51 protein-coding genes and 1 pseudogene are annotated in these 56,786 nt (G+C 71.3%); 14 read left to right on the plus strand and 38 right to left on the minus strand.

Features of this window, described 5'->3' with window-relative positions; genetic code table 11:
- Positions 1-64 precede the first annotated feature (64 nt).
- From AC061S_RS18040 to AC061S_RS18095, 12 genes and pseudogenes are all read right to left on the minus strand, one after another.
- The gene (locus tag AC061S_RS18040; RefSeq protein WP_478686971.1) at positions 65-1,318 is read right to left on the minus strand and encodes a cytochrome P450 family protein; all 1,254 of its coding nucleotides are present in this window, start codon (positions 1,316-1,318) and stop codon (positions 65-67) included.
- Complete coding sequence (locus AC061S_RS18045) at positions 1,315-2,202, minus strand: phytanoyl-CoA dioxygenase family protein (protein WP_478686972.1); 888 nt, start codon at positions 2,200-2,202, stop codon at positions 1,315-1,317. The genes AC061S_RS18040 and AC061S_RS18045 overlap by 4 nt, the downstream gene beginning before the upstream one ends.
- A 40-nt stretch (positions 2,203-2,242) precedes the next feature.
- Positions 2,243-2,491: a phosphopantetheine-binding protein gene (locus AC061S_RS18050; RefSeq protein WP_478686973.1), complete on the minus strand. Its 249-nt coding sequence runs from the start codon at positions 2,489-2,491 to the stop codon at positions 2,243-2,245.
- A gap of 151 nt (positions 2,492-2,642) precedes the next feature.
- Positions 2,643-3,200, minus strand: a complete 558-nt coding sequence (locus tag AC061S_RS18055) for an AMP-binding protein (RefSeq protein ID WP_478686974.1) — start codon at positions 3,198-3,200, stop codon at positions 2,643-2,645.
- 4 nt (positions 3,201-3,204) lie between these two features.
- Positions 3,205-3,426 (minus strand): annotated as a pseudogene (locus AC061S_RS18060) (zinc ribbon domain-containing protein); the annotation flags it as partial.
- A gap of 63 nt (positions 3,427-3,489) precedes the next feature.
- Positions 3,490-4,725 (minus strand): ATP-grasp domain-containing protein, encoded by a 1,236-nt coding sequence (locus AC061S_RS18065; protein WP_478686975.1) that lies wholly within the window; start codon positions 4,723-4,725, stop codon positions 3,490-3,492.
- Entirely contained in the window at positions 4,722-5,678 is a 957-nt protein-coding gene (gene cysK, locus AC061S_RS18070) for a cysteine synthase A (protein ID WP_478686976.1), read from the minus strand. Before cysK ends, AC061S_RS18065 begins: the two co-directional genes overlap by 4 nt.
- Positions 5,679-5,770: 92 nt before the next feature.
- Positions 5,771-6,358, minus strand: a complete 588-nt coding sequence (gene epsC, locus AC061S_RS18075; protein WP_478686977.1) for a serine O-acetyltransferase EpsC — start codon at positions 6,356-6,358, stop codon at positions 5,771-5,773.
- Between the two features lie 5 nt (positions 6,359-6,363).
- Positions 6,364-6,954, minus strand: coding sequence for a prephenate dehydrogenase/arogenate dehydrogenase family protein (locus AC061S_RS18080; RefSeq protein ID WP_478686978.1), 591 nt, complete (start codon positions 6,952-6,954; stop codon positions 6,364-6,366).
- Between the two features lie 98 nt (positions 6,955-7,052).
- Positions 7,053-7,856 (minus strand): TIGR03084 family metal-binding protein, encoded by an 804-nt coding sequence (locus AC061S_RS18085; protein ID WP_478686979.1) that lies wholly within the window; start codon positions 7,854-7,856, stop codon positions 7,053-7,055.
- Positions 7,857-7,997: 141 nt separating this feature from the next.
- Positions 7,998-9,659 carry an FAD-dependent oxidoreductase gene (locus tag AC061S_RS18090; RefSeq protein ID WP_478686980.1) on the minus strand — a complete coding sequence of 554 codons (1,662 nt, stop codon included), beginning with the start codon at positions 9,657-9,659 and terminating at the stop codon, positions 7,998-8,000.
- A complete protein-coding gene (locus AC061S_RS18095) occupies positions 9,656-10,243 on the minus strand; it encodes a DUF5987 family protein (RefSeq protein WP_478686981.1) in 588 nt (195 codons plus the stop codon). Before AC061S_RS18095 ends, AC061S_RS18090 begins: the two co-directional genes overlap by 4 nt.
- 455 nt (positions 10,244-10,698) lie before the next feature.
- On the opposite strand from AC061S_RS18095, the gene AC061S_RS18100 reads away from it, so the two are divergent.
- Both AC061S_RS18100 and AC061S_RS18105 read left to right on the plus strand, forming a co-directional pair.
- Positions 10,699-11,613, plus strand: a complete 915-nt coding sequence (locus tag AC061S_RS18100) for a ParB/RepB/Spo0J family partition protein (RefSeq protein WP_478686982.1) — start codon at positions 10,699-10,701, stop codon at positions 11,611-11,613.
- A gap of 42 nt (positions 11,614-11,655) precedes the next feature.
- The gene (locus tag AC061S_RS18105; protein ID WP_478686983.1) at positions 11,656-12,432 is read left to right on the plus strand and encodes a helix-turn-helix domain-containing protein; all 777 of its coding nucleotides are present in this window, start codon (positions 11,656-11,658) and stop codon (positions 12,430-12,432) included.
- A gap of 71 nt (positions 12,433-12,503) precedes the next feature.
- Here the strand turns inward: AC061S_RS18105 and AC061S_RS18110 are convergent, their stop codons facing one another.
- The 10 genes from AC061S_RS18110 to AC061S_RS18155 all read right to left on the minus strand — a co-directional run bounded on the left by AC061S_RS18110 (position 12,504) and on the right by AC061S_RS18155 (position 27,860).
- On the minus strand, positions 12,504-13,853 hold the full coding sequence (locus AC061S_RS18110) for a cytochrome P450 (RefSeq protein ID WP_478686984.1): 1,350 nt from the start codon (positions 13,851-13,853) through the stop codon (positions 12,504-12,506).
- Positions 13,853-14,386 carry a flavin reductase family protein gene (locus AC061S_RS18115; protein ID WP_478687065.1) on the minus strand — a complete coding sequence of 178 codons (534 nt, stop codon included), beginning with the start codon at positions 14,384-14,386 and terminating at the stop codon, positions 13,853-13,855. Before AC061S_RS18115 ends, AC061S_RS18110 begins: the two co-directional genes overlap by 1 nt.
- 5 nt (positions 14,387-14,391) lie before the next feature.
- Entirely contained in the window at positions 14,392-14,850 is a 459-nt protein-coding gene (locus AC061S_RS18120; RefSeq protein WP_478686985.1) for an acyl-CoA thioesterase, read from the minus strand.
- Positions 14,851-14,853: 3 nt separating this feature from the next.
- A complete protein-coding gene (locus AC061S_RS18125; protein ID WP_478686986.1) occupies positions 14,854-20,763 on the minus strand; it encodes a type I polyketide synthase in 5,910 nt (1,969 codons plus the stop codon).
- Positions 20,760-21,884, minus strand: coding sequence for an enediyne biosynthesis protein (locus AC061S_RS18130; RefSeq protein ID WP_478686987.1), 1,125 nt, complete (start codon positions 21,882-21,884; stop codon positions 20,760-20,762). Before AC061S_RS18130 ends, AC061S_RS18125 begins: the two co-directional genes overlap by 4 nt.
- Before the next feature lie 2 nt (positions 21,885-21,886).
- Positions 21,887-23,740: a CRTAC1 family protein gene (locus AC061S_RS18135; protein ID WP_478686988.1), complete on the minus strand. Its 1,854-nt coding sequence runs from the start codon at positions 23,738-23,740 to the stop codon at positions 21,887-21,889.
- A 56-nt stretch (positions 23,741-23,796) separates the two neighbouring features.
- Entirely contained in the window at positions 23,797-24,783 is a 987-nt protein-coding gene (locus AC061S_RS18140; RefSeq protein WP_478686989.1) for a DUF1702 family protein, read from the minus strand.
- A 140-nt stretch (positions 24,784-24,923) separates the two neighbouring features.
- Positions 24,924-25,913 (minus strand): DUF1702 family protein, encoded by a 990-nt coding sequence (locus AC061S_RS18145; protein WP_478686990.1) that lies wholly within the window; start codon positions 25,911-25,913, stop codon positions 24,924-24,926.
- A gap of 191 nt (positions 25,914-26,104) precedes the next feature.
- On the minus strand, positions 26,105-26,548 hold the full coding sequence (locus AC061S_RS18150; RefSeq protein WP_478686991.1) for a winged helix-turn-helix transcriptional regulator: 444 nt from the start codon (positions 26,546-26,548) through the stop codon (positions 26,105-26,107).
- A gap of 103 nt (positions 26,549-26,651) precedes the next feature.
- Positions 26,652-27,860, minus strand: a complete 1,209-nt coding sequence (locus AC061S_RS18155; RefSeq protein ID WP_478686992.1) for an IS701 family transposase — start codon at positions 27,858-27,860, stop codon at positions 26,652-26,654.
- Positions 27,861-28,265: 405 nt separating this feature from the next.
- On the opposite strand from AC061S_RS18155, the gene AC061S_RS18160 reads away from it, so the two are divergent.
- Positions 28,266-28,901: a TetR family transcriptional regulator gene (locus tag AC061S_RS18160; protein ID WP_478686993.1), complete on the plus strand. Its 636-nt coding sequence runs from the start codon at positions 28,266-28,268 to the stop codon at positions 28,899-28,901.
- A gap of 379 nt (positions 28,902-29,280) precedes the next feature.
- Here the strand turns inward: AC061S_RS18160 and AC061S_RS18165 are convergent, their stop codons facing one another.
- Entirely contained in the window at positions 29,281-29,907 is a 627-nt protein-coding gene (locus AC061S_RS18165; protein WP_478686994.1) for a ScbR family autoregulator-binding transcription factor, read from the minus strand.
- 115 nt (positions 29,908-30,022) lie between these two features.
- Here AC061S_RS18165 and AC061S_RS18170 point away from each other — a divergent pair, with 115 nt between their 5' ends.
- Both AC061S_RS18170 and AC061S_RS18175 read left to right on the plus strand, forming a co-directional pair.
- Entirely contained in the window at positions 30,023-30,967 is a 945-nt protein-coding gene (locus AC061S_RS18170; protein WP_478686995.1) for a ScbA/BarX family gamma-butyrolactone biosynthesis protein, read from the plus strand.
- A gap of 493 nt (positions 30,968-31,460) precedes the next feature.
- A complete protein-coding gene (locus tag AC061S_RS18175; protein ID WP_478686996.1) occupies positions 31,461-33,032 on the plus strand; it encodes a hypothetical protein in 1,572 nt (523 codons plus the stop codon).
- A gap of 24 nt (positions 33,033-33,056) precedes the next feature.
- Here AC061S_RS18175 and AC061S_RS18180 read toward each other — a convergent pair whose 3' ends face one another.
- The 4 genes from AC061S_RS18180 to AC061S_RS18195 all read right to left on the minus strand — a co-directional run bounded on the left by AC061S_RS18180 (position 33,057) and on the right by AC061S_RS18195 (position 37,118).
- Positions 33,057-33,929, minus strand: a complete 873-nt coding sequence (locus AC061S_RS18180; RefSeq protein WP_478686997.1) for a DUF6008 family protein — start codon at positions 33,927-33,929, stop codon at positions 33,057-33,059.
- 258 nt (positions 33,930-34,187) lie between these two features.
- A complete protein-coding gene (locus AC061S_RS18185; RefSeq protein ID WP_478686998.1) occupies positions 34,188-35,402 on the minus strand; it encodes a ParB/RepB/Spo0J family partition protein in 1,215 nt (404 codons plus the stop codon).
- Positions 35,399-36,562, minus strand: a complete 1,164-nt coding sequence (locus AC061S_RS18190) for a ParA family protein (protein ID WP_478686999.1) — start codon at positions 36,560-36,562, stop codon at positions 35,399-35,401. The genes AC061S_RS18185 and AC061S_RS18190 overlap by 4 nt, the downstream gene beginning before the upstream one ends.
- Before the next feature lie 280 nt (positions 36,563-36,842).
- Positions 36,843-37,118 carry a hypothetical protein gene (locus tag AC061S_RS18195; RefSeq protein WP_478687000.1) on the minus strand — a complete coding sequence of 92 codons (276 nt, stop codon included), beginning with the start codon at positions 37,116-37,118 and terminating at the stop codon, positions 36,843-36,845.
- A 134-nt stretch (positions 37,119-37,252) separates the two neighbouring features.
- On the opposite strand from AC061S_RS18195, the gene AC061S_RS18200 reads away from it, so the two are divergent.
- The 6 genes from AC061S_RS18200 to rsgA all read left to right on the plus strand — a co-directional run bounded on the left by AC061S_RS18200 (position 37,253) and on the right by rsgA (position 44,068).
- A complete protein-coding gene (locus AC061S_RS18200) occupies positions 37,253-38,326 on the plus strand; it encodes a hypothetical protein (RefSeq protein WP_478687001.1) in 1,074 nt (357 codons plus the stop codon).
- 386 nt (positions 38,327-38,712) lie between these two features.
- On the plus strand, positions 38,713-40,011 hold the full coding sequence (locus AC061S_RS18205; RefSeq protein ID WP_478687002.1) for a cupin domain-containing protein: 1,299 nt from the start codon (positions 38,713-38,715) through the stop codon (positions 40,009-40,011).
- Positions 40,008-41,105, plus strand: a complete 1,098-nt coding sequence (locus tag AC061S_RS18210) for a JmjC domain-containing protein (protein ID WP_478687003.1) — start codon at positions 40,008-40,010, stop codon at positions 41,103-41,105. Before AC061S_RS18205 ends, AC061S_RS18210 begins: the two co-directional genes overlap by 4 nt.
- Before the next feature lie 2 nt (positions 41,106-41,107).
- On the plus strand, positions 41,108-42,361 hold the full coding sequence (locus AC061S_RS18215; RefSeq protein WP_478687004.1) for an MFS transporter: 1,254 nt from the start codon (positions 41,108-41,110) through the stop codon (positions 42,359-42,361).
- Positions 42,358-43,032: a 2OG-Fe(II) oxygenase gene (locus tag AC061S_RS18220; protein WP_478687005.1), complete on the plus strand. Its 675-nt coding sequence runs from the start codon at positions 42,358-42,360 to the stop codon at positions 43,030-43,032. The genes AC061S_RS18215 and AC061S_RS18220 overlap by 4 nt, the downstream gene beginning before the upstream one ends.
- Complete coding sequence (rsgA, locus tag AC061S_RS18225; RefSeq protein ID WP_478687006.1) at positions 43,025-44,068, plus strand: ribosome small subunit-dependent GTPase A; 1,044 nt, start codon at positions 43,025-43,027, stop codon at positions 44,066-44,068. The genes AC061S_RS18220 and rsgA overlap by 8 nt, the downstream gene beginning before the upstream one ends.
- A gap of 45 nt (positions 44,069-44,113) precedes the next feature.
- On the opposite strand, the gene AC061S_RS18230 is transcribed toward rsgA, so the two are convergent.
- The 9 genes from AC061S_RS18230 to AC061S_RS18270 form a co-directional block, all read right to left on the minus strand.
- Positions 44,114-44,905: an ABC transporter permease gene (locus AC061S_RS18230; RefSeq protein WP_478687007.1), complete on the minus strand. Its 792-nt coding sequence runs from the start codon at positions 44,903-44,905 to the stop codon at positions 44,114-44,116.
- Complete coding sequence (locus AC061S_RS18235; protein WP_478687008.1) at positions 44,902-45,903, minus strand: ATP-binding cassette domain-containing protein; 1,002 nt, start codon at positions 45,901-45,903, stop codon at positions 44,902-44,904. The genes AC061S_RS18230 and AC061S_RS18235 overlap by 4 nt, the downstream gene beginning before the upstream one ends.
- A gap of 65 nt (positions 45,904-45,968) precedes the next feature.
- Complete coding sequence (locus AC061S_RS18240) at positions 45,969-46,811, minus strand: DUF4097 family beta strand repeat-containing protein (RefSeq protein ID WP_478687009.1); 843 nt, start codon at positions 46,809-46,811, stop codon at positions 45,969-45,971.
- Between the two features lie 96 nt (positions 46,812-46,907).
- Positions 46,908-47,435: a toxin-antitoxin system HicB family antitoxin gene (locus AC061S_RS18245; protein ID WP_478687010.1), complete on the minus strand. Its 528-nt coding sequence runs from the start codon at positions 47,433-47,435 to the stop codon at positions 46,908-46,910.
- 296 nt (positions 47,436-47,731) lie between these two features.
- The gene (locus AC061S_RS18250; protein WP_478687011.1) at positions 47,732-48,316 is read right to left on the minus strand and encodes a CGNR zinc finger domain-containing protein; all 585 of its coding nucleotides are present in this window, start codon (positions 48,314-48,316) and stop codon (positions 47,732-47,734) included.
- On the minus strand, positions 48,313-48,981 hold the full coding sequence (locus tag AC061S_RS18255) for a TetR family transcriptional regulator (RefSeq protein WP_478687012.1): 669 nt from the start codon (positions 48,979-48,981) through the stop codon (positions 48,313-48,315). Before AC061S_RS18255 ends, AC061S_RS18250 begins: the two co-directional genes overlap by 4 nt.
- Before the next feature lie 83 nt (positions 48,982-49,064).
- A complete protein-coding gene (locus AC061S_RS18260; protein WP_478687013.1) occupies positions 49,065-50,720 on the minus strand; it encodes an AMP-binding protein in 1,656 nt (551 codons plus the stop codon).
- Positions 50,717-51,517 (minus strand): class I SAM-dependent methyltransferase, encoded by an 801-nt coding sequence (locus AC061S_RS18265; RefSeq protein WP_478687014.1) that lies wholly within the window; start codon positions 51,515-51,517, stop codon positions 50,717-50,719. The genes AC061S_RS18260 and AC061S_RS18265 overlap by 4 nt, the downstream gene beginning before the upstream one ends.
- A gap of 92 nt (positions 51,518-51,609) precedes the next feature.
- Positions 51,610-52,575, minus strand: a complete 966-nt coding sequence (locus tag AC061S_RS18270; protein ID WP_478687015.1) for a helix-turn-helix domain-containing protein — start codon at positions 52,573-52,575, stop codon at positions 51,610-51,612.
- A 260-nt stretch (positions 52,576-52,835) separates the two neighbouring features.
- On the opposite strand from AC061S_RS18270, the gene gap reads away from it, so the two are divergent.
- The 3 genes from gap to hisC all read left to right on the plus strand — a co-directional run bounded on the left by gap (position 52,836) and on the right by hisC (position 56,038).
- A complete protein-coding gene (gap, locus tag AC061S_RS18275; RefSeq protein WP_478687016.1) occupies positions 52,836-53,843 on the plus strand; it encodes a type I glyceraldehyde-3-phosphate dehydrogenase in 1,008 nt (335 codons plus the stop codon).
- 28 nt (positions 53,844-53,871) lie between these two features.
- Entirely contained in the window at positions 53,872-54,786 is a 915-nt protein-coding gene (locus AC061S_RS18280) for a pyridoxamine 5'-phosphate oxidase family protein (RefSeq protein ID WP_478687017.1), read from the plus strand.
- 163 nt (positions 54,787-54,949) lie between these two features.
- The gene (hisC, locus tag AC061S_RS18285) at positions 54,950-56,038 is read left to right on the plus strand and encodes a histidinol-phosphate transaminase (RefSeq protein ID WP_478687018.1); all 1,089 of its coding nucleotides are present in this window, start codon (positions 54,950-54,952) and stop codon (positions 56,036-56,038) included.
- Between the two features lie 26 nt (positions 56,039-56,064).
- Here hisC and AC061S_RS18290 read toward each other — a convergent pair whose 3' ends face one another.
- Both AC061S_RS18290 and AC061S_RS18295 read right to left on the minus strand, forming a co-directional pair.
- Positions 56,065-56,388: a replication initiation protein, RepL2 gene (locus AC061S_RS18290; protein ID WP_478687019.1), complete on the minus strand. Its 324-nt coding sequence runs from the start codon at positions 56,386-56,388 to the stop codon at positions 56,065-56,067.
- Positions 56,385-56,699, minus strand: a complete 315-nt coding sequence (locus AC061S_RS18295) for a winged helix-turn-helix domain-containing protein (protein ID WP_478687020.1) — start codon at positions 56,697-56,699, stop codon at positions 56,385-56,387. Before AC061S_RS18295 ends, AC061S_RS18290 begins: the two co-directional genes overlap by 4 nt.
- Positions 56,700-56,786 lie beyond the last annotated feature (87 nt).

Here is a 56,786-nt window from a genome sequence, read left to right on the forward strand (position 1 = left end):
GACCTCATCGGGGCGCCACCCTCAAGCGGGGGGCCGCCGCTCTGCGTGGTGGCCCCGTGCTCGGTCAGCGGGCGCCGGCGCCGGACAGGACGTCCGCCGTCAGGCGCACCGGCAGCGCGCGGTGACCGTTCATGATGAAGGTCGGGAGCGGCTGGAGCTCCTCGGCCGGCACGGCGAGGTTGAGCCCGGGGAAGCGCGCGAAGAGGGTGGACAGGCCCACCGTCGCCACCAGGCGGGCGATGCCCGCGCCCAGGCAGTAGTGCGGGCCGAAACCGAAGGACAGGTGCTCCTTGTCGGCGCGGGTGATGTCGAACTCCTCGGCGCTGTCGCCGTGCAGCTTCGGGTCGCGGCCGACACCGCTGTAGTTGACGAGGATCGGGTCGCCCTTGGGGATCGTCACCCCGTCCAGTTCGATGTCCTCGACGGCGTACCGGAGCGGCAGGTGGGCCAGCGGCGACTCGACGCGCAGCGTCTCGTCGATCACGTCGTCCCAGGAGGCCTCGCCCGAGAGGACGAGCGCGAGCTGCTCGGGGTTGCTGAGCAGCGCGGTGATCGCGTTGTCGAAGAAGTTGATGGTGGTCTCGGAGCCGGCTCCGAGGATCGCGAAGATCGTGTCGCACAGCTCCGACTCGGACAGGCGCGTGCCGTCCTCGTCGCGGGCGGCGATCAGGTCGCTCGTGATGTCCTCACCGGGGTTGGCGCGCTTCTGCGCGACCAGCTCCTCCATGGCTCCGCGCCAGTTCGCCAGCACGGCCTGGGCCTGCTCGGGGGTGACGGTGGTGTCCACCATCATGTCGATGACCTTCGCGGTCGCCGTGCGCTGCTCCTCGCCCATGCCGATCAGCTCGGCCACGAGCATGGCGGGCAGCGGGTACGCGAAACGCTCGCGCAGGTCCACGGTCTCGCCCGGCTCCACGGAGTCCAGCGAGCCCAGGAGGTGGTTGGTGAGGCCGACGATGAGCGGACGGACCGCCTCGGTGCGGCGCGGGGTGAACGCCTTGCCGACCAGCCGGCGCAACCGGATGTGGTCCTTGCCGAACGCGGTGACCATGTTGTCCATCGCGATCCAGCTGATCATCTCCCAGTCCGGACGGATCCGGCCCTCGATGAAGTCCGGCCAGTGGTTGCGGGCGCTCTTGGTGACCATGGGGTCGGTCAGGACCTTGCGCACGGTCGCGTAGTCGTTGATCGACCAGGCCAGGACCCCGCCGGGGAGCTCCACCTGGACGGGACCCTGCGCGCGCAGCGCGGCGGCTTCGGTGTGGATGTCCTGGCCGGTGGTGTCCAGGGTGTGTGCGACGGGGCAGCGCTGCGTCATGTGTTCTCCCGAGGTGACGTGGTCTGTGGATCGGTCGGTGCGTACGCCGGGCCGCCGCTCTCCAGGACGAGGTACGGATCGTCCATCTCGTACCAGCCCAGGCCCGGCGGGCAGCGGTCGTAGCCCAGCAGCCGCCGCACCTCCTCGGGGTAGGCCAGTACGGCTTCCCTCGGCACGGCGAGGTACTGGTTCTCTTCCTGGCGCAGGTTGCCCAGGTCGATGGCGATGGTCAGGCCGGTCCGCGGGGTGTCCGTCGAGTTGCTGCCGCCTCCGTGGTAGACGCCGCCCAGCCAGATCAGGCCGGAGCCGGCCCGCATCTCCGTCGGGTGGGCCTCTTCGGTGCGCGGGGCGCGCTCGTCGTCCCAGTGGTGGCTGCCCGGGATCACCATCGTGCCGCCGTTGGCGGCGGTGAAGTCGCTCATGGCCAGCATCAGCTGGACCCGGCTGGTGGGGCCGGGGTGGCGCCGCAGGTGCAGCGCGTCGTCGCGGTGCAGGGGCTGCTTGCCCTGGCCCTTGTGGATCTGGATCGCCTGCGTGCCGCTGATCTGCACCGTCGGGACGAGCTCGGTGCGCGACCGGCCGATCCACACGTGCACGGGCTGCTGCATGATCCTGCGTGCCGCACCGAGGAACAGCGGGTGCGTGACCACCGGGGTGAGCCGGGCGGTACGAGCGAAGATCGACGAGACCCGGCGGGTGCGGGTGCCGTTGTACCAGTCGCCGCTGTAGTCGCGGGCCTCCAGGTCGAGGGCGAGGTCCTCCCACAGTCCCTTCAGGGTGTCGGCGTCGGCGAGGTCCTCGACGATCACCCCGCCGTCCCGCTCCAGGATCTCCACCACGTCGTCGAGGGGGGTATCGGGCCCGACCCGCCGCAGAGCTGCCATCACCTGTTCACCTTCTCCGCTTCGCTCGCGTGCCTCGGGCCTAACCTGCGGCGCGGGCCTTGACGATGCGGATGAGGGACTCCAGGTTCGGGTCCTCCTCGAAGATGTCGCCGACCTCGATCTCGACGCCGAGCTCCTCCTCGACGCGCGACACGATGCGGGTGGCCGAGATCGACTCGCCGCCCGCCTCGAAGAACGTCGCGTCCTTCTGGTCCTCGGACAGCTCCCCGAGGATCTCCGTCCAGATCGTTCCGACCGTCGTCTCGACCGTGGCCACATCGGTGCTCATGCGCACTTCTCCCTATCCCGTTCGGTACGCCCACAGGGCGTGCCCCGGCAGCTTCACACCTCGCTCCGGGGACGGGCATCTCCTGGATTGCGGGGCACCGGACGGGCTCGCGGCCTCGGATCAGGGCCGGGCCCCGCGCCGGGGCAGGCGCCTACGGATGCCCGGCGGCAAGGGCCCGCAGGCCGCGGCGCAGCAGCTTCCCCGTGGGGTTGCGGGGCAGGGAGGGTACGACGGTCACCTCGTGGGGCACCTTGTACCAGGTCAGCGCCGAGCGCGCGGCGGCGAGCAGTTCCCCGGGCACGGTGAAGGCCTCCTTTACGGCCGGGTGAGCCATGAGCGTGTCCTCGGTCTCGGCCGGGTGCACATGGAGCCCCGCGACGATCTCCACGTCGTCGAGGCGGCCGTGGACGGTGACGAAGCCGTCCTCGTCGACGGTGGCCGCGTCGCTCGTGGAGTACCACGCGTGCGGGGCGAGCCGCAGGGGCGTGTCGCTGCCGCGGGCGACGCCGGGGCCGATGGTGGGGCCGGGCAGCTGCAGGCGCCCCTCGGTGCCGGGCGGGAGTTCGCGGCCGTCCTCGCCGACCACCCGGGCCCGGTAGGGGGCGAGGACCCGGCCGAGGGTGAACTCGCGCGCGGAGCCCGCCCTGTTGGCGAGCAGGGCGTGGCCGATCTCGGTCGTCCCGTACACGTTGACCAGGCGCTCCCCCAAGATCGCGCCTGACGACTGCCCTTCCGGCAGCCGGGATGAGCGCGAGGCCCATCCGGTACACGTGCAAGACGTTGCAGGCTGCGTTGTGGTCGGCGTTGCCCGACCAGCCGCAGTCCGGGTTCTTGCACACGAACACGGCCTGGCTCTCCCGGTTGCCGGGCGTGGTGAAGCCGCACACGGAGCAGCGTTGGGAGGTGCCGGGGGCGGGGACCTTGTGCAGGATGCCGCGGCCGAGCACCGCCGGCCCGGCCGCCGCGGCTCCGGAGCCGCGGGCAGCGGTGTCGAAGTGTCAGCCGATGGCGAGACCGGCCGTGAACCAGTGCTCCACCTCGCGGATCCGCGCTTCGCAGTCGGCGCGGTCGGTGCCGGTGACGATGAAGGCCGCCAGGAAGTCGCCGGAGTGCGCGGCGTCCTCCACGCGGTCCCCGACCTGCGCGAAGGTCTGGTACTTGAGCACGCCGGGGGGCATCTTCGCCGGGTCGGGCAGGGCGCTGAGGATCCCGGGGCGCTTGGTGAAGAGCAGTTGTCCGGCGATGCGCGACGGGTCGCGGCGCGGCTCGCGTTCCACCGGAAGCCCGAGCTGGCGGCGTACCGGGTACTCCATCGGGTCGAAGCCGAACAGGGCGCGCTGAACGTCGCGTACGCCGGCGCCGCCGGCCCGCGAGGCGGCCTCGCACAGCAGCAGTTCGCCGTCGGGGGTGACGAACACCTCGATGTGGAAGGCGAAGTGGTCGGGCCCGCCGAAGGCGGCCAGTACCTTCTCGCCGAACTCCGACAGCCGGCGGGCCAGCGGATCGGCGGTGTCGAGCGCGATGTCCACCCGGCCCTTGCGGTCCCGGAAGTCCGCGAGCACGTAGGTGTACTGGGAGGGCCACAGGGTGGCGATCTCGCCGTCGAGCACGGTGCCGTCGACGTGGCACATCGAACCCTCGACGTACGCCTCCACGAGCCATCCCGGCTCGCCGGCCTCGTCGGTGAGCTCGGTTGCGGCGATCCAGTCGGCCAGCTCGGCCGGCGTACGCAGGATGGCCACGCCGACCGACAGGGCGCCGCGGCGGGGCTTGACCACCGCCGGCAGCCCGTGGGCGGCGACGAAGTGGCCCAGGTCTTCGGGGTCGGTGATCAGGGCGTGCTCGGCGACCGGGATGCCCGCCGCCACGGCGGCGAACTTCATCGCCCACTTGTCGCGGTAGACGACCGCGGAGTCCGGGCGCTGTCCCGGCAGGCCGAACCGCTCGCGCAGCACCGCCGCCCGCTCGATGTCGAACTCCTGGGTGGCGACGATGTCCGTCACCCCGAACTCGCGGATCAGCTCGGCGGCCCGCTCGGCGACGTTCGAGCCGGAGTCGTAGTCGGGCAGCGCTTCGGCGTGCACGTACGGCGCCTCGGTGGGCAGTTCCTCGCCGTGCAGGGCCAGCTGCTGCGCCGAGCCGAGCAGGACGATCTTCGAGTCGTGTCCCTCCAGCCACTGGTCGTAGGGGTTGGCGCGCAGGGATCCGCGGTGCAGAACCAGGGTGGTGGTCATGAGGTGGTCCTCTCGTTCCAGATGCTCACGTACCGCTCCCCGGTGTCGGGCAGGATCGTGACGATGGTCTTGCCCGCGTACTCGGGACGGCGGGCGAGCTCGGCGGCTGCGTAGGCGGCGGCTCCGGAGGAGAGCCCGGCGAAGAGGCCCTGCTCGCGGAGGAGCGCCCGGGCGGAGCCGAGAGCGGCCTCGTCGGGGCAGGTCAGGACGCGGTCGATGAGCGAGATGTCGGTGGTGGGTGAGACGAAGCCGCCGTTGAGGCCCGGGATGCGGTGCGCTCCGGCGTAGCCCTGGGAGAGCACCGGGGAGTTCTCCGGCTCCACAGCGACGACCTCCAGGTCCGGGTTGCGTTCGCGCAGGTAGCGGCCCGCGCCGGTCAGGGTGCCGCCGGTGCCGACTCCGGCGACCAGTACGTCGACCCGGCCGCCGGTGTCGGCCCAGATCTCGGGTCCGGTGGTCTCGTAGTGCGCACGGACGTTGTCGGAGTTGTCGTGCTGGCGCATGTACCAGGAGCCGGGGGTGGCGGCCTCGATCTCCTCGGCCTTGGCGATCGCGGCGGCGAAGCCCTCGGCGGCGGGGGTGTGCACGACCTCGGCGCCCAGTGCGCCGAGCAGGCCGATCCGCTCGCTGGTCGCGCTGTCCGGCAGGACGACGATGCAGCGGTAGCCGCGTACGGCGCTCAGTGCGGCGAGCGTGATGCCGGTGTTGCCCGAGGTGGCTTCGATGACTGTACCGCCGGGGACCAGGTCACCGCGCTGTTCAGCGGCCCGGATCATGTACAGGGCGGCCCGGTCCTTGGCGCTGGCGTACGGGTTGGCCGACTCCAGCTTGCCCAGGACGCGCACCGAGGGGTCGGCGTCCGCGACGGCGATGCGCACCAGCGGGGTGTTGCCGATGAGTTCCTCGACGCCGGCGGCGATACGGGTCTCTGCGGGTGCGGTCGCGGTGGTCACGGCGGGGCTCCTGTGCGGGTGTGCGGTTGCGGGGGCGGATGTACGGGCGGCGGGGAAGGGGCGGTGGGCGGCGAGCACCGTGGCGGTCACCACTAGAAGGCCTCGGCGAGGAGGCGGACGGGGGTGGGCAGCGCGGCCGGCTTGATGACCGAGCGGGGGGCGTAGACCCGGCCGCCGGGGGCGATGTCCTCGGTGACGGTGGCCATCGCTCCGATCAGTGCGCGCTCGCCGACGGTGACCGGTCCCAGCACGGTCGCGTTGGCCCCGAGGACCACTCCGTCGCCGATCGTGGGGTGGCGGCGGCGGCCGGCGGGAAGGGCGTTGTCGCTCCACCAGCCGACGGCGCCGAGGGTGACCTGCTGGAAGATCGTCACGTCGTTGCCGACCCGGGCGGTCTGGCCGATCACGACGGAGGCGCCGTGGTCGATGAAGACGCGGCGGCCGAGGACGGCCCCGGGGTGGATCTCGACCCCGGTGCTCCGGCGGGCGGAGCGGGACAGGAGGCGGGCGGCGGTGCGCAGGCCGCGGCGGTAGAGCCGGTGGGCCACGCGGTGGGTCCACAGGGCCGGCAGTGCGGGGTGGAGCAGGGCTTCCCAGAGGCTGTCGATGGAGGGGTCGCGGGCGACGATGACCTCCAGGTCCTCGCGCATGATGCTCAGCAGTCCGGACTGTGCGTACATGTTGGTCAGCTCCTCGGGTGCGCGATGCGTTCGACGGCCACCTGCCGGGCGCAGGAGGTGACGCTCTGGGAAGGGGTGGCGGCCGGCGGCCGGCGGTGGATCGCGCCGCACAGGGCGACGAGTTCCCGTACTGCGGCCACGGCCTCGGGCGGAGTGGCGGGGCCGGGGGCCAGGAGCCACGGGCGGCCCTCGAAGCGGTCGGCCGCGACGGCCTCGGGCTCTACGGTCCGCGGGGCGCCCGGCGGGCGGCCGGGGACGTAGGCGAACTGGTCGCAGCCCCGCAGGAGGATCTCCTGCCACATCGACTCGTCGGTGCCGTCCACATCCGTGTAGGCGTGGCCGAGTCCGCGGGCCTGCGCCTCGTAGAGGACGTCGGCGGCGCTGCCCGGGTCGGTGGCCACGACCACCACGTCGGCGGGCGGGTCGCCGGGGAGGAGCAGGGTGCCGGCTCCGGCGCGCAGGGCGCGGTCCAGCGCCCGGGGGTCGCTGTCGTCGAGGGCGACGTCGACCCCGGCGCGGGTCAGGGCGAGGGCGATCGAGGTACCGGTCGCTCCGCAGCCGATCACGGTGACGCTGCGCAGTGGCGTGCTCGTCATGGTCTCTCCTGGTGGGCTTCGGCCGATGGCGTCGGGCTGGTCCCGGGGTGCGGGGACCGGCGGTCGGTGGGGGACCCGGCTCGTGGCCGGGAGCCCGGTCAGTCGCAGCACTGGTCCGCGAACTGGCCCGGCGTACGGCCCTCACCGGCGGGGCCGCGGTAGGCCTGCGCGATGTCGAGCCAGCGGTCGGCCTCTTCGCCGGTGGCGACCAGGGCGAGGTCGTCGCGGTGGCGGCGGCGGGTCACCAGGAGGCAGAAGTCGTGGACGGGGCCGGTGATCTTCTGGGTGGCGTCCTCGGGGCCGAAGGTCCACACGTCGCCGACCGGAGAGGTCAGTTCGAAGCGGAAGGGCTCGGCCGGCGGGGTCAGCTGGTGGGCGAGGTAGCCGAAGTCGCGGGTCAGGACGGCGAACTGGACCAGCGGGCGGAGCCGCTCGGTGGGCTCGCGGCGGACGCCGAGGGCGTCGGCGATGTCCTGTCCGTGGCCGAAGAGCTCCATGATTCCGGCACAGGCGAGGACGTGCGGCGGCAGCGGGTTGACGAGCCACGGCACGACCGAGTTCTCGGGGACGGCGGCCAGGGCCTCGACCGAGGCGTCGCCCTCGCTGCGGAAGCGGGCGAGCAGCTCCTTCGGCGGGAAGCCGTTGAACTGCTGGAGGGCCGCGTTGACCGCGCCGTCGAAGTTCTGCGAGGCCTTGGCCGCGATGCCCTTGAAGGTGTCCGGGTCGGCGGCCGCGGTCTTGGCGAGCCGGAAGATGAAGGTCAGGTGGGCGATCTGGTCCGCGATGCTCCAGCCGGGCGCCGGGGTCGGCTTGGCCCAGTCGGCCTCGTCGATGTTCCGGACCAGGTTCTCGACCTCGTCGATGTCCGCGGCGAGGGCCTTCAGTACGTCGTTGAGCGACATGTCGTACTCACTTTCCTGATGGGTTGTGTGATGCAACTGAGTGGACGTGCAGAGTTTTTTGAAGCAACTGATGAGGCGTGCAGAGTTGCTTGAAGCAACTCACTGATCAGCGCTAAAAGCGCGCCCCGAGGGGCGGGTTGGCTAGGCGGAGACCAGCTGGGGCAGCAGGGGAAGGACCCCCTTGCGGCCGCTCTTGAAACCGGTCGGGGCCGGAGCTCCGTAGGTCACCGCGACACCCCTGCGCTGGGCCGCGGCCACGATGCTGGGGACGGCGCGCTCGGCGACGGCAGCGATGGTCATGGCCGGGTTGACGGTCAGGGCGCCGGGGACGGCGGAGCCGTCGGTGACGAAGATGCCGGCGTGGCCGCGCAGCTCGTTGGTGTCGTCGAGAGCGGAGGTCTCGGGGTCGTCGCCCATGCGGACGGAGGCCAGCGGGTGCACGGTGTAGGCGCCGACGAGGTCGTTGGTCCACGGCATCACCTTGGCGAGGCCGTCCTTCTCCATGATCTCCTTCACCTCGGCGTCGGACTGGTTCCAGCCGTGCCAGGTGTTCTTCGTCGGCTGGTACGAGAGGTTGCCGCGGCCGAGCATCTGCTGGGAGATGCGGTGGGCGTTTCCGGTGGCCGGAGGCGGGCCGAAGACCCCCTCGTTGTCGTCCTCGGTCATCGAGAAGATGGTGAGCCAGGACTTCCAGTTCTTGAGGATCTCCTTCTTCTCCTTGCCGAACCAGGTCGGCCCGGTGGCGTCGGGTGCCTGGGCGAGGATCGTGCCCAGGCCCGGCGGGAAGTAGAGCTGTTCCAGGGAGTAGCGGGAGTACTCGGGCAGGGAGCCGTCGAGCTTGTCCCAGCTGGCCACGGTGGGGCCCTTGCCGATCGCGTTGGCGCCGTAGGGCAGTTGGCCGTCCCCGCGGGACAGTCCCAGGATCTCGGCGACCTTGTCCTCGTTGAGGATGGCGGTGTTGAGCCGCTCGCCGTTGCCGGAGAAGTAGCGTCCGACGGCGTGCGGCATCGCGCCGAGGTGGGCTTCGCTGCGCTGGAGGATGACCGGGGTGGCAGCGGCTCCGGCCGCCATCACGACGATCTTGGCCTCGATGACTCCGGACCCGTTCTGCAAACGGTAGTCCGTGTCGTCGACGATGTTGTAGTGGACCCGGTAGTCGCCCTCGGGGGTCCGCGCCAGGTACTGCACTTCGTGCAGGGGGCGGATCTCCGCGCCGTGGGCGAGCGCTGCCGGGAGGTAGTTGACCGTGAGCGACTGCTTCGCCTCGAAGCGGCATCCGGCCATCATGAAGTTGCAGTTGGTGCACTTGGAGTTGTCGATCGCCACGGCGAGCGGGTTGGCGGTGCGCCCGGAGTGGTTGCACGCCGCCGCCCACAGACCGCCGGCGTAGGAGACGTCGCTCCACTCCTGCTTGGTGACGGAGAGGGACTCCTCGATCCGGTCGTACCACGGGTCGAGGGTCTCGCGGCTCACCGCCTTCGGCCACATGCGGCGGCCGATGCTTCCCTTGCGGTCGAAGACGAACTTGGGGGCGCGGGGCATGGCCGCGAAGTAGACGACGCTGCCGCCGCCGACGCAGTTGCCGCCCAGCACGCTCATCCCGTCGCCGACGACGAAGTCGAAGGCCCGCGTGTAGGAGGAGCCGAGCTTGTAGTCGTGCTCGAAGTCCTTGCTCTCCAGCCAGGGTCCGCGCTCCAGCACCGTGACCTTCGCACCGCCCGCGGCGAGGTGGTAGGCCGCGATGGCGCCACCGAAGCCGCTGCCGATGACCAGGACGTCCGTCTTCTCGATGGTGTTGCTCATGCTGGGCTCCCGCAGGGCGTGGTGTCGGGGTGGAGGTCGGCGAGCTGGCGGCCGTAGCCGAAGTCCTGGAATCTCCACAGGCCGTCGGCGTCGGGCTTGCTGATGCCCATCGCCACGAGACCGGGGTGGTCGTCTTCGAGCGCCTGGGCGGTGTGCAGGTGCGCGGCCGAGTCGAAGGCCATGTTGCAGAAGAGCGAGAGCAGGACCCAGAAGTCCTTCTCCGGGTGGCCCGGAGTGGTGAGGTCGACGATCAGCTGCACCCGGTCCTCGTAGCCGAGGGCCACGAAGGGCGGCACCGTCTCGTCCAGGACCATCTCCCGCAGCGCGGCGTAGGCCCGGGTGTGGTCGTTGACCAGGTTCGCGAGGTCCTCGAGACCGTCGTGGACGCCGGTGGCGTCCCAGCGAAGCAGCTCCAGGGCGCCGGCGGCGACCGCGCCGCCACCGGTGGAGACCCCGGCCACGGCCCGGTCTCCGGGCCAGCGCTTCTCACCGGGGACGATCGTGTCCGCGTAGGCCTCGAGCGTGAGAGCGGCGTCGGGTCCGATCTCGACCCTGCGCTCGGCTCTTTCCTGCACTGCCTGCATCTCGTCCTCCTTCGGTTCGGTGGGCTTTTCCTGCTGGCGTGACTTGAAGGTAGATCTGCACGGTCGTTTCAAACAACCAACCGAAGCCCGGTTCACCGAACACTGAGTTGCGTCATGAAACTAGGCGAAGTCGCGGCTAGGCCGCTCTCCCGCTCACAAAAAAAAGGGTCGTCCGGTTATTGTCGTTCGGACATCCAGGTTTCCCGCCGTCACTCGGCCCCTAAGCGGCAACCGGAACGGCTCGCCACAGTGCATGCCTTGAGTTGAACGGGGGGGAGAAGTTGGAAGGCACGGACAGAAGTCTGGAGCTGCCCACGAATCTCACCCACCGGGTCCGCATCGATGCCCTTCGGTCGGCGGATTCGCCCCGGCTGGCCGGCGTGGACACGAGTCACGTGCAGCGGCTCGCCGAAATACACGCGTCTTTGCCTCCGATACTCGTCCACCGGCCCACGATGCGGATCGTCGACGGTTCGCACCGGGTGGCGGCCGCCGTCCTGCGCGGCGAGGACAGCGTCGAGGTCCACTACTTCGACGGCCCCGAGGCGGACTCTTTCCTGCGGTCGGTCTCCGCGAACGTCGCCCACGGGCTGCCCCTGTCCACACCGGAACGCAAGGCGGCCGCGGAGCGCATCCTGCGCTCGCACGCCGACCTGTCCGACCGGGCCGTGGCCACCCACACGGGACTCGACGCGAAGACCGTCGCGGCCATCCGCCGGAGTTCAACCGAGGACGTCCGTCAGTCGAACACCCGGATCGGCGCCGACGGCAAGGCCCACCCCCTGGACCGCACCGCCGAGCGCATCCATGCCGCCGAGCTGATGACCAGCCGGCCCGACCTGCCCCTACGGGCCATCGTCAGGGAAACCGGCCTGTCCCTCGGCACCGCTCACGACGTGCGTCAACGCCTGCTGCGCGGCGAGGCGCCGATTCCCGCTCCGCGCCGCGGCGTCCCGTCGGACGCCACCGGTGCGAGCGCCCGGGTCACGCCCGAGCGGGCACACGCGCCGGACTCCCCGGACGCCACGACCGCGGCCGTACCCGCCCGAAGAGCCGGCCCTCCGGGCGTCGGCGCGGGACGGACCAGGACCTCCCTGGACCTGCTGCGCGGACTCACGAGTGATCCGTCACTGCGGCACTCGGAGTCGGGACGGCAGTTCCTGCGCTGGCTCCACACCCACTTCGTCCTGGACGACGCCTGGCGCCGGCAGCTGGGATCCGTCCCCCCGCACTCCACGGCCACCGTGGCGGAGCTCGCTCTCCAGTGCTCCCACGCGTGGCGCAGGTTCGCGGAAGAGCTGGCCAGCCGCCGGCTGACGGACGTCTCCGGGGCGGGCACGCATCAGCCCGCTCCGGAATCCCGGAAGTAACCGGGACATCGCAACGCCATTACTCAACGACAGGGAGAAACGGTGACCTCCACCGCCATTGAGAGCGCTGTCCACCGGGTGATCAACGATATGCACGTCAACCTGGGCCAGGACCTAACCATTGACGACATGGCGCGTACCGCAATGTTCAGCAAATTCCACTTCACCCGTGTATTCAGGGATGTGACCGGAACGTCGCCGGGGCGCTTTCTGTCTGCTTTGCGGCTTCAGGAGGCGAAGCGCCTCCTGGTGGACACCAAATTCAGCGTCGCCGATATCAGCAGCCAGGTCGGATACAGCAGCGTGGGCACCTTCAGCTCGCGCTTCAAGTCCTGTGTCGGCGTTTCTCCGAGCATGTTCCGGGAATTGGGCGGATACGCGCCGGCCATCGAGACCGACGCCGCGGGCAAGGGCGTCACCTCGCGCAGCGTGCTGCGCGGCCGGATCGTCTTCCCCGAGGACCGCGACCCCGGCTTCTGCTTCCTGGGTCTCTTCCCGACCCCCGTGCCGCAGGGGCAGCCCGTCCGCTGCTCCGTGCTGGACGGCCCCGGCTCCTTCGAGCTCCGCGACATCCCGCCGGGCACCTGGTACCTGCTCGTGCACTCGGTTCCGTACAGCTACGAGCACCTGCCGTCGGGCACCGGCGACCAGGACACCGTCTCGGTGGGCCGGTACGGTCCGGTCACCGCGCACGCCGACACGCTGCTCCTGCCCGCCGAGGTCACTCTGCGTCCGGTGGACGCCCTGGAGCCCCCCGTCCTGATGGCCCTGCTCGACCTGCGCCTCAACGCCATGGAGCGCAAGGCCGCCGCGAGCTGACGGGAAGCAGACACGAAGAAGGGGCCGGCCACGGTAACCACCGTGGCCGGCCCCTTCTTCGTGTCTGCTTGTCAGTCCGCCGAGCGGATCGTCATCGGCAGCCCGCCGCGCATGCGCAGCGACATCATCGGCTCGGCGACGCCCTCGTGCCCCGGCACCACGTCGAGGTCGAGGTCACGGGTGACCAGGGCCGTCACGAAGACCGCCTCCATCATCCCGAGGTTGCTTCCGATGCAGAACCGAGGTCCGGCCCCGAAGGGGATGTAGGCGTAGCGCGGCCGGTTGGCGACCCGCGACACCTCGAAGCGCGTCGGGTCGAAGCGCTCCGGGTCCTCCCAGAAGTCCGGGTGGCGGTGCAGGGTGTACGGGCACACCAGCACGTCGGCCTTGGCCGGCACGGTGAACCCGCCGACCTCGTCGCCCTGCTGGGCGATGCGCGGCAGGATCCACACCGGCGGGTACAGCCGCATGGCCTCCTGCACGACCTGCGTCGTGTACGAGAGCTTGTGCAGGTCCTCGGCGTCGGGCAGCCGCCCGCCGGCCAGGACCGCACGGGCCTCGTCGCGCACCAGGTCGCGTACGTGCGGGTTGCGCGCGAGCAGCAGCAGGGTCCAGCCCAGCGTGCTCGCCGTCGTCTCGTGCCCGGCGAGGAGCAGGGTGACGATCTCGTCCTGGAGGCGCTTGCGGCCGAGGGCCGGGTCGCTCTCCTTGCGGGCGGCCAGGATCATCCGGGAGAAGGCGTCGTCGGTGTCGTCGCCGTCGGACATCCGGGCGCTGCGGTCCGCGACGAGCACGTCCACGGTGGCCGTCAGGTCGGCGCGGGCCCGGCGGAAGTTGCGCTGGGTCGCGAAGGGCAGCCAGGTCGGCATGAGGCCCTGGCTGACCATGTCGAACATGGCCTGGTCCTGTACGGCCTCGAAGGCGTGCGCGATCCCGTCGTGCCCGTCCAGCGACGTGTCCATGAGGGTCCGGCCCAGCACCCCGAGGGTGAGTCCGGTGACCTCGTGGAGCACGTCGACCGCTCCCCCGCCGGCCCGGAGCCGGAGCAGGTCCAGCAGACGTCCGGCCTCCTCGGCCACGATGCCCGCCTGCGCGGCGATGCGGCCCGGCTTGAACGCGGGCTGCACGTTGCGGCGCTGCGCCTTCCACAGGTCGCCCTCGCTGGTGAGCAGGCCGTCGCCGAGCACCTTGCGGGACTCCACGAGGCCGATGCCCTTGTGGTAGTTGGCCGCGTTGTCGGCCAGGACGTGCTTGGCGTAGTCGGGGCGGTTGAAGATGTACATCTTCTTCGGCCCCATCGACACGCGGACGGCATCGGAGAGCTCCGCGGCGTCGCGCATCATGGCGAGCCGGTCCACGGCCAGCTTGCGCAGCAGCCCGGGCAGCTGCCAGAAGGCGGGACCTGGTGGGTGCACCGCCATCAGGCCCCCCCGCGCTGCGCCGGGACGAGGTCCCGGAACGAGCCGCGGTGGAAGACCAGCGGCTCGCGGTCCGGGATCTCGTCCACGGCGATCAGCTCCCCCAGGTAGAGGGTGTGGTCGCCGGCGTCGTACGCACTCCACTTCGCGCACTCGAAGTGCGCGGCCGCCCCCGCGATCAGGGGCGCGTCGGAGACACGGCCGGGCAGCCAGTCGACGGCGTCGAACTGGCCGGCCCCCATGGGGCGCGAACGGTCGGCGAAGTGCCGGGCCACGCCCTCCTGGCCGGCGCCGAGCACCGACACCGAGAAGGTGGCGGCCTCGGCGAGGTAGCGGTGCATGAGCGCCTCCTTGCCGACGCTCACGAGGAGCAGGGGCGGCTCCAGGGAGACCGAGGTGAAGGAGTTGGCGGTCATGCCCCGCGGGGAGGCACCGCCCACCGTCACCACGGTCACCCCGGTGGCGAAGTGCCCGAAGGCCCGCCGCAGCCGCGAGGGGTCGCCGACGGCGACACCCTGCGGCGGTACGGCGGTCATGACGGTCACGCGGCTCGCCCGGACATGACCCGGTTCTGGGTCGAGTACGGCTCCAGGGCCCGTGCCAGGCCCTCGGGGATCAGCGACGGGACCGTGTTGGTGTTCGGTCCGCGCATGCAGGCGATGCGCTGGCGGCCGCGGGCGATGAGGACCTCGACGCCACTGGTGATCTTCACGTAGTCGAACGTGAACTCCAGCTGGGTCTGCCCGAGTTCGGACAGCCGCATACGGATCGACAGTTCGTCGAAGGCCGTGATCTCGGCGAAGAACTCGCAGTCCACCTTGAGCGTGAACAGCTTGAGGTCGTCCTGCACCTCGGCCAGCACGTCCGGCGCCTTCTTCTGCAGGAACAGTTCACGGCAACGGCCCTGCCAGCGCAGGTAGTTGACGTAGTACACGTTGCCTACGAGGTTGGTCTCCTCGAAACCGACCGTGTGCAGGTACTCGAAGTAGTCTTCAGCCATGATCTAGGACCGCCCTTCGATGAGATCTGCTTCGTGGGTCAGGAAGGCGAAGACGGCGGGCTCCAGGGCGTCGCGCAGCGCGGTGACGAAGGTCGCGATCCGCAGGTCCCCGGCGGCGAATACCACCCAGGCGTCCTTGCGGCTCGGAAGCATCGTCAGCGGTGCGCCCGCCATGATCCCGGCCTTCTTCAGGCACTCCACCGCGCTCCACACGCGGGTGGCTGCGGTGTCGGGGGCCTCGCCCGTCTCCTTGGCGACGAGGTCGGCCACCGGCGTGTGCTCGCCGAGCAGGCCGCGCCACTCGGTGGACGAGCGCATGCTGACCGCCTCGATGTCACAGGCCACTTCGGCGGCGGCGACCGCGCTGACGGTCACCCCCAGGCCGTGAGCGGCCGACATCGACATGTGGAGGCCTTCCAGCTCCGGGCGCCCGTCGGGACGGTGACTGACCGTCACGGGGGAGCCCAGGGCGCGGGCCGCGGCGTCCGCGGTGAAGCTGCGGCGCTGCGCGACCGAACCGGCCGGCGCCTCGCCGTGCGGTTCGACCGCGACGGCGATGCGGGCGCCCAGGACGTCCTCCAGGGTGCGCTCCAGGTAGGGGCCTAGCAGCGGGGCGACCCAGGGGCCGGACCCGTCCGTCTTGCGCACCGCGTGCAGGGTCAGGCCCTCCCAGCGCTCGACGACGGTGCCGTCCTCGGCGCGGACGGCGATGTCGTACACGTACGTGTCGCCGACGTGGCTGCGCTCGATCGCGGAGTACCGGAGCCGGTCCGGGACGTGACTGCCGTTGCCGAGCGGGTGAATGCGCTCCACGCCGGACGGCAGCAGAGTGGCGTCGGGGACGCACACCTGGTTGCCGTGCATCAGCGCGTCGCGCATGCCCGGGTCGGCGAGCAGGAGTTCACCGGGCAGGAAGCCGGCGAACCAGTCCTGCGGCTTCTGCTGGACGGACACGTCGGCGTCCACGTGCCGGGCGGCGGCCCGGTGGAAGCGGCTCAGCCGCTGGAACCGGGCGCCCTGGAAGAGGACGCTTCCGTACAGGTCCTTGGCCGGGTCCAGCGGGACCACCGGGGTGTCGGCGGGCACCTGGAGCGGCGCACCGTCCGGGATCGGGGCCGAGCTGTAGACCAGCCGGGCACGGAAGTGCTCGGCGACGAAGCCGGTGTCCTCGGAGTGGATGGCCACGTCCACGGTGTCGGCGCCGGTCACGGTGGCGGCGATGCGGATGCGGTTGCTGCCGTTCGGCGGCACCACGATGGGCCGCAGGAACTTGGCGCCCTCGATGACCGGGGTGGTGGCGCGGCCGGTGACCGCGGAACCGACCTGGACCATGGCCTCCATGCCGATCACTGCGGGAAGCAGCAGGTTGCCGTCGAGGAGGTGGTCGGCCAGGTACGGGTCCGTGCCCGCGTTCAGTTCGACCTCGGTGACGAGTTCGACGCCGTGGTAGCGCACCAGCGGGTTGCTGGTGAAGCGCAGCATGGGCAGGGCCGGCAGGTCACGGCGGACCGTGTCGATGCCTTCCGTACGGCCGCTGATGACGGTCACCACGGGTGCGTCGGGGTCGGAGATCAGGCGCAGCAGGATCTCCACGCCCTGGTCCGGGGAGACCGGGGTGATGCCCTCGCGGGAGAGCGACTCGACGACGGAGAGCTTCTCGCCCATGCCGACGCCGGACCACACCGACCACTCCATGCACCGCGCGCGGACCTGCGGGTGGGTGCGGGCGACGTCCTCGGTCAGGTCGGCCAGCCACTCGTTGGCGGTGGCGTAGTGGGCCTCGCCGCGCAGGCCGGCCCGGCCGATGATGGAGCCGAAGGCGACCAGCAGCTTGAGGTTGCCGGCTCCCACGGTGTCCAGGACGGTCCGCAGACCGTCGACCTTCGGGGCGAAGGTGCGCCGGAAGTCGTCGGCATCGAGGTGGACCAGGCCGTTCGGCTCGTTGCGGCCGGCGCCGTGCAGCAGACCGGTGATCTTGCCGAGCGCTCCTTCGAGTTCGGCGACCGCGCCGCGCACCTGGCCCGCGTCGGTGACGTCGGCCCGTGCGTAGTGCACTTCGACGCCGGCGTCGGCCATGCGCTTGAGGTTGGCGGCCAGTTCCTTGTCGTCGCCCGGCTCGGAGCGGCCGAGAACGGCCAGCTTCGTACCGGTCTTGAGGGCCACGGCGAGGGCGCACTCGGCCGAGATCCCCTTGCCGCCGCCCGTGACGAGCAGGACGTCTTCGGCGGTCAGCGGGGCCTCGTCGCGCTCCTGCTCCACGGGCAGGGCCCGCAGGGTCGGGACGCGGCGCACGCCGGCCTCGTCGTAGTGGACCTCGGCGAACCGCGTGGTGGCGGCCACCTCGGCCAGCACCCGCTCGACCGCGTCGTCCGTCACCGGGGTGTGGACGATGGTGGTCCGCAGGTGCGAGGCCTCCAGGTACAGGGTCTTGGCCAGACCGGCCGCGCCGCGGCCGTCCTGGACCAGGACGAAGCGGCGGTCGCGGTGACCCGCGAGGGCGCTCTTGGCGGCGTCCAGCACCTGCGTGGCCTGCTCCTGGGAGCAGTTCCTGGCCAGGACGGCCAGGACACCCGCGCCGACGCCGGCCTGTTCGAGTTCCTGCTGGAGGCGCTCGGCGAGGTCCCCGCCGTCGGGGGCGAAGAGCTCCCAGGTGCCGTTGGCCTCGGCGGGCGCGGTGCGCGGCCGGGCGACCTCGTCGAGGTCCACCGCGAAGGGACGGGCCCAGCTGGCCGCGCCGGCGACCAGGGCGGCCTCCTCGGACGGTGCGGCCCCGCCCGTGGTGGCCAGGGTGTCGAGGGCCTCCGCGAGTTCGGCCAGGGTGGCCGTCGCGAAGTTGGTCGGGACCTGCGCCGCGGCGATCCCGAGACGGGACGCGGCCTGGTTCACGATCTGGCCCACGGTGATGGAGCTCATGTGCAGGTCGTCCAGGAGCCGGCTGCCCGGGTCGACGAGGTCGGCCGGGAGCTCGGCGCGCTCGGCGACGAGGGTGCGCAGCACCTCCAGGGCGGCCGCGCCGTCCTGGGCGGGGGCCGCCTCGGCGGCCCGGTCCTGCGCCGCCTTGGCGACCTTCGCCGCCTTGGCCGCCTTGATGGCGTTGGCGGCCTTGTCCGACGGGGCCGCCTTGTTCGGCGTACTCGCCGGCGCGGCCACCGCGACGGCGGGCTTCGGCTGGCTCGCGGCCGTCCGGTGCGCGCCCGGGGGCTGCTCGCAGGGGCTGGTCAGGAAGCTGAACTCCTGTCCGACCTCCAGCGGCTTGATCAGGCGGTCCTGGAAGAGCCGGTCGAGCCGGACCGGCGCGCCCGCGACGAACGCGGCGGCGGCCACCTGCAGCAGCGGCCGCAGCGACTCGTCGTCCGTGTTCAGCGAGAGGGCCGTGACCCCGGTCGTCGCCTGTGCGAGGGCGCTGAGCACCCGGCCGGGGCCCACCTCGATGAACAGGTCGACCTCGTCCGCGGCCGCTTCCACCGCCTGGGTGAAGCGGACCGGGTCGGTGATCTGGCGGCTGAGCAGCTCCACCACGTCGGTGTCGCGCTCCAGTTCCGTGCCGGTGACGGTCGAGACGACCTTCCCGGAGACGGGACCGAAGGCGGCGCCGGCGAGCCAGTTTCCGAACACCTGCGCGGCCGGAGCGACCAGCGGCGAGTGGAAGGCGTGCGAGACGGCGAGCCGTGTGCAGCTCACGTCCGCCCGCTCGGCGCGGCGCTGGATCTCCTCGATGTCCTCGACGGGACCGGCGACGACCGTCTGCCGGGGCCCGTTGTAGCCCGCGATGACGACCGACAGGCCCGCGATGAGCCGCTCGGTCTGGTCCGGGTCGGCGCCCAGGGAGGCCATGGTGCCCGAGTCGCTGTGCTCGGCCATGGCCTTGCCGCGTACCCGGGCCGCGTCCAGCAGCGTGCCCTCGTCGATGGCGCCGGCCCAGTGCAGGGCGGAGAGCTCACCGAGGCTGTGCCCGACGGCGACGGACGCCTCCAGGCGCAGCGAGTCCAGGACGCGCAGGCCCGCGGCGGAGCCGGTGGCGATACGGGGCTGGGCCACATCGGTGGCGACCATGTCGCCCGAGGTGGGCAGGCCGGCCCGGTCGAAGACCTCGGCGGCCTCGGGGAAGCGGCGGCGCAGCGCGCCCCCGCCGGTGCCCTTGCCGGAGCCCTGGCCCGGGAACAGGAAGCCGATGCGGCCCCGTCCGGTCGCCTTGCCCAGGAAGCTGCGGCCGTCCGCCGAGGTGTGCGAGGTCTCCCCCGACTCCAGCAGGTCGGCCAGGTGCTGCAGCCGGCGCTCGGCGTCCTCGGGCGAGGACGCGACGATCGCCGCGCGGTGGGGCAGGCCGCGCAGTTCCCGCTGGAGGGTCGCGGCGAGGTCGGAGACCTGGCCGTAGGAGACCGTGGCGACGAAGCCGGCGACCTCGGAGATGCGCGCGAGCAGTGCGCGCGGGGTGTCGCCCTCGAGCAGCAGCAGCTCGCTGTCCTGGGGCGAGTTCGCCAGTGCGGCGGAGCGGCGGCTCGGGGCCGGCCGGCGCCGTACGGCGGGCTCGTCCAGGACCACGTGCGTGTTGATGCCGCCGAATCCCATGGCGGTGATGCCCACGCGGCGGGGCGCGCCCTCGGGCCACGCCTCGGCCTTGCGCAGCGCCTTGAGGTTCGCGCCGTCGTCCGTGAGCAGCTCGTGCGGGTCGACGGTGCCGATGGCCGGCGGCAGGGTCTGGTTGTCGACGGCCATGGCCGCCTTGATCAGGCCCGCGACTCCGGCGGCGGCCTTGGTGTGGCCGATCATGCCCTTGATGGAGGTGATGGCGGCGATGGGCGCCTTCGGGTCCGCCGCGGCACGCGCGCCCATGAGGGCGGTGAGCTCGGTGGCGTCGCCGACGGCGGTGCCGGTGCCGTGGCCCTCGAAGAGGCGGACCGTCTCGATGCCGAACCCGGCGCGCTCGTAGGCGCGGCGCAGGGCCAGCTGGTAGCCGCTGACCTCGGGCCGCGTGATGCCGCCCTGGCCGTCCGAGGACACGCCCCAGCCCGCGATGGTCGCGTAGATGCGGTGGCCGCCCGCGAGGGCGTCCTCCTCGCGCATCATGACGATCATTCCGCAGCCCTCGCCGGGCCAGAACCCGTTGGAGCCCCGGTCGTAGAGCTTCATCTCGCCCTTGGCGAGGGCGCCCGTCTTGGCGAAGCCGATGATCTCGAACGGGTCGATCGACAGGTCCACGCCGCCCGCGACGGCGACGTCGATGTCGCCGTTGATGAGCGAGGTGCCCGCCGTGGTGACCGACAGGAGCGAGGAGGAGCACGCGCCGTCGACGGTGTAGCCGCCGCCGTTGAGGTCGAAGTGGTTGCAGATCCGGCCCGCGATGGTGTTGGAGAGGCCGCCGGCGAGGGTGTCCTCGTCGATGGCCGGGAATGGCTCCTTGTACGAGGCCTCGACGTCGCCGAGGAACTCGGCGACCCGGGTCTCGTCCCAGTCCTCCTGGGCCGCGAGGGCCTCGGCCATCACGCGCCGTACGTACGGCCAGCGCAGCCGCATCACGTTGGCGCGGGCGAACTCACCCGTGAGGGTGTTGCCGACGATGACGCCGGTGCGCTCCTTGGGCAGGCCCTCGCCGGCCGGGAAGCCGGCGTCGGCCAGCGCGCGCCCGGCGGTGTCCAGGGCGAGCCAGTGGGTGAGGTCGGTGGAGCGGAAGGTGCTGCCCGCGATCTTGTGGGCGATCCGGTCGAACTCGTAGCCCTCCAGCACCGCGGCGTTGCGGGCGTAGAAGGTGTCCGGGGTGGCCGGGTCGGAGTCCCAGTAGTCGTCCAGGTTCATCCGCTCGCTGGGCAGCCGGCGGAAGGCCCGGCGGCCGGCGACGGCGTTGTCCCAGAGCTCGCCCGGGGTCGCGGCGTCGGGATAGCGGCAGGCCATGCCGACGATGGCTATGCGTGTCATGCGGCCACCGCGATCTTTTCCTGGGCGGTCTTCTCGGAGACCGGGGCGGGGCAGGCGCAGGCCTCGGCGCAGCCGTTGGGGCACGCGACGGCCGCGGCCGGGGCCGGGGCGGGGCAGGCGCACTCGCCGGTGCAGTCGCAGGACCGCTGGGCCGGCAGCACGGCGGTGACGGCCTCGGCCTTCACCGCGGCGGCCTTGTCGGCGGCCTCGGCGGCGCGCCGCTTGGCGACGACGTCGGCGCTCCACAGGAAGGCGCCGCGGATGGCGCAGACGATCGCGGTGGCGAAGAAGATGCCGTACACGACGTGCAGGGCGGTCAGGACGCCGTACATGGTGGCGACGCCGCCGCCGAAGGCGATTTGGCCCCACTTGGAGGAGGGCGTCGTACCCGGGTCCGTGATCATGTAGTTCGTGAAGAGCACGAACGCCACGCCGGTCATCATCGCGAGGGCCGCGGGGATGGAGGTGTCGAAGATCAGACCGCGGACGACCGCCTGGAGGGCGTAGCCGCCGACCCAGGCCAGGATCAGCCACATGCGCTCGGTGAGCTTGGCGTTGAGCAGGGTGCCCAGCGCGATGATGACCGCCGGGACGAGCCAGTCGAGGCCGCCGTCGAGGTACTCGGTGAAGTGGTACGGGGGCGCGATCGAGGCCCACGGGAAGAGCACCAGGATGACTGCGATGCCGAAGTTCGACGGGTTCATGAAGTGCCGCATGCGGCCCTTGACCGGGGCGCGCAGCACCCACTTGGTGCCGACGGCGACGATGACGCCGAAGACCATGACCCAGACGCGGTCGTTGACGTAGGTCAGCATGTTCACCGCGAGGGCGGTGATGTGGGCCGGGAAGAGGAACTCGACCATGCCCTTGAGGCCGCCGCCGCGGAAGCGCGGGTCGCGCCCCTCGGAGCGGGCGCCGATCACCTCGAGGATGATCTCCAGGGTGTACGAGGTGAGCAGTGCGATGAACGGCCAGGTCCAGGGCTGCTCGAAGCCGAGCACCGTGTAACCGAGGATGTTGAGGACGGAGATGGAGATCGCGAACCGGCGGAGCGCGGTGACGACCTTCGGGTTGTGGCGTGGGCCGGCGGGGGCCGGGACAGCCGTCAGGGTTGCGGACATGGTCACTTCTCCTTCGCCTGGGTACCGAGCTCGACGGTGTGCTGTCCGGGCTTCAGCGTCAGCTTCTGCTCGTGGACGGCACCGGTGCGGTCGCGCCAGGTGAGCTTCACCGGCAGCGGGTCCTTGACTCCCTTGCCGAGGCCGATGTGGACGTCGTTGCTGCGCTTGCCGGAGTGGCCGCCGCCGCCGTCGACGCGGGCGACCCGCATGCTGCCGTCCGGCAGTTCGACGCAGACCTCGGCGCCGATCGCGGGCGAGCCGGACTCGCGGTTGAGCTTGAGCGTCAGGTACGAACCCGTGCTGTCGCTGACGTTGTGGAGGAAGACCGGCTCACCCCACTGGCGGGCGACGGCCAGGTCGACCAGGCCGTCGCCGTCGACGTCGGCCGGGGCCATGCCGCGGGTCGGGATGGGCTCGGCGATGCCGAGGGCCTTGGCCAGGTCTACGTAGCGGCCGGTCCCCTCGTCCTTGGCGAAGAAGCGCATGTGCTGGCTGCCGGCCAGGTCGTCACCGTGGCGGACGTTCGGCCACCAGATCGGGTTCGAGGTCAGGGCGTCGTTCGCGGTGGCCAGCTCCTGGAGCTGGGGCCAGCGGTTGGTCTTGCCCTTGACGAAGCCGAGCGCCTGGGTGATCTCCAGGTTGCCGTCGTTGTCGAAGTCGGCCATCTTGGGGTCCCAGCCCCAGCCGGACCAGGCCACGCCCAGGTCGGCGGACTTGTCCTCGTACGGGGCCTCGCCCTCCTTGAGCTTGCCCTGGAGCTCGGACTGGTTCTTCGCCTGGTTGATGAAGGCGAAGTTCGACTCCTGGATGCCGAAGGAGGTGGTGATGTTGCTGACGAACAGGTCGTACAGCCCGTCGTTGTCCAGGTCGCCGAAGTCGACGCCCATGCCCTTGAACGAGCTGCGCCCCATCTCCTTCGACTTGGGCACGGTGCCGGTGTGGACCGACTTGACCTCGGCGAACTCGATCTTGCCGGGGACCGACTTGTTGTAGAGCATCGGCGAGGTGCCGAAGTCGTGCGCGAGGAAGATCTCCGGCAGGCGGTCGCCGTCGAGGTCGACCGCGCTGGCGCCGAGCGTCCAGCCCTTGCTCAGGCCCTGCGGGATGGAGCCCTCGGTCTTCTCGTAGCCCTTCTCGGTCCAGCGGAAGAAGTGGCCGCCGCCGCCGTTCTGGGCGTGTGAGAGCGACTCGTTCATCACGACGCCGCCGTCCACGGTGTCGTCCAGGACGGGGCTGTCGGGGAAGTAGTTGCCGATGAAGATGTCGTCGTGGCCGTCACCGTCGAAGTCGGCGTACGCGGCGGCGTTGGAGTTCCACAGCGGCCCGCTGTACTTCGTACCGGTCGTGCCCGGGATCAGCTCGGTGGGCGTGAAGCTGGCGGCCGACAGCGGCTGCCCCTTCACGTTCTTGTTCATGAAGATGACCGGGGTGCGGCCCCAGTAGTAGACGAGGACGTCGGTCGCGCCGTCCTCGTTGTAGTCGCCGGGCATGCAGCCCATCGGCGCCGACGTCGTGCTGGTCGGCAGCGGCTTCGGGTCGAGGGCGAACGGCGCGTAGGCCCCGTCCTTGCGCGTCGGCGACGGGGTCAGCACGGCCTGGTCGATGCGCGGGTCGTTCACGCAGAGGTCGTTGGGCAGGCCGTCGCCGTCGATGTCGTTGACGGCGATGCCGGCGCCGACCGAGGAGATCCATCCCTCGATGTGCCGATAAGCCTTGTTGACCTTGCGGACTTCCTGCTTCGGGAATCCGGAAGGCATGGCGATCGACAGCGACTTGAAGCCGAAGTTCTTCGCAAGCTTCGCGGTCTCGGCCGCCGAGGACTCGGGCAGCTGAACCCCGTAGAAAGTGCCGACCATTACGGCAAGAGCAACAATTCCCGGCGCATTCCTAAGCGCCCAGTTCTTTTTCGCCGTCACTGATCGGCACCTTTCCGGGTAAGAGAGAGAGAAGCAAGCTCCTCGGCGACACCACGCCGCCAGGACTCGTATGCGGGAGATTCACCCTGGCCCCGGGTGTCGGGCCGCAGCCCGACGCACACCGAGGCCGCCCGCTCCGCGGTGGTGTCGCAGACGACACGGGCGGCGAGGTGGGTGTGGTCGATGACCGTGTCGGCCTTGATGCGTGCCTCGATGGCGAACGCGGAGCCCTGGGCCAGCGCCCAGCGGTGCTCCCCGGCGCCCTCGACGAAGCGGGCCAGCTCGTCCTCGTCGACACTGCCGGCGTAGGCGCAGGCGAGGCCGGCGCCCGCGTACAGGTCGCTGTGCCGGGCCTTCGGGTAGGAGGCGATCAGGTCGGTCACGACATCCGGGTCGGTACCGCCGACGAACCACAGCGCGCGGCCGATGCCCTGGTCAATGGCGTTCGGGGTGTAGTGGTTGTGTCCGCCGTGCCAGCTGAACGGGTGTTCCGCGGCGGGCGTGCGCACGTAGGAGTCGGTCTTGAAGTACGCCTGGTGGAAGCCGTAGCCGTCCAGGGCGAGCCAGCGCAGCAGCGGGTCCGTCTTGCGGATGTCCGGCCACAGGAGCTTCGGCAGCCGGGCCATGGCCCAGCCCACACCGACGTAGATCATGTAGTCGTGGTGGCGGCCTTTGCCCTGGAGCAGGCCGTCCAGCCGGCCACTGTGTCCCGGCAGCGAGTCGTACACCGCCGCGCCCATGCCCGCGCCCTCGTACGCGAATCCGCGCATGTCCCGGGGGACGGTCTCCAGCATTTCCTCGGCTTCCGCGGGAGAGCCGGCCTCCACCGCGTAGGCATACCCCTGAAGGAATACCTCGCCGATGTTCTCCAGACGCGCCTTGGCTTGCGGGTTCTTTACGTGGAACCCGCGCACCTCCATCGTCGTCTCGGAAACGGGAGGCGTGAGAAGCCTCCGCCGTAGCGCACCAAATACTGTGGACACCGAAGAAAACCGCCCCTCGTAGAACCCTGAAACCCCCCAGCAAACGGGAATCTATCCAGGGGTCCAGGAGGGGCTCTACTTCCCGCGTGCTCAATCCGGCGTGAACAATCCGGTGTGAACGATCCGGCGCCGACGAAACGTCAGACGAGCGTGCCCGCCGACGCGCGCACCCGCTCGCGCACGTTCCTGCGCCACACCTCGTAGGCGGGTCCGACGCCGGCCTGGGGCTCGCTCGCGGCGGTCTCGTCGGCGAGCAGCGCGACGGACTCCACGCCCAGGCCCGTGAACGCCTCGACCGCGGCCCAGCTGTGCTCGGGTACGAAACCGGCGTGGTGACGGGCCTTGGCCGCGAACACCGAGCCCTGCGCCAGGTGGTCCCACTCCTCCCCCGCCTCGGCGCGCAGCGCCTCGCGGTCGGCGGCGGTGGTGCCCCCGGCGAAGGTGGCGGCCAGGCCGACGCCGCTCCACAGGTCGCCCTGGCGGGCCGAGGCGAAGGCGCGCACGGCGGCCGAGACGTGCGCGACGTGGCCACCGTGGATGAACCACAGCGCCCGCCCGACGCCCTGGTCGAAGGCGCGCTGGAAGTAGTCCGCGTCGCCGTCCCACGCGTACGGGGTGTCCAGCCGCTGTCCGCCGACCCAGCGTTCGGTGTCGAAGTAGGCGCGGTCGAAGCCGTATCCGTCGACGCACAGCCAGCTCATGGCCGGGTAGTACTCGGGCTCGGTCAGGTCCGGTACGAGCTTCTTCCACATCGGGCGCGGCAGCTTGGCCATGGCGAAGCCGATGCCGATGTAGTTGAGGAAGATGTGCCGCTTGCCGCCGCCCTGCAGCAGGTCGCGGGTGCGGTGGCCCTTGCCCGGGCCCATCACGTCACGGATGGCGCAGGCCATGGTGGCGCCCTCGTACGCGAAGCCCTGGACCTCCGGGTCGACGAGCGAGAGCCGGCGTTCGGTCGTCGCCAGCGTGCGGTCCTCGATGCCCCACTCGAAGCCGGTGACGACGGCCTGCGGTACTGCCTCCAGCTTGCGGGTCCGCGCGGTCGGCTCGACGGAGAAACCGCGCCCCTCGAAGCTCACGTCGTCCAGGGACGGGGCCATGGCCAGCCTGCGCAGTGCTCCCAGTGCGGGCACGGACGCCTCCTCGTGCGGGCCGCTCTGGCGGCGGCCGGAGGGCACATCGTGCGCGCCCGGGCGCCGGCGCCTCATCTCCGTCCGTGCTCACCCGGCGGCTCCAGAGCCGTTCGAGCGCACTGAGGCAAGTTCTGGCGCGTACGCGGGGCAGCGGGGCAGCCGGCCGGCGGGGAGAGGTCAGCGGGGAGAGGTCAGCGGATGGAGCGCACGTCCACTTCCTCGTCGTGGACCTGGCGGCCGCACCGGTCGCAGTGCAGCTCGACGTGAACGCCGCCCTCGCAGCCGATGTGGTCGGCGCGACGCGGCGGCCCCTGCTCGTAGTGCAGGTGGCGGTCCCCCCACTGCATCAGGGCGATGACTCCCCTGGTGAGGTCCCGCCCGGCGGGGGTGAGTTGGTACTCGTAGCGCACGGGCCGGTCCTGGTAGGGGACCCGCTCCATGATCCCGTGTTCGACCAGCCGGGTGAGCCGGTTGGTCAGGACGTTGCGAGCAATGTCGAGGTTGCCGAGAAAACCGTCGAAGCGTTTGATACCGAGCAGAGCCGAACGGACGATCAACAACGTCCAGCGCTCCCCGACCACTTCCAGGGTCCGGGCCAGGTTGCAGTCCTGTCCCTCGTACGTATGTCTCAGCATCCGCTCACTCTATGCAGGCAACGAGTTTCGTGAAAGGACCGACGTGACAAAAGGGGAGCCGCCTCCCGGGGCCAGGACGGCACCCCGGAAAGCGGCGGGAAGCTCAGGCCGCCTGCAGCAGCGGTTGCGGTTCCCCACCGCCACCGCCCGGGCGGCCGAGGCTGCGGTACGCGTAGGCGGCCGACACCAGCGTCATGTGGTGGTGCCAGCCCGGGAACGAGCGGCCCTCGAAGTCGAGGAGGCCGAAGTCCTCCTCCAGCTCGCGCACGGTCTCGGCGCTGCGGTCCAGCAGACCCGTCAGCGCCAGGACCTCGTCCGTCCGGGCGTGGGTGAGGTTGGTCAGCCACAGCTTGACGGGCTGGCGCCCGCGCTCGGAGCGGATGGCGAACAGCCGGTAGGTGCGCTGAACCTGCATCCCGTTGGACGCGTGATCCGGCAGCCGGACGAAGCTCGACATGACGGTGTGGTGGCGCCCCGGCCCACCGCCCCACGGGCCGACCGTCTCGATCCGGGTCAGGCCGGCCGCGTCGAACTCGAAGAGGCTGCGGGCGGAGATCAGCGTGCTGTTGCCCTCCCCCGCCTCGGTCCGGTGCAGCCGCAGGTGGCGGCCCGCCAGGACCTGCAGGCTGCCGGGGACGGAGACGACGAAGTCGCGGCCGCGCTGGGAGAGTCCCCGTACGAGCCTGGCGGCGCCGGCCGATTCCCCCAGGTCGGCCACCACCGGCACCGGCGCCGTGCGACTGGCACCCGCCATGGTGTCCACGACGTCGAGGGCGTGCTGTTCGAGCGAGCGCTGGCCGGCGTCCTCGGGGATCCGGGTGCGCTGGCGGCGCTCGGGGTCCTTGGTCCAGGAGCCGGGCAGCAGCAGCCTCCAGTCGACGGGAACGGCCCCGTCGGAGGTGGCCAGGAATCCGCCGACGCCCACCTGACAGGTGACGGAGCGTCCGGTCGAGGGGACGAAGCGGCGGTGGACGCCACAGGAGTGCTCGCCGCGCTTGCGCAGTACCGCGAGGTCGAGGAGCCAGGCGCGCGGGGTCACCTCCTGCTCGGTCCAGCGGGCGAGCTCGCTGCGGACCGGTGCCCAGTCCCAGGGACTCGCGTTGACGAACTGGTGCAGCGACTGGGACGCGGTCGGCGAGTCCGTGACCGCGGCGGCGAGCCGGCGTACGGACTTCTTGCCCGGCGTCGTCAGCAGGCTCTGCACGTACATCTGGGCCCAGCGGCGCTGGTCCATCCGCGGCAGGCACTCGAAGACCCGCTCGGTGAACGCCGGCATCGAGACCTTCGAGCTCATCAAGGCGTGCATGACCATGGCGGGTTCCCTCCTAGTGTCTGCCGACGGCCGGCGATCACCATGAAACAATAGCGAACGTCCTGTTTTTTTTCCGACTCAGGAGAGTTGTTGAACCACTTTGCCAAGTCGGGCACCCGTGCCCGGCGTTCACCGCAGCACAGCCGCGGCCCCACCGACGGGGATCGCGGCGGGGGCCGCACGGACGGCGCAGAAGCCGTCGATCCCCTTGCCAGAGCGACATTCGAGACCCACTCGATTCCGCGGACATCTTCGGCAACTCCGCCTTGCGCGGTGCCCCGCAGGCATCGAAGGATGGTTCCCTAACGTGAAGACAGACTCAGAAAAAAAATCCGGATCAGTGCACCTACAGCACGGAACCACGCCCCTCTTGCGCCCGGCAGCGAGTGCTCCAAGGGAGACAGCATGGTGAAGCAGGAGCGGGCGGTGCGCACGCGTTCCGCCCTGGTCCGGGCAGCCGCGGCGGAGTTCGACCGCGACGGGTACGACGGCACATCGCTTGCGCGGATCAGCAAAGTCGCCAACATCTCCATCGGCGCCGTCACCTTCCACTTCTCGTCCAAGAACGAACTCGCCGACGCGGTGTTCGAAGAGGGACGGGCGATGACCGTCGCGGCGCTGGAGCAGATGGCCGCAGAGCCGGTCCCTGCGCTGCGCGGGGTCGTCGACCTCAGCCTGGAGCTGACCCGGCTGATGGAGGAGGAGACCGCCGTACGCTCCGCTATCCGGCTCTCCCGCGAGCGTCCGGGCAGCGCTTCCTGGTCGGACCTGTGGCTTCCGACGGTCCGTCAACTCCTGGACCGGGCATACGAAAATGGCCAACTTCGCGACGACGCCCTGCCGGCGGACGTCACGGCGCTGGTCGAGTACCTGCTCGGCGGCGCTGAGGCGTACCTCCGCCTCAGGATGGGGACGGAGCGCGCGTACGAGAGTGCCGTGGGCCAGCTCAAACGGCTCTGGCATCTCGCCCTGGTAGGCGTTTCGGCCGACGGTGCGACGGACGCCACGGCGACCGTTCCCGAGCCCCGCCCTTCGGCCTGACCCAAGCTGCCGCATCACCGGTCGTCCCCCGTCGACGTGGTGCGGCCGCGTTCAGCGCGGAGCACCTGCAGCCCCGCCTGAACGCACCCAGAGGGCCCCGGCACCGTGACTACCAGCACGCTGCCGGGTGCCCGGCACAACCGTCTGCCCGCCGCCTTCCCTGGAGCCCCTGCTCACTGGGAGGACGGCGGGCAGACGCATGCGTGCCCGTCCCCGCCGGGGATTCCCCCGGTGCGGGGCGGCGGGGGCCGTAGACGGCGCCACAGCGCCGTTCGCGGGCCCCTGCGAAGCCGACCGCAACTCGGCCCGGACCCGGGTAAGTTCAGTCGGCACCGCCGATCTGCCGGGCCGGTGGCGCCGAGCGCCACCGTGCGCAGGGTCACGCGGCCTGCGACTGGGCGTACGGCCGCAGCACCAGGCTCGCCCGCACGTGTGCGGGGGCCAGCGCGGGCAGCGTGTACTTCCACATGGCGATCAGGCGGTCGTTGAGGTCCACCCGGCCCGTGGCGATGTTGGAGTAGATCTGTACTCCGGTGAAGGCCCCGGTCAGCAGGGTGGCGAACTCACGCTCATCGGCGTCGTCAAGGAGTTCGCCGCGCTCGCGCGCCGCGAACAGGAAGAAGCTGAGCTGCTCCACCCACTCGTGGTAGGCCGTGGCGTCGGGCTTCCCGAACTCACCCTGCTCGACGGCGAGCCGGACACTGGCCCGTACCAGCACATTGGTCTGCAAGGCGTGCGCCATGAAGAACGTCAGGTCGATCAGCCGTTGCAGGCCCGGCTCACCGATGGGGAAGGCCACGAACTCCTGCTGCTTGGCCATCACCACGTTGGCCAAGTCCTGCTTTGACTTGAAATGGAAGTACATCCCGCCCTGGGTGACCCCGGCTTCCTCCATGATCCTGCTGATGCTCGCGCCGCTGTACCCGCTCTCATCGAAGATCGTGGCGGCCGCGTAGATGATGGATTCCCGGGTCTTTACGGCCCGTTGCTGGCGCGGCTCGTTCATCAGGTGCCCCGCTCCCTCTCGACAAAAAAAACGAACGCCCTTATTTTACAGGTCGGCCCGCGTGTCTGGTAGTCCGCCGGGTCTTCACACATACGCACGCCGACAGGGGAGAGGCATGCTCACAACACCAGAACGTCGTCTCATAGCGCAGCCGGACCTGACCAGTACCGTTGCTCGGGAGTACGTACACAGAGCTGCCGTGTCCGAGGTGTTCCTGACCGGGTGGACCAGGACGGGGAAAGACGCGTTCACGGTCAGCGCCCAGTGGCCTCGCAGTCACAGCTTCTACACGCCGGAACACGGCATGCACGACCCGATGCTCCTGTGCGAAACGATCCGCCAGAGCGGCATGCTGCTCTCGCACACGGAGTACGGCCTCCCGTTCGGGCACCACATCGGCTGGTCCCGCATGCAGTACGCGCTGAACCCGCAGGCCATGCGCGTCGCCTCGAAGCCCGCCGAGATCACCCTGCACGTGACGTTCTCCGACATCCGCACCCACCGCGCGCTGCCCTCGTCGATGACCATGCACATCGAGGCCGTTCGCGACAATTCGCTCCTGGCCGTGTCGAGCACGCGCTTCACCAACCATTCCCCCGCGGTGTACCAGCGCCTGCGCATGGGACGCGCGGACGCCTCGCGGCTGTCCGAGTCGGCGCCGATGCCCCCGGACCCGGTCTCGCAGGCCGTGGCGGGCCGCCGGCGCAGGGACATCGTGCTCGCGCCCACGCAGGAGCGCGGGCGCTGGCAGTTGCGCGTGGACACCGCGCATCCGATCCTGTTCGACCACCCCCTGGACCACGTCCCGGGGATGCTCCTGCTGGAGTCGGTCCGACAGGCCGGGCACGCCCTGGACCCGTCGCTCGACACGATGATGCCCACCTCGATGGACGTGTCGTTCAACCGCTATGTGGAATTCGACGCTCCGTGTTGGGTCGAAGCCGAGGCCGTGTCGTCCCGTGAGAGTGGAACGCGACGGAGTGTGCGCGTGAACGGGCTCCAGAACGGTACGTTCGCCTTCACGGCAACGACGGAGATGACCGACATGTCGGCGGTCTGACCGGAGTTGTGACGGAGGCTCAACCGCTGCGTAGGGGGATCAAAACACCCGACGATCCGTCGGCATACGTTCGCTAGGAATGATCGAACCCGGTGCGCCAACACCGGGGTCACGACCAACCAACCTGCTGTCACCTGCTGCAAGTGGGCTCAACCCCCACGCAACAGGACTTCCGTCTCAAGCATGTCGGCGCTTATAGCGACTCGACTCGATCACTGCAACTCGATGACTACGAGATCAATACGAGATGACTAGAGATGACCACGAGATGACTGCAACTCAGTGACTAGAGATCAGTGACTGCAACTCGATGACTAGAGACCCCAGAATCATGGACCAAACTGCACGGAATTTCCAGTCCCCCGCCGAAAAAACCTGTCTGGATGTCACCCCTCCTGGGCCGTCGGTGTCTGAATCTCACCTCTCCGGGCTGGTCGGAAGCGCAGGTTCCGCCCTGATTCCGCCCTTCCTGAGGACCCGCGCGAAGACGCCGATGCGGATCCTGGAGTCGGAGTACTACTCCGACGCGACCCTCAACGTGTACCTCAAAATCGCTGGTCTGGGCATGCGCCCCGAGGGCTGCACGGCCTCGGTGGAGAAGATCGCCGGCTACACCGGGCTCTCCAAGGCCACCGTGGAGCGCTCGCTGCGCGAACTCGCCAACCCCGCCCCGGACGGCGTCGTCGAACTGTCCGAGAACACCCGCCGGACGCTGCCCGGCGGCCGGGGCACGACGGCGCGGCGTCGCGTACGGACACCAGGGCCCCGGGAACGCTTCGTCTGGATCCCCGTCTATGCCAGCGAGTGCCTCCCGCCCCGGCTGCTGCGCGCCTACGGCCTGATCGCCTTCGCGGTCGTCCAGAAGATCCCGTTGACCGTGCGCGGCCTCGCCGCGTTCCTCCGCCACCGCACCGGCAGCCGTGCCGGATCCCCGATAAGCACCGAATCGGCGGCCAAGGCCGTCAAGGAGCTCGTGACGAGGAAGTGGGTGGCTCTCGCCCGGCGCGCCGGCTTCCAGGGCCGCCACCTGTTCCAGGTCAACAAGTACGGACCCCTGTCACCCCTCGAACACCAGTCTTCCGAGGCGGTTCCAAGTGGTCGACTTGATGAGGGATCGGGTGGTCGATCTGATGAGGGATCCCTCGCGTATAAGGAAGACCGCAGTACTGACCGACAAGAGAAGGAAAGAACTACCCCATCCGCCGTAGGCGAAGTACAGGTAGTGGGCGCGACGCGCGACGCCGCGCTCGGAGCAGCGCCCGAGGCTCCGCTCGACAGCGGCGCGCTCCGCGCGGATGGTTCATCCCAGGCCCCCGTCAAACCGGCGGCTCCGGCCTCCAAGAGGCCTTCGGCGGCTGCCGTCGGCGCGCCGGTGGACTTCAGTCGGAGGACGCACACCGTGCTCGCACCGGTCCGCTTCCTGCTGGAGAACGTGAGCGACTACGTCCTGCGCCGCGCGGCCCGCGACATCGAGCACCAACTCGCCGACGGGATGACCGTCGAGCGCCTGCAGACCCGCCTCACGGCCAGGCTGGCCGGCACGATGGTCTCCGACATCGAAGACCCCGGCCGGTGGCTGCTCGGTGCGGCCCTGACCCGTTGGGGCTGCGCGGACCCCGCCTGCGAGTCGGGCGTCGTGTGGCACACCGGCCAGGCCTGCACGGCCTGCACGGAGATCCGCTTCCTGCGCTCGCGCAACCTGCTCGACGAGGCCCCTTCGGGAGCCCGCCCTGCGGCTCCCCCAAGGGCCTGCTGCCCCTCGTGCGACCGCCCGCACCGCCCCGGCAACGAGGGCGAGTGCGCGGACTGTGCCGAGGTACGGATCAACGCTTGCCTCCCCGCGCCGGACCTCCCCCCGGCAGATCCGGCTGATCCTGCCGATCCGGCCGCCTCCGTGGAACCGGAGCACCGGTGCCGGGGCAGGGACGGCCAGTGCACGCGGGCGGCTTCGCTGCACGGGCTGTGCTGGCGCTGCGAGACCGGCACCCCCGAACGCACGATCCCCCGCCAGCGCCACCGGTTCACCACCCAGGACTGGCTGTCCGAGCGGGCCGGGCACCTGTGATGCCCGGCCATCGGCCGAGTCCGGCTATCCGCTGCGTCCGGCCAGGGCCGGTTCGGCGGTGTCGGTGTCGGGTTCCGGGGCCCGGTAGCCCGCGGGGCACGTCTCGGCGTCCGCAGTGGGCTCGGTGGGCTCGGTGGTCCGGCCGGACGCGGGCCCGGTCACGGGCGCGGCCGTACCGCCCTCATCCGTGAGGTCGGCCTGGTACCCGGCCTTGACCGCCCGCTTCTCGCGCCACAGGTGGTACAGCGACACCGCGAGGATGCCGGTGCCGATCAGGTTGGCGACGAAGTGCCACCACACTCGGTACGTGGTCAGTGCCGGCCCGGGCGGGATGGTGCCGAACCAGGTCGACAGGCCGATGGCACGGCTCGCTCCGAGCGCGACGGACAGGGTGAGGACGACGTGCTCGAGGCCGTGGATGCCCTGCATCCAGACGCCCATCTTGGCCCACTTGCGGGACTGCAGGTGACCGGTCGCCCGCTTGGTGATCAGCACGATGCCGACGAGGCCGGCGAGGAAGATGAAGTTTCCGGTGAGGTGCAGGATCTCCATGCCGAGGGAGGGCTTGGTCATGTCGACCTGGCCCATGCCCCGGGACAGGCTGTTGGCCCACGGAGTCATCCACGCCGGGGACAGCGGGTGCATGACCCAGTAGCCGGCCTGCGAGACGTGCTCCTGGAAGTGACCGAGCTGGCCCACGACGCCGAGGCCGATCAGGCCGACCGACGACTTGTACAGCCAGGGCTTCACCGCACCCCGGTTCGCGTATGCCAGGACCGCGACGGCCGCCCACATCGCGACGGCCCAGAGGATGAAGAGGACAGCTCCGGCAGTGTCCACGGAAGACGCCATACCCCCCATTCCTGGCATACCCGGCATACCCGGAGGGTGGTTCATGAAGGCTCCTTCAGAGGGACGACGTGGACCGGACGGACCGCCGCGCGTGCCGGGCCGCTCCCCCGTCAGGGGCGCCCGGTACCGCGCGAGCAACACGCTAAGGAGCCGGAGCACCGTCCGACTTCTTCCAAAGTGCTATTCCGGCTGCCGGGCAGGCCGCGGACGGAGGCTCGCGACGACTTCGCCAGGTCCGCCGACTCCGTACACACGTGGGGCCCACCGCGCGTTCCGCGGTGGGCCCCACATCGCTGATCGCCGCTACTCGGGCCGGGACGCCGCCCGGGCCTCGATGATGCGCCGCAGGAGGACCTCCCGCTGCCGCTCGCCCATCCTGGCCAGCACCAGGTCCGCGACCTTGTCCCCGTCCGACCACGGCATCCGGTCGGGCGTGCCCGCGTCGGACCGGTCCGCGTCGGACCGGTCCGCGCCGGGAGCCGCGTCCTCCTCGGGGCTCTCGTGGCCCGCGTTGCTTACGCCGTAAAACTCCCCGGGCCCGCCGGTTGCACCGCCCCGGTTGTTTACGCCGTAAAACCCACCGGGCTCGAACGCCGCACCGCCCGCGTTGCTTACGCCGTAAAACCCGGACCCGCCGGGGGCGCCCGGGTGCCCCCGGTCGCTTACGCCGTAAACCTCACCGGACCCGGCGTCCACGGCACCCCGGATGCTTACGCCGTAAAACATCCCCGGCTCGCCGTCGCCGCCGGCGGCCCGCCGCTGCGCCGCGGCCGCCCGGCCCCGCTTGGCCTTGGCCTTCCCGGCCTGTGCGGCGTGCCGCTCGCTCAGCCGCGCCTCGATGAAGGCCCTCTGCTCCTCCGGGTCCTTGCGCCCCGCGGTCCGTGCGATCTCCAGCGGGATCTCTCCCGCGTCCACCCGGTCCTGTACGTCCTCCGGCAGCGCCAGCAGCGCACGGCGCTGCGAGATCCACCCCGAGTTCATCCTCCCGCCCAGCAACTCGGCGACCGCCGCCGCGCTGCCGTGGTGCGCGATCAGCGCCTCCAGGGCCCGGGCCTCCTCTATATAGGTGAGGTCCTTGCGGAAGTGGTTCGCGCTGAGCGCCGCCGCCAGGATGTCCTCGGGGGTGCCCGCCGCGGAGTCGTCGACCGTGATCTTCAGCGTCGGCAGCCCCGCCGAACGGGCGGCCGCCAGGCGGCAGTGCCCGTCCAGCACCACGTACTCCGCGTCCGCCGGCACGTCGTCCTGGTGCTCGGGGTGCGCGACGAGGAAGGCCAGCCGGGTCATCACCGTCGCCGGCTGGACCTGCCCGACCTGCCCCATGTTGGCGCCGAGCGCGGAGATGTACCCCTCGTCGAGGACCTCGCGCGGGTTGCCGGGGTTGTAGGTGATCCTGTCCAGCGGGATCTCCGTCGGCGCGGAGCCGACGAGGCTGTCGATCAGGTGGCCCCGGATGCTGCGCGGCGAGGCGGCCTGGCTGAACGCCGCCGAGGGCCCCACGCGCTCACGGGCGGTGCTCACGAGATCTCCCTGGCGATGCTGCGCATGATGTCCGCCTGTTCGGAGTGCGGAGCGTAGGCGAGCAGCGGCCGACGGGCCCTGGCGGCCTCCCGCTGCTCCTTCAGGCGGGGGATGACACCGATGACCGGCGGATCGCTGAGCTGTCGCCAGGCCTGCAGGGCGGAGGTCACGACGTAACCGTCGCGCGAGTCGTAGGCGTTGACGACGAGTCCGAGGTAGTCCACCTCTACGCGCCAGTCCGTCTTCCCGGACTCGATCTGCTCGATGAGCATCGTGTACGCGTCCGCGGACGAGTCCTCGGCGAGGACCGTGATCACCGCCCCGGACACCCGCGCCGCCTCGCCGTCGCGCCGCCGCCCGTAGTAGATCGCCGCGTCCATCGCCATGCCGAGGCTGGGCGGACAGTCGATGATGATCGCGTCGTAGTGCGGCTCCAGCGGCTCCAGCGCGCGCTCCAGCGTCGCCTGCCGGTTGCGGGCCTGGACGATCATGATGTCGAGGAGGAAGGCGTCCGCGCACGCGGGCAGGACGTCGAGCCGCTTGCCGAAGCGGGGCTCCTCGACCGTGACCACCAGGTCCCGGATGTCACCGCGGGCCTGACCGGACATGAACTTCGCCAGGCTGTCCCCGTCGTGCGGCAGCTGCGGCAGCCCCAGCTGCTTGGTGAGGTGCCCCTGGGGGTCGTAGTCCACGAGCAGCACCCGCAGCCCGAGCCCCCCGAGGTCGGTCTCCTCGGCCAACGCCTGCCCGATCCCGGCGGAGATGGTGGTCTTGCCGACCCCGCCCTTCTGGTTGCAGACGATCTTGCGGTGCGGAATGCCGGTCGCCGCGGGACGCCGTCGCGGCGAGGGGTGCGTCTCCAGCCACAGCCGCACCGCTTGGCTGAGCCCCTGGACGTAGGGGATGCCCAGCCGTACGCAGTCCCGCTTGAAACCGTTGTACAGCTCCTCCGGCAGCCAGGTGGCGAACGAATCCGCCCGCGCCGTATCGACCTGGGGGAGCGTCCCGTCGACGGACGCCCAGTCGGTGATGGCCTGCGCCACGGCGTCCTGGATGTCGATCGTGAGCTCCGCGGCCCGCACCTTCAGGTCCGTGCGCAGCGCTCCGGGCAGCTTGGAGACAACCTTCTTACGGTCAGTTTGCGGTTCTGTAGACGACATGAAGCGAGCTTACTAACTTCCCCGGCGCAAGATCGATTCCTGTGGGGTCCATTCCACCGGCCTGCCCCGGTATCACGGCATAAAGAACTCTGCCCGGGCGGCGGTCGAAACCCCGCCCGTGACCGGCCTGTTCATCCGCACCCCGCAAGGGGCGCTCAGCACGACAGAAGAAGCATCGCGGTCGGCCTATCCCAAGAATGAAGTGGTGACAAGAGACACCTCGCCAGACGGCGGGACTTGGGCAGCTCGCCGGAGCGCTACGGGCACCTTCGCGAGTGCCTCAGGACTGCGCGGGGTGCGCCAGCTTCCATCCGGACAGCTCGGCCGAGCGCTCCAGAGCCCGTTGGCACACGCCGCGGCAGTGCGCGAGCGCGGTCGCCGCGTCGGGTGCGCAGAGGAAGGCCACACCCCGCGCGCCGGAGCGGGCGGCGTGCACCCGCAGATGCTCCAGGCCGTCAGCGGGCACGGACACCTCCCACAGCGCGCGCAGCAGCGCGTCGACGGATGCGTCCGGGGCGCTCTGCGGCTTGCTGAAGGCGAACTCGACGAGGTGCACGCACCGACTATGCCGGAGGCGGACCGCCGATCCACCGACGGGGCGGGGTCACATCCGTGCCACGGCACGGATGTGACCCCGCGGACCGCCGCCGCGACCACCCGACCCATCCACACGATTCCGGGGGAACACTGATGCTGCGGGTACTGGGACTCGACGCGGGGACGGAGTCCGTCTACCGGCTCATGCTCGAACACCCCTCCTGGGGGATCGACCGTCTCGCCGAGGCGCTGGGCGCGAGCCGGGCGGCCGTGGCGAGCGCCCTGGACCGCCTCGCGGACCTCGCGCTGCTGCGCTCCTCCGTGGCCGGCACGGCGGATGCGGCCGATCCGGGCAGTGCGGCCGGTCCGGTCGGTGTCGCCGGGGCGGCCGGTGCCTCGGAACGCGCCGCCGGCGCCGGCACCCTGCGTCTGGTCCCGCCCCAGGCCGGCCTGTCGGCGCTGCTGGCGCGGCGGGAGGAAGAACTGCGGCGCACCCAGCTCGAAGTGGACGCCGGACGCGCGGCGGTGGCGGACCTGCTCGCCGATTACGCCGCCCTCGGCCGGGAGAGTGCCACCGGCGCGGTGGAGCGGTTCGCCGGCGCCGACGCCGTGCGCCGGCGCCTGGAGGAGTTCGTGCTCGACTCCACCACCGACCTCTGCGTCCTCGCCCCCACCGGCACCGGGGAGAGCACCCCTTGGGACCTCGACGTATCCCTCTACGAGGAACCGCTCGCCCGCGGCCTGCGCGTCCGGGTGCTCCACCTGGACAGCACGTCCGGATCCCCGGAGCGGCGCCGAGCGATGAACAGGCTGGCCCTGGCCGGCGCCGAGATCCGCACCGTTCCCTCCCTGCCCATGCACATGCGCATCGCCCAGGGGGAGTGCGCCGTCCTGCCGACGCCCTCGCACGAGAGCGGGCAGGGCGCGGCCGTCATCCGCGAGCCGGGTGCCCTGGCGGGGCTGGGCGCGCTGTTCTCCTACCTGTGGGACGAGGGCACACCGCTGGCGCAGGAGGCGGGCAACTCCGAGGTGGGCACGGGCTATTCGGCGCAGGAGCGCGCCCTGCTCCGCTTCCTGGCGGACGGCCTGACGGACGAGGCGGTGGCCCGAAAACTCGGCATCTCCCTGCGCAGCGAACGCCGCATGATCTCCAGCCTGTCGGAGCGCTTCGGCACGCACAGCCGCTTCCAGCTGGGCCTTCGGGCCGCCCAGCGCGGTCTGCTGTGAGCGTCCCGCCTGACACGAAACTGCCAGGCGAATTCCCTGCCAAACGAAAAGCATGACAACCGTCCGACGGGCATGCCAAGCTCATTCTCAGAACGAACCGGAAAGCAGCCACAAGCCGCTGACGGTCTTACTGAAGCCCCCCTTCGGTAGACATTGCTGAATACCCTTTCAGCGCCCCCTCCTACACAAAGGAATGGCCATATGGAGAACGAGAAGAACCTGGTCATGGAGATCCTCGAGGACGACAACTTCGACTTCGATGCCGAGTTCTCCCCGCGCCAGGACGTCGGCCACTGAGGCCCGCTACGTCACGCGGCCGGTCGTCCGAGAGGACACCGGCCGCGTCGGCCTATCTACCCTGATTTCCCCGGACAGCGGTGACTTTGATGAGCAGCCAGAGCAGCCAGAGCAGCCAGACCAGCCAGGTCCGTCAGGTCCGTCGGGTCCGTCAGACGACCATCGACGCAGAGAAGTGGAAGGCGTTCACGGCCGCGCAGGCCCCGGACTTCACCTCGACGTCCTTCCTGCCCGCCCTCGTCACCGATCCCGGTCACATCGGCCGGCTGATCGACGACAGCCTCCGCACAGCCACCCGCACCGCCCCGGGTGACCTGCGGCTGCGGGCCTTCCGGCCCGGAGCGTTCGACTACGCGCTGACGAAGCGGTTCATCGACTCGCCCCTGGCCCCCGGTGAGAGCGCCGTCGAATGGCTCGCCCGTACCGCCGGCAGCCCCGAGGCCTGCCTGGCCGTCAACGACGTCTCCTCCTGGAACCTGCCGCTCGCGGAATGGGTCGCCGCCCTCCTGCGGGACGTCGTCGTCGAGGGTGTCCACGAACTCCCCTCCGGAACCGACGTGTACACCTTCGTGGCCGACGCGGGGTGGACCCCGTTCGGTATCCACAAGGACGCGGAGCCGTCGCTCATCTTCCATCTCGGCCCCTCGCCCAAGGAAGTGTGGGTCTGGCAGGAGAACCCCTTCGACGCCTCCGGGATAACCCCGAGCCCTTCCTTCGGGCGTATCACCTTCGACATCGAGCAGCACCTCGGTACTGCGGAGCGCTTCGTACTCCAGCCCGGAGATTTCCTCTGCATACCGAAGGACACGTACCACGTGTTCCGCAATCTCGGTCCCTCCGCCTTTCTCGGCCTCACCCTTTATCCGGTGAAAGCCCGCTCACTCGTCACCGAGGCCCTGTGGCGCTCCGCTGCCGCGTTCGACGCGCCCGCGCTCGCCGACTACCCCACCGGCCGGCAGGTCGCCGACTGGGCCCGGGACCTGTTCGCGGACGCGGCCGGCTCCGCCGACGCCCTCCCGCTCGCCGACCGGATCGCCGACGAACTCGCCCTCGGCGGGCTGCGGCTGCGCACCACCGGGCGGCTCAGCCGCCCGCATCCGGCCGCGCTGCCGGCCGACGGCCCCGCTGACGGCCTCCTGCTGCGCTGGACCCAGCCCGGCGCCGTCGCCGCGGCGCGCACCGCCTCCGGCGCCGTCCTCGTCGTGCGCGGCCGTTCCCTGCCCGTCCCCGACGGGCTCGACTTCACCTCACTGGAGCAGGCGACCCGCTCCACGCAGCCGTTCACCCTCGCCGGGCTCGCCGAACGGCTCCCGGCGGGCCTGGACGCCGCCCGCCGCTCCGCGCTGGCCCGCCGGCTCTACCTGCTGGGGGCGGTGACGGCGGCATGAGCGGCTTCGACGCCTTCGCCTATGCCCAGCACCTGCTGAGCGCCCTCGGCGGACCCGACGCCCTGCCCCCGGCTTCCGGCGTCCGTCTGTACTCCCCGTCCGAGTACCCAGCCGAGTCCCCAGCCGCCGGCCCCGACGAAGCCGCCGTCGCCCTGCTGGCAGGCGTCTGGTCCGCCCTGGCCCGCCCCGGCGCGCTGGCCTCCAACTTCCGCCTCGTCGAGTCGGGCCGCCAGGTCGACCGCAGCCGCTGGATGCGCTCGCGCGTCGGAGACGGCGAGGTCCTGCACACCACCCTGGTGCCCGCCTACCTGCACCGTGCGATCGAGCGCGGCGCCACCCTCGTCATCAGCCACATCGAGGCCCTGGACGAGCGCGTGATGCTGCTGTGCGAGGCCATCGAGTACCAGCTCCACGCACGGGCCTGGGTCAACTGCTACATCACCGCGGGCGACGCCTCCGCCTTCGACGTCCACTCGGACGACCACGACGCCCTGATCCTGCAGCTCCTCGGCCGCAAGCACTGGCAGGTCGACACCCGCGTCGGCGACCGCTCCCGCGACCTGGCCCCCGACAGCCTGGACCGGGTCCTGGAGCCCGGCATGTGCCTGTCCGTGCCACGCGACACCGCCCACTGCGTCTCGGGCACCGGCGAGCTCACCGTCCACCTCACCATCGGCTACGAGCCCTTCGCCGATCTGCGCGAAGAGGCCCTCGCCGCCCACGAACTCCTCGGCACCAGCGCCGCCGAGCCGGACCCGGAATGGCTCGCCACCCGCCTGGCCATGCGGCCCGACCGGCGCGTCGGCGTCTCCCTGCCCTCCGTCCTGACCGGCGAGGTCGGCGATCGCACCCGCATCCGCTGGGCGAGCCGCTTCCCGCCGAAGATCCGACCCGCCGACGACTGCCTCGTGGTCCTCACCATGGGCCGCCGCATCCGGCTCGACCGCCGCCTGGAACCCACGATCGGCCTGCTCGCCCGCGGCTCCGCCCTGACCTGGCACGAGCTGGCCGCCCAGAGCGACCTCCCCGCCGCCGACCTGCGTGAGCTGATCCGCTTCGGCGCGCGCAACGACTTCCTCATCTGCGAAGGGTGACCGTGTCCACGACCGTCCGACTCAAGGACAAGACCGCGATCCTGCGGGAACGGCGCTTCGCCACGTTCTTCGCGGGAAACGTCGTCTCCAAGATCGGTGACGCGGCCGTCCCCGTAGCCTTCGCCCTGGCCGCGTACCAGGTGTCCGGCTCCGGCGCGGGCATCACCTGGGTGCTGCTCTCGCTGTGGGGCGCCCGGTTCCTCATGGTCGCCGCCGGCGGCCGCGTCGCCGACCGGTACGACCGGATCAAGGTGATGATGGGCGCGGACGTGCTGCGCCTCGTCGCCCAGGGCTCTCTGGCCCTGCTGTTCGCCGGACTGCTGCCCGTCGAGAGCTGGCACCTGTGCCTGTCCGCGGCCGTCTACGGCGTCGGCACGGCCCTCTACATCCCCGCCCAGATCGGCCTGACACCCGAACTCGTCCCCGAGGAGCGGCTCCAGGACGCCAACGGCCTGCTGTCCCTCGTCGCCGACGTCGCGTTCCTGCTGGGCCCCGTACTGGCCGGCGTGCTGATGACCACCGTCGGCTTCACCTGGGTGCTGTGGCTCGATGTCGCGTCCTTCGCCGTCAACCTCGTCCTGCTGCTGCGGCTGTCGCGCGTCCACACCCCGGCGCGCCGGGCGCGGGGCGCCGCCGTCCCCGCCGCCGCCGACAGCGAGGACACCCGTTTCCGCGCCGGTCTCGCGGTCATGGCCCGGTACCCGTGGTTCGGCTTCGGCATGGCCCTGTGGTTCCTCGTCTCCCTCGGCATCGGCCTGACCGCCGTCGCAGGCCCCGTCATCGCGGTCGACTCCCTCGGCGGCGGCGGCGCCTGGTCGGTCCTCGCGACCTGCCTCGCCGTCGGCTCCCTGCTCGGTTCCCTCACCGTGATCTCGGCGTCGAAGCAGCACCCCTGGAAGGCCGCCGCGGTCGTCGTCACCCTCGGTGCCGTCCTGCAGTTCACCACCCTGACCCTGCGCGACCACCTGCCGACCGCGGTCATCGCGGCCTCGTTCGTGCTGTGCGCCCTGACCACCGCCGCCTGCGGCATCGTCTGGGACACCGCCTACCAGAGCGAGATCCCCGAGCGTTACCTCTCCCGCGTCGGCTCCGTGGACAACTTCGTCAACGCCGTCGGAGTACCTCTCGGCATGCTCGTCGGCGGCCTCTTCACCGACCACTACGACGTGGTCCTCCTCGTGCTCTCCCTCCTCCTCGTGCTGCTCGGTCTCCCGGCCGCCCGTCTGGCCGGCCGGGGAAGGAAGGCAACCCCATGAACCTCGCCAGCGTCCTCGACGTGCCGGCGACCGGCGCCGCCGCGCACCTCCACTCCCGCGGCGACCGCTTCGTCGTCATCGACGACCTGCTGCCCCAGGCCGACTTCGCCACGGTGACCGCCGAGTTCGCCGCCCTGCGCCTGAAGCCCGTCCTGTCGACCATCGACCCGGTCTACGACGGCTTCGCCTACCGCGCCGGCTCGGACAAGCAGCCGCTCGCCGCCGCCACCGCCGACGCCCCGCGCTGGCAGCGCGCCGTCAAGGAACAGGTCACCGCGCACCTGGACGTCGTAGCCGCCCGCGAGGACGACGACAGCCTCGCCCTCAGCTTCAGCGCCTGGGGCTACCCGGCGGGCTCCCGCCTCAGCTGGCACAACGACGCGGGCGCCGGCCGAGTGGGCGCGTTCGTCTACTTCGCCCACCAGAACTGGGACGCGAGCTGGGGCGGCGCCCTCGCTCTGATCGACGAGGAGTCCCGCCCCGAGGCCGGCGACGGCGCCGCCCTCGTCCACGGCCCCGTCCACCCCACGCTGATCCTGCCGCGGCCCAACCGCCTCGTCGTCTTCCGCTCCCACACCATGCACGCCGTCCAGCGCGTCGACTCCGCCGCCGGCGACCGGCTGCGCCGGACCTGGACCGGCTTCATCACCGAGGGAAACACCCATGACTGACACGCTCACCGCCCCCGCCTCCCTCGAACGACTCGGCTGGAACTCCGCCGACGAGGACCGCTGGACCGGGCCGGGCGCCCCCGCCCGCGTGGTCGTCAACCACGGATCGGTGTGCGAGGTCCTGCTCACCGCGGCCGACGGACGGCTCGTCCAGCACAGCGCGACCACCGCACCCCAGCTGCCCGCCACCCCCGTCGCCGGTGACTGGGTCGAACTCGGCGCCGACGGCCGCATCCACGCCGTCGCCACCCGCCGCGCCGTCCTGAGCCGCGCGGGCGCCGCCGGCAGCGGGCCCCAGGTCATGGCGGCCAACATCGACACCGTCCTGATGGTCGTCCCGCTCGACGGCGGCCTCAACGCCAAGATGGTGGAGCGCCTCTCCGTCATGGGCTGGGAGAGCGGAGCCCAGCCGGTGCTCGTCCTGTCCAAGAGCGACCGGACCCGTGACGAGGGCGCCGAGGACGCGGCCGCCGCCGAACTCCTCAGCCCCGGCGTCCCCGTACTGCCCGTCAGCGTCCACACCGGCCAGGGCCTCGACACCCTGCGCACCTGGCTCGGTCCCGGCACCACCGCCGTCATGCTCGGCCCCTCCGGCGCGGGCAAGACCTCGCTGCTCAACGCACTCGAAGGCACCCACGAGGCGGTCACCGAGGTCGGCCGCGCGGGCGGCCGCCACACCACCACCACCCGCCGCCTGCACCTCCTCGGCTCCGGCGGAGTCCTCCTCGACATCCCCGGCATCCGCTCCCTCGAGGTCGCCGCGAGCCGCGAGTCCGTCGACGACGTCTTCGCCGACCTCGCGGCCTTCGCCCGGCGGTGCCAGTACGGCGACTGCGGCCACGACGGCGACGGCGGCTGCGCCGTCGAGGAGGCCGTCCGCACCGGCGGCCTGCCGTCCGCCCGCCTCGCCAACTGGCGCAAGCTCCAGGGCGAGATCGCCTACCGGGAACGCCGCGAGGACCCCTCCGCCATGGCCGACATCCGGCGCCAGTGGAAGGCCGTCAGCAAGCAGGCCCGCCGGGGCCGCCGGGGCTGATCCGGGCGGTCCCGCGCGGGCCAGGCAAGATCCGAAAGAGACGGCCTACTTCGGGTCGCTGTTGAACTTCGAGGTCGACCAGAAGTAGCCGAGCACGGTGAGACCCACGCACCAGGCGACGGCGAGCCACCCGTTGTGGCCGATCTCGCTGCCGAGCAGCAGGCCCCGCAGGGTTTCGATGGCGGGCGTGAAGGGCTGGTACTCGGCGACCGGCTGGAACCAGCCGGGCATGGAGTCCACCGGGACGAAGGCGCTCGAGATGAGCGGCAGGAAGATGAGCGGCATCGCGTTGTTACTGGCGGCCTCGGCGTTCGGGCTGATCAGGCCCATGCCGACCGCGATCCAGGTGAGCGCCAGGGCGAAGAGCACGAGCAGCCCGAACGCCGCGAGCCATTCCAGGGCCGTGGCATCCGTGGAGCGGAAGCCGATGGCCACGCCGACGGCCCCGACGAGGACCACGCTCATCACGCACTGCAGCACGCTGCCGACGACGTGCCCGATGAGCACCGACGGGCGGTGGATCGCCATGGTGCGGAAGCGGGCGATGATGCCCTCGGTCATGTCGTTGGAGACGGAGACCGCGGTGCCGATCGTGGTGCTGCCGATGGTCATCAGCAGGAGCCCCGGGACGAGATAGGCGATGTACGCGGAGCGGTCCGCGCCGCCGCCGCCGATGCCCGCGCTCATCACGTCCCCGAAGAGGTAGACGAAGAGCAGGAGCAGCATGACCGGGGTGAGCAGCAGGTTCAGGGTGAGGGACGGGTAGCGCCGGGCGTGCAGGAGGTTGCGGCGCAGCATCGTGGAGGAATCGCGCAGGGCGAAGGAGAGAGAGCTCATCGGACAGCCTCCTTGGGCTGGTTGGCGGCTGCGGCGCCACCGGTCAGGGCGAAGAACACGTCGTCGAGGTCGGGCATGTGCACGGTCAGCTCGTCCGCCTCGATGCCGGCGGCGTCGAGCCGGTCGAGGACGGAGCGCAGGTCGCGCTGGCTGCCGTCGCTGGGGATCTGCAGCGCCAGGGCTTCGTCGTCCCGGGTGACCTCGCCGAGCGCGGCGGCGGCGGACCGGTACGCGGCCGGGTCGGAGAACCGCAGTCGTACGTGGCCTCCGGGGATCAGCCGTTTCAGCTCCTCCGCGGTGCCCTCGGCGGCGATCCGTCCGTCGTTCAGCACCGCGATGCGGTCGGCGAGTTCGTCGGCCTCCTCCAGGTACTGGGTGGTGAGGAAGACGGTGACGCCACCGGTGACGAGTTCGCGGATGATCTGCCACATGTTGTGGCGGGAGCGGGGGTCGAGGCCCGTGGTCGGTTCGTCGAGGAAGATGATCCGCGGGGTGCCGACCAGCGTCATCGCGATGTCCAGGCGGCGCTTCATGCCGCCGGAGTAGGTGGAGGCGGGCTTCTGCGCCGCGTCCGTGAGGTCGAAGCGCTCCAGCAGCTCGGCGGTGACCCGCCGCCCCTCCCGCTTGGACAGGTGGTGCAGGTCGGCCATGAGGAGCATGTTCTCCTCCCCGGTGATCAGCCCGTCGACGGCGGAGAACTGGCCGGTGACGCCGATCGCGGCGCGCACCCCGTCCGGGGAGCCGGCGACGTCGTGGCCCGCGACCCGGGCCTGTCCGCCGTCGGCGCCGATGAGCGTGGAGAGGATCTTCACGACGGTGGTCTTGCCGGCACCGTTCGGGCCGAGCAGCGCGAACACGGACCCGGCCGGAATGCTCAGGTCGATGCCGTCGAGCACGGTCTTGTCACCGTAGGACTTGCGCAGACCGGTGGTGGAGACGGCGGCCGGCGACGGGTGACCGTCGCCCTGTCGTGATGTGGGCATGACAGAAGAAGGCATGAGGCCCTCCATTCGAAGGCTGAAGTGACGGGGGGGGAGAGGGAGGGAGGGGAACCGGAGCTCGATCAGGCCCTGGCGCGGCGGACGTCGATGTTGCCGTACTTCGTGCGGGCGCGGACCTTGACGGTGTCCGCGGTCCCCTCCGGGCTCCCCGACGCGGTGAGGGTGTTGCGCACCTGGCCGGAGCCCGAGCTGACGTCGAGCCAGGCGGCCGTGCCCTCGCGGACGCCGACCTCGATGGCCCCGTAGGAGGTCTCCAACTCGACGGTGCCGCGCGCCACTTCACCCACCCGCAGAGTGCCGTGGGCGGTCTTGGCGGTGACCGAGTCCTCGGCGCGCACGATCTCGATGTCACCGTTGGCACCGCTCACCCGCAGCTCGCCGGTCGCGGCGCCGACGGTCGTGGTGCCGTGCGAGTTCTTCAGGACGGCGGGGCCGTCGACGAAGCCGAGGCGCAGGCTGCCGGAGCTGGTGGTGATCTCGGTCGCGCCCTCGGCCCGGTCCACGGTGATCGAGCCGTGCGACGCGGTCAGCTTGAGCGGGCCGGTCGTGTCGAGGCGGACGTCGCCGGACGAGGTCTTCACCCGGACCTCGCCGAGCCGGCCCTCGCCGAGCACCTGGGTCCAGGAGCCGGTCGTGTCGACGTGCGAGCCGGTGGGCAGTTCGATCGTCACGTCGACGATGCCGGGGCGGCCGAACGGATTGGACTTGGGCGTCCTGACGCTCAGCGCGCCACTGGCGAACGCGACCTCGGTCTGCTCGGCCGCCCGGACGTCCTTGTCCCGCTTCGGGTCGCGGGGCCGCACCGCGACGACGGTGTCGAGGCGGTCGCCCGCGGTGAACTGGATGGAGCCGGCCTCCACGTGCGCGGTGACCGAGATCGCTCCGGAGGTGTCGAAAGTAGGCATGACTGTCCCGTCCTCTTGGGTCTTCAGGGCGTCCCCGCTGGTGGGACGTGGTGTGGGCGAACTGATGCGGTGCGGTTGGCCAGGCGCCGGGGCGGTCTAGCGCACCCAGCCGGTGAAGCTCTGTCCCACGCTCTGGGCCTTCTCCGGCGTCCGGGGCCGGGTGCCGCCGTCGACCGCCGCCGACACGGCGCGCACCAGCCACGCGTTGACCGACAGCCCCTCGCGGTTCGCGGCCTCCTCGGCGCGGGCCTTGAGGTGGGCCGGCAGCCGCAGGTTGACGCGGGCGGTGCCGCCCTCGTCGCCGTCGGCGGGCGCCTGGGCCGCGAGCGGCTCGGCGTAGGCCGGGGCGGCCGGCTCCGCGGCGGGGGCGCGGCCCTCGGTGGAGGGCAGCATCACCACGAACTCGGGGTCCAGCCCGCGCAGTCGTACGTCGACCGAGCCGGGGGCGAGTTCGCGGGTGATCTCGTCCATCGCGGCGGAGAGCACGTTGAGCAGGGTCAGCCGGGTCGCCGACTCCAGCGGAGCGGTGAGCCTCTCGGCCAGCTTGCGGGCTTCGTCGCCGCCGGCCTCGGCGGCGACGGCGAGCTCTTGGCGGAGGGTGGTGACGTAGGGCGTGAGGTCCATGTCCCACAGCATGGCACAGCCATGGCGCCATGTCGAGCCAATGTGGCACCACTCTGCGGCGTGGTGGTGTCGCCGCATACAAACATGCTGGTCAGAGCGATGGCGCCACAGTGACACCAGCCGGCATCACCGCTACGCGGGGCGCGTCCCCTACCCGCCCTTCGCCCGTTCCCCGGGCTCTGCCCGGACCCCGGTCCTCACACGCCGGCCAAATCCAGCCCCGCCGGCGTTTGAGGCGCGGGGGTCCGGGGGCTGGTCCCCGGCAACGGCGCCGCACGAGGTGACGGGTCCCGGTGTCAGGACGTGGCCGCGGTCCGCCGCGCGTAGTGGCGGGCCGCCTTCGCCCGGTTCCCGCACCCCGTGCTCGTGCACCACCGCCGCGTGCCGTTGCGGCTGACGTCGTAGAACCGCAGCCCGCACGACGGGTCCGCACAACTCCGCACCCGGTCCCCCGCGGTGCTGAGCAGCCGCAGGTAGTCCGCCGCCACGAGGTACCCGAGCAGCCGGCCCGAGTCGGGCGCCTCCAGCCGTTCGACCGGCCCGGAGGCAGTGAGCAGCCGGCGGATCCGGCCCGCGTCGAGCAGCCGGTTGAAGGCGCCGAGCGCCACCGGCCCCGCGTCGGCCCGCCCGGCCACGCCGGCCAGCGCCGAACGCGCGGCCCGGGCCGCGGTCAGGGTGGCCCGGTCGGTACGCAGCTCGCCACGGGCGTACGCGGCGGCCGACCGGGAGCCGGCCAGCCAGCACGCGAGCCCGGCGGTGGAGTCCAGCAGGTCGTAGCGGCCGTACCGGTCGTGCCAGAGGGTGTTGAGGAGGTCCAGGCTGAGCGGCTCGCCGGTCAGCGGACGCGGGTCGGGCGCGGGCGCCCCCGTCCCCACGCTCACGCCCGCGGCCCGAGGGGCACGGATTCGGGACCGGCCGCGAAGGCGCAGTACGGCGACGAGCCCTCGGCCCGGTACAGCTCCACGGCCTGCGGCGCCGCGAGGATCCCCGGCAGGATCAGCTGCCACAGCCGGGTCAGGTGCCCGCGCAGCGGCCCGCAGGACCGGCCCGGGCGGTGCTCCTCGCTGCGCAGGCACACGTCCATCCCGATCAGGGAGTACACGAGCTGCGCGGCCGTCCCCCAGGGGTCGGCCGCGCCGGCCAGGGCGTCGGCCAGCTCCTCACGGACGGCATCGGTCCAGGAGACGCTGCCGTCGGGGTAGTGGACGAACTCCCGGGTCAGCCGCGCGCCCGCCCGTACGACGGGGTCGTGACCGAGCCGTCCGGCGACGGCGTGGGTCATGTCGACGGCGGTCTGCAAGGGCCGGACCCCGCGGTGCGGCACCGCGCCCAGCGCGCCGACGATCGTCTGCCGCGCCTCCGTGCGCACCGCTCTGACCAGGTCGTCCTTGGCGGGGAAGTGGTACATCAAGGCGCCCTTGGTCACGCCCGCCGCGGTGCAGATGACGGCGAGCGAGGCCCCTTCGTAGCCGTAGAGGTCGATGGCCTTGGCGGCGCCGTTGATCAGAGCCCTGCGCGTCCGCTCGGCTCGCTCCTGCTGCGCCATGGGCGCTCCTCGTGCGTAGGGGGTGGAGACGTACGGGTGGTGTGGCCAGGGGCGGGCCCGCCCGAACCACACCACCCGTACGGTCAGGCCGCGGTGCCGGCCGGGACGGAGGCCAGGCTGTCCTCGAAGCTCTTGCGGAGCTGGGCGCGGCGGAGCTTGCCGATGCCGGTCTTGGGGATCTCGGACCGGTCGACGGGCAGCAGGTGCGGCACGTCGACGCCGAGCCGCTCGCGGACCCGCTCGCGGATCCGCTCGCCCTGTTCCCCGGTGAGGGTGCCGGTGCGGGGGCTGAAGAAGACGGCGAGCTCCTCGGGGCCGCCGGGCTCGGCGGTGACGAGGGAGGCGACGGTGTACGAGGGCTCGATGAAGTCGAGTTCCTCGACGGCGGCCTCAATCTCGTGGCCGTGGTAGGCGATCTCCCCGAGCTGGATGACGTCGTCGGTGCGGCCGGTGACGGTGAGGATGCCGTTCTCGACGTACGCCAGGTCGCCGGTCTTGAACCAGCCGTCGTCCGTGAAGGACTGCCGGTTCTGCACGGGGTTGTCGTAGTACCCGGAGGTGATGGTCGAACCGGTGACCTGGAGGCGGCCGGTGACGCCCCACGGCACGAGGGCGCCGTGCTCGTCGACGACCCGGATGCGGGTGCCGGGCTGCGGACGGCCGACGGGTACGTAGCGGTCGTCGCCGGCGGCGGCCTCGGTGAACTGGCAGTCGGCCACGCCCGCGGTGGTCTCGGACATGCCCCAGCCGGGGAACATGGCGGTGGCGGGCAGACCGTAGGGCGCCAGCAGGTCCAGGAAGCGGCGTACGACGCCGGAGCGGACGGCCTCGCCGCCGTTCATGATGTAGCGCAGCGGGCTGAGGTCCCAGCCGCGGCCCTCGAAGCGGTCGGCCTGGTCGTTGACGAGCACGAAGGCGAAGTTGGGCGCCCAGGTGGTGTCGGCCCGGTGGGTGGAGACGGCGTCGAGCCAGCGCAGCGGGTCTTCCAGCACCCACTGGATCTTGGCGTGGACCTGGGCGCAGCCGAGGAAGACGTCGCGCGCGTGGAACATGACGAGGCCGCCGATGTGGTCCAGCGGCATCCAGTTGAAGGTGCGGGTGCCCGCGTCGAGCTTGTTCACGCGGGAGGTGGCCGCGCTGCGCGTGAGGATGTTGCGGTGGGTGAGGCTGACGGCCTTGGGCACGCCGGTGCTGCCGGAGGTGAGCAGCAGGACGGCCGGGTCCGCGGCGTCCGGCTCGTGCCAGAAGTGGTCCGGCTCGTGGGCGGCGCGCAGGCTCGCCACGTCGCCCAGGTGGGCGGCGCCCCAGCCGGCGTCGGCGGCGACGGCGGGCGCGATCTCCTGGCCGGTGCCGGTCAGGACGCGCGGGCGGCCGTACCCGCCCCAGACGCGTTCCAGCAGGCCGGGTCCGTTGACCGCGTCGGCGCTGACGGGCAGCGGCAGGAAGCCGCCGAGGACGCAGCCCCAGAAGCCGGCGAGGAGGTCGGCGTCGTCGGCGGACTGGAGGATGATCTTCTCGCCGGTGGCGGCGCCGGAGGCGCGCAGGCCGGCCAGGACGCGCGAGGCGTCGTCGAGCAGATCGGCGTAGCTCTGGTGCGCCTCGGTGCCGTCGGCGCGGATGTACGTCACCCCGCGGCCGTCGCTCTCGGCGACGGCGCGGACGAGGGCGGCGCCGAGGTGCGCGACGCCGGGTTCGGGGGCGGGCCCGCCGTCGAGCAGCGATGTGACGGTGCCGGTCATGCCTGGTTCTCCTCTTGCTGAGCGGTGTCGGACGCGGTGTCGGCGGGGGTCGCGGTGGCCACGATGACGAGCGGGCCCCGGCCGTGGAAGGGCGCGGGCTCCTTGCGGAACCCGCCGTACTCGGCCGTGATGGTCAGTCCCGCCGCGGCCAGCAGTTCGCGCACCTCGGGCCCCGTCAGGACGGCCTGGTCGAAGAAGTTGTCGTACATGGCGACCGTGCCGTCCGCGGTGCGGACCAGCAGGGTCTCCTCGTTGCGCCAGTTCGCGGCGTGCGCGTTGATGAACTGGCGGGCGAGGCGGGTGATGAGGATCCCGTCCCGGCGGTGGTGGCCGACGCTGTTGGGCTGGAAGGAGTCCACGAAGTTCAGCAGGTGGCCGAACTCCAGGACGACCTGCCCGCCCGGGTTCAGCAGCTCGCGGACGGAGCGCAGGACGGCCGGGAGCCGGCCGCGATCCAGGTAGTTCAGCGTCATGAAGAGGCTGTACACGAGGTCGTAGCGCTCGTCGGTGCGGTACTCCTCGGCGCGGGCCTCCACGTAGGAGACGCCCTCGTCGCCGGCGGCGCGGGCGTACTCCAGGAACGCGGCGCTCTGGTCGACGCCGGTGCCGCGGTGTCCGCGCTCGCGCAGGGCGCGCAGGTTGGAGCCGGTGCCGCAGCCCAGGTCGAGTACGGTGCCCGCCTCGGGGAGCAGGGACGCGAGGAACTCCGTCTCGGCGGCGAGGTTGCGGAAGTCCTTCCGCATGATCTCGTAGTACTCACCGGGGAATTCGAAGCTCGTGCCGGTCAAATCCGTCATCCTCCTCGGATGTCAGTGCTCGTCGGTCGTCGGTGCTCGTAGTCGTCGGTGCCCGCCGCGCGGGGACGGGCCCGTCGGCGCCGTCCCGTCCCCTACGTGGGCACGGCTTCGCGCATGGTCCGGTAGCCGCGCGGGGTGAGGCCGTACCGGTCGCGGAAAAGCCGGCTGAAGTGCGAGGCCTGGTAGAGACCGGACCGTTCGCCGATCACCCCGACGGGCAGGTGTTCGAGCCGCGGGTCGCGCAGCTCCGACCGGCAGCGGGCGAGGCGCTCGTCCCGGATCCACCGGGCGGGGCTGGTCCCGTGGTCCTGGAAGATCCGCTGGAGGTAGCGCAGCGAGATGTTGTGGTGCTCGGCGACCGCCTGCGGGGTGAGGTCGGGGTCGGAGAGCCGCGCGCGGATGTGCGCCTGGATGCCGAGCATGAGGTCGTGCCGGGCCACCTCGTCCTCGGCGGCGACGTGGCGCAGTCGGTCGGCGAGGACGGCCGCGGTCAGGCCGGCCACGGTGGCGCCGACCCGGTCGACGGCGGAGTGGATCTCGGTGCCGTGGTCGTGGAGCCCGGCGAGGAGCTGGGAGAGCAGGGCGCCCGCGCCCATCCGTCCGCACCAGCCGGTGGCGGTGAGCTTCGCGGTGTCGCCGGCCGACATGCCGAGGTACCGGTGCGGGAGCTGGACCTCGACCAGGTGGAAGGGCCTGGGCAGGAGGAGGCGGTACGGGCGGCTGGTGTCGCAGCAGATGATCTGCGGGCCGCTCGCCTGGCCCCGGCGGCCGTCCTGGTGGACGTGGATCTCGCCGGCCAGCACCCGGAACACCCGCAGGGACTCGGAGGGGCCGGGGCGGATGTGCCGGCCGGGGCGTACGGCCTCGTGGGCCTCCCCGGTGACAAGGGAGATGGTGACGTCGCCGAAGTCGCGGCGGACGGTGGTCCCGTACGCGGACTCGCCGTGTGTGCGGATGACCCGCGCCGCCGTACCCGTGGCGGGCGGGGCGGGCGCGGCGAGCGGTGGACTGCGGTCCGGCACGGATGCGCTCGGCCCGCGGAGGGGCAGCATGTCCATCGTTCTCCTCGCTCCGGGAAGCGTCATGCCCTCGTGACAGGCAGGCTCATAGAAACATACCTGCATGCACGTACTCTCTCCCCATCAGATGTTCCGATGCGCAGGGTCCCACCTCGGTCCTGGTGCGTAAACAGGCCATGAACAGGCGCATTTACGCAAGCCATCCCACCGGTCCAGCGGTACAGTTGTGGATGATGACTGACCGGACAGTGCGGATACACGTGCGGTCATGGATGTGTTTTCCGAACGAGGGGTATCACGTGACGATCAAGGTCGGCATCAACGGATTCGGCCGCATCGGCCGCAGCTTCTTCCGCGCCGCCCTTCAGCGGGGCACCGGCCTGGAGGTGGTCGCCGTCAACGACCTCACCGACGCCGCGACGCTGGCTCATCTGCTCAAGTACGACAGCACCCTCGGCAAGCTCGGCCACGACGTCCGCTCCGTCGAGGGCGATCTCGTCATCGACGGGCGGACCATACGCGTGACCGCCGAGCGCGACCCGGCCAAGCTTCCGTGGGGAGAGCTGGAGGTGGACGTGGTCATCGAGTCCACCGGTGTCTTCACCGACGCGCACAAGGCCCGCGCCCACCTGGAGGCCGGTGCCCGCAAGGTCATCATCAGCGCGCCCTCGAAGAACGAGGACCTGACGATCGCCTTCGGCATCAACGACGACCTCTACGACCCGGCCGTGCACGACATCGTCTCGAACGCCTCGTGCACGACCAACTGCCTGGCCCCGCTGGCCAAGGTCCTGGACGACGCCCTCGGCATCGAGCACGGCCTGATGACCACGGTCCACGCCTACACCTCGGACCAGAACCTCCAGGACGGACCGCACAGCGACCTGCGCCGCGCCCGCTCGGCGGCGACGAACACCGTGCCGACCACCACCGGCGCCGCCAAGGCGATCGGCCTGGTCCTGCCGCAGCTCAAGGGCAAGCTCGACGGGTACGCGCTGCGCGTGCCGATCCCGACGGGCTCCGCCACCGACCTCACCGTCCGCGTCGGCCGCGCGACGACGGCCGAGGAGGTCAACGAGCTCTTCGCGAAGGCCGCCGAGGGCCCTCTCGCGGGCATCCTCGCCTACACCGACGAGCCGATCGTCTCCAGCGACATCGTCACCGACCCCGCGTCGTGCATCTTCGACTCGGGCCTGACCAAGGTGATCGGCGAGGGCCGCCAGGTCAAGATCGTCGGCTGGTACGACAACGAGTGGGGCTTCTCCAACCGTGTCGTGGACACCGCCCTGCTGATCGGCGCCCGCTGACCGGCGCCCGTCCCGACCGGAGGTTCCCGTGATCAAGACCCGCCATCACGAGGGCGAACAGGCCGTCCAGAAGCAGGCCGGCGAAGGCGGTCCCGGCTGGGGCTCGCCGATGTTCGACGACGTGATCCAGCCCGGCTTCGACCAGTACCTGATGCGCCAGCGCATGCTCTTCCTGGGCGGCGCCGACGCCACGGGCGCCATGTGGTCCTCCCTGGTCACGGGCGACCCCGGCTTCGCCCTGCCCACGAGCCCGCGCACGATCACGCTGTCCTCCCTGCCCGTGCCCGGCGATCCGCTCGCCGAAGCCTTCGCGGACCCGGCCGACATCGGACTGCTCGCCCTCGAACCGCACACGACGACCCGGATCCGGATCAACGGCGTGGCGCGGCGCGAAGGGGAGTCGCTACACATCCGCACCGAGCAGGTGCTGGGCAACTGCCCCAAGTACCTCCAGGTACGGGTCCCGGTCGCGGACGGCCCCGCCTCGGCTCCCCGGGAGCCCCGGGACGGCGACGCGCTCACGCCCGGACAGGAGAAGTGGATCACCGGGGCGGACACCTTCTTCATCGCCAGCCGGGCCGACGGCTACGGCGCGGACTCCTCACACCGGGGCGGCGACCCCGGTTTCGTCACGGTCGCGGGACCGCGCAGGCTCGTATGGCCCGACTACTTCGGCAATTCCTTCTACATGACCCTGGGCAATCTGCAGCTCAACGAGAACTGCGGACTGCTCTTCCTGGACTGGGAGTCCGGCCACACCCTGCAACTGACGGGCAAGGCACGGATCAACTGGGCCGAGGGGGACCGGGCGGACGTGCCCGGAGCCCTGCGGATGTGCGAGTTCGACATCGAGCGCGTGGTGCAGATCGACGGGGCGACCCGGCTGCGCTGGGCGTTCGGCGGTCCCTCGCCCTACAACCCGTCGGCACCGGCGCGGGGCTGAACCCCCGCAGCCCCGCGCCGTTCACCCTCCCCCGGTCGCCGTCCGGCCGTGCCGCCTCCCCCGTCGGCGCGGCCGGACGGTGTTGTACGCCCCGCCCGGCACCCTCGCCACCCTCGGCACCCTCCCCGTCCGCCCAAGGCCTCCCCCGTTTAAGGAATGCGCCATGCCCGCCACGCCCGCCACGCCCGGTCCGGACCTGCCCCGCCTGCGCGCCGACGTCTCGACGCTCCCCGCCTACGTGCCGGGCCGCGCGGCCCGTGACGAGTTCGTCGACAAGCTCTCCTCGAACGAGAACCCGTACCCGCCGCTCCCCTCGGTGATCGCCGCGGTCGAGACCTGGCTGGGCCGCCTCAACCGCTACCCCGACCCCGGCGCGGCCGAGCTCGTCGCGGAACTCTCCGGGCGCCTCGGCGTGCCCGCCGACCACCTGGTGCTGGGCACCGGCTCGGTCGGCATCACCCAGCACCTGGTCGCCGCCGCCGCGGGCCCGGGCGACGAGGTCGTCTTCGCCTGGCGCTCATTCGAGGCGTACCCGCTGCTGGCCTGGGCCGCCGGGGCCACCTCCGTACAGGTCCCGCTGCGCGACGAGACCCACGACCTGGACGCACTGGCCGACGCGGTCACCGACCGCACCCGCCTGATCTTCGTGTGCAACCCGAACAACCCCACCGGCACCGCCGTGCGCCGCGCCGAACTGGAACGCTTCCTGGACCGCGTGCCCCCACACATCCTGGTCGTCATCGACGAGGCCTACCGCGAGTTCGTCGACGCCGGCGAAGACATCCCGGACGGCGTCGACCTCTACCGGGACCGCCCCAACGTGGCGGTGCTGCGCACCTTCTCCAAGGCCTACGGACTGGCCGCGCTCCGCGTCGGCTACGCAGTGGCCCACCCGCGCGTGACGGCCGCCCTGCGCGCCTGCTCCGTGCCGCTCGGGGTGAGCGGCCCCGCCCAGGCCGCCGCCCTGGCCTCCCTGCGGGCCACGGAGGAACTCCGCGAGCGCGTGGCCGACCTGGTGGCGGAACGCGACCGCGTCAGCGCCGGCCTGCGCGCGGAGGGCTACGAGGTCCCCGACAGCCACGCCAACTTCGTCTGGCTGCGCCTCGGCTCCCGCACCTCCTACTTCGCGGACGCCTGCGAAGCGGCCGGCCTGATGGTCCGCCCCTTCGGCGAGGAGGGCGTCCGCATCACGATCGGCACCCCGGACGCGAACGACCGCCTCCTGAAGACGGCGGCCCACTGGGACCACTGAGACCCCCGGCGCAGCGCCCGGGGGTCTCAGCTGTTGACGACCCTCAGGTGCGCGGCCGGCTGGTCGCGCTCCGCTTCTATCGTCGGCGTCAGCCGGAAAACTTTCACGGGGCCGACGCTGTCCACCTCTTCGAGCCACCCGAGGGCCTCGAGCTCCTTGCGCGTCCGGGAGAAGACCGGGGCACTCATACCTGCGGTCTCGGCGAGGTCGGTGGCCTTGATCCAGACCGACCCGTCCGGCCGCTGGTCGGCAGCCGCGTACAGCATGACGACGATGCGCTGGTTCGGGTTCAGGACGCGTCCCGTGCGCTTGAGGACGTACAGCACGTCCTCGCTCCCGTGGACCTTCATGTCGCGTCTCCCTTGCTCTTCTTGCGTCCGCGGTCCCTCGGCTTCGGAATGCTCATCTCCGGGGGATTCCAGTCGGAAACCGCCTCACGATGTTCGAAGCCCGTTCCGATGAACGCAAGGTACGGGGTCGTTCGGTAGAACTTCGTACGGCCGATCCCGCCGGACTCGACCAGCAGGCGAGCTCCCTTGAGGACCTTGATGGTCTTGGAGAGGGCGCCCGCGCTCATGTTCAGTTCGGACGCGACGGCAACAGCCGTCATCTGGACCGGGCCCTGGCGCTCCTCCGTCGCGAACCAGTACCAGACCAGCACACGGAACTCCCGGTCGCTCAGACCCGAGTCGGCCGAAGCGCACCGCCTTGCCGCGTATGTGCACATAGCTAACTGACCCGTTCCCAG

It is taken from the genome of Streptomyces sp. CA189 (genome assembly GCF_056428985.1).

Excerpts from the sequence above, each read along its gene's own strand:
- AC061S_RS18040 (WP_478686971.1), bottom strand. The coding sequence starts at position 1,318 with ATGACGCAGCGCTGCCCCGTCGCACACACCCTGGACACCACCGGCCAG.
- AC061S_RS18045 (WP_478686972.1), bottom strand. The coding sequence starts at position 2,202 with ATGGCAGCTCTGCGGCGGGTCGGGCCCGATACCCCCCTCGACGACGTG.
- AC061S_RS18050 (WP_478686973.1), bottom strand. The coding sequence starts at position 2,491 with ATGAGCACCGATGTGGCCACGGTCGAGACGACGGTCGGAACGATCTGG.
- AC061S_RS18065 (WP_478686975.1), bottom strand. The coding sequence starts at position 4,725 with ATGACCACCACCCTGGTTCTGCACCGCGGATCCCTGCGCGCCAACCCC.
- epsC (WP_478686977.1), bottom strand. The coding sequence starts at position 6,358 with ATGTACGCACAGTCCGGACTGCTGAGCATCATGCGCGAGGACCTGGAG.
- AC061S_RS18080 (WP_478686978.1), bottom strand. The coding sequence starts at position 6,954 with ATGACGAGCACGCCACTGCGCAGCGTCACCGTGATCGGCTGCGGAGCG.
- AC061S_RS18085 (WP_478686979.1), bottom strand. The coding sequence starts at position 7,856 with ATGTCGCTCAACGACGTACTGAAGGCCCTCGCCGCGGACATCGACGAG.
- AC061S_RS18090 (WP_478686980.1), bottom strand. The coding sequence starts at position 9,659 with ATGAGCAACACCATCGAGAAGACGGACGTCCTGGTCATCGGCAGCGGC.
- AC061S_RS18095 (WP_478686981.1), bottom strand. The coding sequence starts at position 10,243 with ATGCAGGCAGTGCAGGAAAGAGCCGAGCGCAGGGTCGAGATCGGACCC.
- AC061S_RS18100 (WP_478686982.1), top strand. The coding sequence starts at position 10,699 with ATGCGGATCGTCGACGGTTCGCACCGGGTGGCGGCCGCCGTCCTGCGC.
- AC061S_RS18110 (WP_478686984.1), bottom strand. The coding sequence starts at position 13,853 with ATGGCGGTGCACCCACCAGGTCCCGCCTTCTGGCAGCTGCCCGGGCTG.
- AC061S_RS18115 (WP_478687065.1), bottom strand. The coding sequence starts at position 14,386 with ATGACCGCCGTACCGCCGCAGGGTGTCGCCGTCGGCGACCCCTCGCGG.
- AC061S_RS18120 (WP_478686985.1), bottom strand. The coding sequence starts at position 14,850 with ATGGCTGAAGACTACTTCGAGTACCTGCACACGGTCGGTTTCGAGGAG.
- AC061S_RS18125 (WP_478686986.1), bottom strand. The coding sequence starts at position 20,763 with ATGACACGCATAGCCATCGTCGGCATGGCCTGCCGCTATCCCGACGCC.
- AC061S_RS18130 (WP_478686987.1), bottom strand. The coding sequence starts at position 21,884 with ATGTCCGCAACCCTGACGGCTGTCCCGGCCCCCGCCGGCCCACGCCAC.
- AC061S_RS18135 (WP_478686988.1), bottom strand. The coding sequence starts at position 23,740 with ATGGTCGGCACTTTCTACGGGGTTCAGCTGCCCGAGTCCTCGGCGGCC.
- AC061S_RS18150 (WP_478686991.1), bottom strand. The coding sequence starts at position 26,548 with ATGCTGAGACATACGTACGAGGGACAGGACTGCAACCTGGCCCGGACC.
- AC061S_RS18155 (WP_478686992.1), bottom strand. The coding sequence starts at position 27,860 with ATGGTCATGCACGCCTTGATGAGCTCGAAGGTCTCGATGCCGGCGTTC.
- AC061S_RS18160 (WP_478686993.1), top strand. The coding sequence starts at position 28,266 with ATGGTGAAGCAGGAGCGGGCGGTGCGCACGCGTTCCGCCCTGGTCCGG.
- AC061S_RS18165 (WP_478686994.1), bottom strand. The coding sequence starts at position 29,907 with ATGAACGAGCCGCGCCAGCAACGGGCCGTAAAGACCCGGGAATCCATC.
- AC061S_RS18170 (WP_478686995.1), top strand. The coding sequence starts at position 30,023 with ATGCTCACAACACCAGAACGTCGTCTCATAGCGCAGCCGGACCTGACC.
- AC061S_RS18175 (WP_478686996.1), top strand. The coding sequence starts at position 31,461 with ATGCGGATCCTGGAGTCGGAGTACTACTCCGACGCGACCCTCAACGTG.
- AC061S_RS18180 (WP_478686997.1), bottom strand. The coding sequence starts at position 33,929 with ATGAACCACCCTCCGGGTATGCCGGGTATGCCAGGAATGGGGGGTATG.
- AC061S_RS18190 (WP_478686999.1), bottom strand. The coding sequence starts at position 36,562 with ATGTCGTCTACAGAACCGCAAACTGACCGTAAGAAGGTTGTCTCCAAG.
- AC061S_RS18200 (WP_478687001.1), top strand. The coding sequence starts at position 37,253 with ATGCTGCGGGTACTGGGACTCGACGCGGGGACGGAGTCCGTCTACCGG.
- AC061S_RS18205 (WP_478687002.1), top strand. The coding sequence starts at position 38,713 with ATGAGCAGCCAGAGCAGCCAGAGCAGCCAGACCAGCCAGGTCCGTCAG.
- AC061S_RS18210 (WP_478687003.1), top strand. The coding sequence starts at position 40,008 with ATGAGCGGCTTCGACGCCTTCGCCTATGCCCAGCACCTGCTGAGCGCC.
- AC061S_RS18220 (WP_478687005.1), top strand. The coding sequence starts at position 42,358 with ATGAACCTCGCCAGCGTCCTCGACGTGCCGGCGACCGGCGCCGCCGCG.
- rsgA (WP_478687006.1), top strand. The coding sequence starts at position 43,025 with ATGACTGACACGCTCACCGCCCCCGCCTCCCTCGAACGACTCGGCTGG.
- AC061S_RS18230 (WP_478687007.1), bottom strand. The coding sequence starts at position 44,905 with ATGAGCTCTCTCTCCTTCGCCCTGCGCGATTCCTCCACGATGCTGCGC.
- AC061S_RS18235 (WP_478687008.1), bottom strand. The coding sequence starts at position 45,903 with ATGCCTTCTTCTGTCATGCCCACATCACGACAGGGCGACGGTCACCCG.
- AC061S_RS18240 (WP_478687009.1), bottom strand. The coding sequence starts at position 46,811 with ATGCCTACTTTCGACACCTCCGGAGCGATCTCGGTCACCGCGCACGTG.
- AC061S_RS18245 (WP_478687010.1), bottom strand. The coding sequence starts at position 47,435 with ATGGACCTCACGCCCTACGTCACCACCCTCCGCCAAGAGCTCGCCGTC.
- AC061S_RS18255 (WP_478687012.1), bottom strand. The coding sequence starts at position 48,981 with ATGGCGCAGCAGGAGCGAGCCGAGCGGACGCGCAGGGCTCTGATCAAC.
- AC061S_RS18260 (WP_478687013.1), bottom strand. The coding sequence starts at position 50,720 with ATGACCGGCACCGTCACATCGCTGCTCGACGGCGGGCCCGCCCCCGAA.
- AC061S_RS18265 (WP_478687014.1), bottom strand. The coding sequence starts at position 51,517 with ATGACGGATTTGACCGGCACGAGCTTCGAATTCCCCGGTGAGTACTAC.
- AC061S_RS18270 (WP_478687015.1), bottom strand. The coding sequence starts at position 52,575 with ATGGACATGCTGCCCCTCCGCGGGCCGAGCGCATCCGTGCCGGACCGC.
- hisC (WP_478687018.1), top strand. The coding sequence starts at position 54,950 with ATGCCCGCCACGCCCGCCACGCCCGGTCCGGACCTGCCCCGCCTGCGC.
- AC061S_RS18290 (WP_478687019.1), bottom strand. The coding sequence starts at position 56,388 with ATGAAGGTCCACGGGAGCGAGGACGTGCTGTACGTCCTCAAGCGCACG.